The organism is Muricomes intestini, assembly GCF_004346165.1.
Classification (GTDB): Bacteria; Bacillota; Clostridia; order Lachnospirales; family Lachnospiraceae; genus Muricomes; species Muricomes intestini.
On sequence record NZ_SLZZ01000007.1, the window covers coordinates 1 to 57,671 of the forward strand.

General features: G+C 43.7%; 55 protein-coding genes, 2 other RNA genes, 2 pseudogenes and 1 other annotated feature (1 of these 60 running past the window's edge). Of the genes and pseudogenes, 9 read left to right on the forward strand and 50 right to left on the reverse strand.

Going from position 1 to position 57,671, the window contains the following annotated elements; all coding sequences use genetic code 11:
* Positions 1 to 107: 107 nt before the first annotated feature.
* From pheT to EDD59_RS06370, 12 genes and pseudogenes are all read right to left on the reverse strand, one after another.
* Positions 108 to 2,525 (reverse strand): phenylalanine--tRNA ligase subunit beta, encoded by a 2,418-nt coding sequence (gene pheT, locus EDD59_RS06320; protein ID WP_132380046.1) that lies wholly within the window; start codon positions 2,523 to 2,525, stop codon positions 108 to 110.
* 19 nt (positions 2,526 to 2,544) lie between these two features.
* Positions 2,545 to 3,564, reverse strand: coding sequence for a phenylalanine--tRNA ligase subunit alpha (gene pheS / locus EDD59_RS06325; protein ID WP_132380048.1), 1,020 nt, complete (start codon positions 3,562 to 3,564; stop codon positions 2,545 to 2,547).
* 201 nt (positions 3,565 to 3,765) lie between these two features.
* Positions 3,766 to 3,993 (reverse strand) — a binding site (T-box leader).
* Between the two features lie 80 nt (positions 3,994 to 4,073).
* On the reverse strand, positions 4,074 to 4,916 hold the full coding sequence (locus EDD59_RS06330; protein WP_132380050.1) for a YihY/virulence factor BrkB family protein: 843 nt from the start codon (positions 4,914 to 4,916) through the stop codon (positions 4,074 to 4,076).
* 172 nt (positions 4,917 to 5,088) lie between these two features.
* Positions 5,089 to 5,267: non-coding RNA, 6S RNA (gene ssrS / locus EDD59_RS06335), on the reverse strand.
* A gap of 131 nt (positions 5,268 to 5,398) precedes the next feature.
* Positions 5,399 to 5,743: a hypothetical protein gene (locus EDD59_RS06340; RefSeq protein WP_132380052.1), complete on the reverse strand. Its 345-nt coding sequence runs from the start codon at positions 5,741 to 5,743 to the stop codon at positions 5,399 to 5,401.
* A 2-nt stretch (positions 5,744 to 5,745) separates the two neighbouring features.
* Entirely contained in the window at positions 5,746 to 7,266 is a 1,521-nt protein-coding gene (gene thrC, locus EDD59_RS06345) for a threonine synthase (protein ID WP_243117360.1), read from the reverse strand.
* Positions 7,264 to 7,728: pseudogene (locus tag EDD59_RS18570) on the reverse strand (3-isopropylmalate dehydratase small subunit); the annotation flags it as partial. The pseudogene EDD59_RS18570 and the gene thrC, both read right to left, overlap by 3 nt.
* Complete coding sequence (gene leuC, locus EDD59_RS06350; RefSeq protein ID WP_132380054.1) at positions 7,728 to 9,002, reverse strand: 3-isopropylmalate dehydratase large subunit; 1,275 nt, start codon at positions 9,000 to 9,002, stop codon at positions 7,728 to 7,730. The gene leuC and the pseudogene EDD59_RS18570, both read right to left, overlap by 1 nt.
* Positions 9,003 to 9,022: 20 nt before the next feature.
* Positions 9,023 to 10,108, reverse strand: a complete 1,086-nt coding sequence (asd, locus tag EDD59_RS06355) for an aspartate-semialdehyde dehydrogenase (RefSeq protein ID WP_132380056.1) — start codon at positions 10,106 to 10,108, stop codon at positions 9,023 to 9,025.
* A 5-nt stretch (positions 10,109 to 10,113) separates the two neighbouring features.
* Positions 10,114 to 11,511: an argininosuccinate lyase gene (gene argH / locus EDD59_RS06360; RefSeq protein ID WP_132380058.1), complete on the reverse strand. Its 1,398-nt coding sequence runs from the start codon at positions 11,509 to 11,511 to the stop codon at positions 10,114 to 10,116.
* A gap of 68 nt (positions 11,512 to 11,579) precedes the next feature.
* Positions 11,580 to 12,215: an epoxyqueuosine reductase QueH gene (locus EDD59_RS06365; RefSeq protein WP_132380060.1), complete on the reverse strand. Its 636-nt coding sequence runs from the start codon at positions 12,213 to 12,215 to the stop codon at positions 11,580 to 11,582.
* Positions 12,216 to 12,249: 34 nt separating this feature from the next.
* Positions 12,250 to 13,608 carry an MATE family efflux transporter gene (locus EDD59_RS06370; protein ID WP_132380063.1) on the reverse strand — a complete coding sequence of 453 codons (1,359 nt, stop codon included), beginning with the start codon at positions 13,606 to 13,608 and terminating at the stop codon, positions 12,250 to 12,252.
* 144 nt (positions 13,609 to 13,752) lie between these two features.
* On the opposite strand from EDD59_RS06370, the gene EDD59_RS06375 reads away from it, so the two are divergent.
* Complete coding sequence (locus EDD59_RS06375; RefSeq protein WP_132380066.1) at positions 13,753 to 14,520, forward strand: ABC transporter ATP-binding protein; 768 nt, start codon at positions 13,753 to 13,755, stop codon at positions 14,518 to 14,520.
* Positions 14,513 to 15,310, forward strand: coding sequence for an ABC transporter permease (locus EDD59_RS06380; RefSeq protein WP_132380068.1), 798 nt, complete (start codon positions 14,513 to 14,515; stop codon positions 15,308 to 15,310). Before EDD59_RS06375 ends, EDD59_RS06380 begins: the two co-directional genes overlap by 8 nt.
* 68 nt (positions 15,311 to 15,378) lie before the next feature.
* Here EDD59_RS06380 and EDD59_RS06385 read toward each other — a convergent pair whose 3' ends face one another.
* The 13 genes from EDD59_RS06385 to gpr all read right to left on the reverse strand — a co-directional run bounded on the left by EDD59_RS06385 (position 15,379) and on the right by gpr (position 30,745).
* Entirely contained in the window at positions 15,379 to 16,278 is a 900-nt protein-coding gene (locus EDD59_RS06385; protein WP_132380070.1) for a bifunctional riboflavin kinase/FAD synthetase, read from the reverse strand.
* Positions 16,279 to 16,295: 17 nt separating this feature from the next.
* On the reverse strand, positions 16,296 to 17,210 hold the full coding sequence (gene truB, locus EDD59_RS06390) for a tRNA pseudouridine(55) synthase TruB (protein ID WP_132380073.1): 915 nt from the start codon (positions 17,208 to 17,210) through the stop codon (positions 16,296 to 16,298).
* A 3-nt stretch (positions 17,211 to 17,213) separates the two neighbouring features.
* Complete coding sequence (locus EDD59_RS06395) at positions 17,214 to 18,167, reverse strand: DHH family phosphoesterase (protein WP_132380076.1); 954 nt, start codon at positions 18,165 to 18,167, stop codon at positions 17,214 to 17,216.
* Positions 18,168 to 18,229: 62 nt separating this feature from the next.
* A complete protein-coding gene (rbfA, locus tag EDD59_RS06400) occupies positions 18,230 to 18,589 on the reverse strand; it encodes a 30S ribosome-binding factor RbfA (RefSeq protein WP_132380079.1) in 360 nt (119 codons plus the stop codon).
* Between the two features lie 40 nt (positions 18,590 to 18,629).
* On the reverse strand, positions 18,630 to 21,518 hold the full coding sequence (gene infB / locus EDD59_RS06405) for a translation initiation factor IF-2 (protein ID WP_132380081.1): 2,889 nt from the start codon (positions 21,516 to 21,518) through the stop codon (positions 18,630 to 18,632).
* A gap of 16 nt (positions 21,519 to 21,534) precedes the next feature.
* The gene (locus EDD59_RS06410; RefSeq protein WP_132380083.1) at positions 21,535 to 21,858 is read right to left on the reverse strand and encodes a L7Ae/L30e/S12e/Gadd45 family ribosomal protein; all 324 of its coding nucleotides are present in this window, start codon (positions 21,856 to 21,858) and stop codon (positions 21,535 to 21,537) included.
* A complete protein-coding gene (rnpM, locus tag EDD59_RS06415; RefSeq protein WP_132380355.1) occupies positions 21,845 to 22,099 on the reverse strand; it encodes an RNase P modulator RnpM in 255 nt (84 codons plus the stop codon). Before rnpM ends, EDD59_RS06410 begins: the two co-directional genes overlap by 14 nt.
* 44 nt (positions 22,100 to 22,143) lie before the next feature.
* A complete protein-coding gene (gene nusA, locus EDD59_RS06420) occupies positions 22,144 to 23,334 on the reverse strand; it encodes a transcription termination factor NusA (protein WP_132380086.1) in 1,191 nt (396 codons plus the stop codon).
* A gap of 19 nt (positions 23,335 to 23,353) precedes the next feature.
* Positions 23,354 to 23,821: a ribosome maturation factor RimP gene (gene rimP, locus EDD59_RS06425; protein WP_132380088.1), complete on the reverse strand. Its 468-nt coding sequence runs from the start codon at positions 23,819 to 23,821 to the stop codon at positions 23,354 to 23,356.
* A 153-nt stretch (positions 23,822 to 23,974) separates the two neighbouring features.
* Positions 23,975 to 26,218, reverse strand: coding sequence for a DNA gyrase/topoisomerase IV subunit A (locus EDD59_RS06430; protein ID WP_132380090.1), 2,244 nt, complete (start codon positions 26,216 to 26,218; stop codon positions 23,975 to 23,977).
* Between the two features lie 63 nt (positions 26,219 to 26,281).
* Complete coding sequence (locus EDD59_RS06435; RefSeq protein WP_132380092.1) at positions 26,282 to 28,204, reverse strand: DNA gyrase/topoisomerase IV subunit B; 1,923 nt, start codon at positions 28,202 to 28,204, stop codon at positions 26,282 to 26,284.
* A gap of 294 nt (positions 28,205 to 28,498) precedes the next feature.
* Positions 28,499 to 29,680 carry a stage II sporulation protein P gene (spoIIP, locus tag EDD59_RS06440; RefSeq protein ID WP_132380095.1) on the reverse strand — a complete coding sequence of 394 codons (1,182 nt, stop codon included), beginning with the start codon at positions 29,678 to 29,680 and terminating at the stop codon, positions 28,499 to 28,501.
* Between the two features lie 84 nt (positions 29,681 to 29,764).
* Positions 29,765 to 30,745, reverse strand: coding sequence for a GPR endopeptidase (gene gpr, locus EDD59_RS06445; RefSeq protein WP_132380357.1), 981 nt, complete (start codon positions 30,743 to 30,745; stop codon positions 29,765 to 29,767).
* A gap of 416 nt (positions 30,746 to 31,161) precedes the next feature.
* On the opposite strand from gpr, the gene rpsT reads away from it, so the two are divergent.
* A complete protein-coding gene (gene rpsT / locus EDD59_RS06450; RefSeq protein WP_132380097.1) occupies positions 31,162 to 31,425 on the forward strand; it encodes a 30S ribosomal protein S20 in 264 nt (87 codons plus the stop codon).
* Positions 31,426 to 31,608: 183 nt separating this feature from the next.
* Here rpsT and ilvC read toward each other — a convergent pair whose 3' ends face one another.
* The 5 genes from ilvC to EDD59_RS06475 all read right to left on the reverse strand — a co-directional run bounded on the left by ilvC (position 31,609) and on the right by EDD59_RS06475 (position 37,359).
* Positions 31,609 to 32,628, reverse strand: a complete 1,020-nt coding sequence (ilvC, locus tag EDD59_RS06455) for a ketol-acid reductoisomerase (RefSeq protein WP_132380100.1) — start codon at positions 32,626 to 32,628, stop codon at positions 31,609 to 31,611.
* Positions 32,629 to 32,815: 187 nt separating this feature from the next.
* Positions 32,816 to 33,316, reverse strand: coding sequence for an acetolactate synthase small subunit (ilvN, locus tag EDD59_RS06460; protein WP_132380102.1), 501 nt, complete (start codon positions 33,314 to 33,316; stop codon positions 32,816 to 32,818).
* A 186-nt stretch (positions 33,317 to 33,502) separates the two neighbouring features.
* Positions 33,503 to 34,519, reverse strand: a complete 1,017-nt coding sequence (gene galE, locus EDD59_RS06465) for a UDP-glucose 4-epimerase GalE (protein ID WP_132380104.1) — start codon at positions 34,517 to 34,519, stop codon at positions 33,503 to 33,505.
* Positions 34,520 to 34,582: 63 nt separating this feature from the next.
* Complete coding sequence (locus EDD59_RS06470) at positions 34,583 to 35,503, reverse strand: sugar phosphate nucleotidyltransferase (RefSeq protein ID WP_132380106.1); 921 nt, start codon at positions 35,501 to 35,503, stop codon at positions 34,583 to 34,585.
* Between the two features lie 26 nt (positions 35,504 to 35,529).
* On the reverse strand, positions 35,530 to 37,359 hold the full coding sequence (locus EDD59_RS06475) for an ABC-F family ATP-binding cassette domain-containing protein (RefSeq protein WP_132380108.1): 1,830 nt from the start codon (positions 37,357 to 37,359) through the stop codon (positions 35,530 to 35,532).
* Between the two features lie 236 nt (positions 37,360 to 37,595).
* On the opposite strand from EDD59_RS06475, the gene EDD59_RS06480 reads away from it, so the two are divergent.
* Positions 37,596 to 38,399, forward strand: a complete 804-nt coding sequence (locus EDD59_RS06480) for an ATP-dependent RNA helicase (RefSeq protein ID WP_132380111.1) — start codon at positions 37,596 to 37,598, stop codon at positions 38,397 to 38,399.
* A 130-nt stretch (positions 38,400 to 38,529) separates the two neighbouring features.
* Here the strand turns inward: EDD59_RS06480 and EDD59_RS06485 are convergent, their stop codons facing one another.
* From EDD59_RS06485 to EDD59_RS06535, 11 genes are all read right to left on the reverse strand, one after another.
* Entirely contained in the window at positions 38,530 to 39,054 is a 525-nt protein-coding gene (locus EDD59_RS06485; RefSeq protein WP_132380113.1) for a nitroreductase family protein, read from the reverse strand.
* 38 nt (positions 39,055 to 39,092) lie between these two features.
* Entirely contained in the window at positions 39,093 to 39,521 is a 429-nt protein-coding gene (locus tag EDD59_RS06490) for an NUDIX hydrolase (protein WP_132380116.1), read from the reverse strand.
* A 31-nt stretch (positions 39,522 to 39,552) separates the two neighbouring features.
* Positions 39,553 to 39,960, reverse strand: coding sequence for a ClbS/DfsB family four-helix bundle protein (locus EDD59_RS06495; protein ID WP_330571963.1), 408 nt, complete (start codon positions 39,958 to 39,960; stop codon positions 39,553 to 39,555).
* Positions 39,961 to 40,094: 134 nt separating this feature from the next.
* Complete coding sequence (locus EDD59_RS06500; RefSeq protein ID WP_132380121.1) at positions 40,095 to 41,105, reverse strand: GGGtGRT protein; 1,011 nt, start codon at positions 41,103 to 41,105, stop codon at positions 40,095 to 40,097.
* 59 nt (positions 41,106 to 41,164) lie between these two features.
* Complete coding sequence (locus tag EDD59_RS06505; protein WP_132380123.1) at positions 41,165 to 41,857, reverse strand: iron-sulfur cluster assembly scaffold protein; 693 nt, start codon at positions 41,855 to 41,857, stop codon at positions 41,165 to 41,167.
* Positions 41,858 to 41,953: 96 nt separating this feature from the next.
* Complete coding sequence (locus EDD59_RS06510; RefSeq protein ID WP_132380359.1) at positions 41,954 to 42,469, reverse strand: CinA family protein; 516 nt, start codon at positions 42,467 to 42,469, stop codon at positions 41,954 to 41,956.
* A gap of 2 nt (positions 42,470 to 42,471) precedes the next feature.
* Positions 42,472 to 43,014: a CDP-diacylglycerol--glycerol-3-phosphate 3-phosphatidyltransferase gene (pgsA, locus tag EDD59_RS06515; protein WP_132380126.1), complete on the reverse strand. Its 543-nt coding sequence runs from the start codon at positions 43,012 to 43,014 to the stop codon at positions 42,472 to 42,474.
* Positions 43,014 to 44,336, reverse strand: coding sequence for a 30S ribosomal protein S12 methylthiotransferase RimO (gene rimO / locus EDD59_RS06520; protein ID WP_132380129.1), 1,323 nt, complete (start codon positions 44,334 to 44,336; stop codon positions 43,014 to 43,016). Before rimO ends, pgsA begins: the two co-directional genes overlap by 1 nt.
* Before the next feature lie 57 nt (positions 44,337 to 44,393).
* On the reverse strand, positions 44,394 to 44,636 hold the full coding sequence (gene rpoZ / locus EDD59_RS06525) for a DNA-directed RNA polymerase subunit omega (protein WP_132380131.1): 243 nt from the start codon (positions 44,634 to 44,636) through the stop codon (positions 44,394 to 44,396).
* Between the two features lie 3 nt (positions 44,637 to 44,639).
* Positions 44,640 to 45,278: a guanylate kinase gene (gene gmk / locus EDD59_RS06530; RefSeq protein ID WP_132380134.1), complete on the reverse strand. Its 639-nt coding sequence runs from the start codon at positions 45,276 to 45,278 to the stop codon at positions 44,640 to 44,642.
* Between the two features lie 17 nt (positions 45,279 to 45,295).
* The gene (locus tag EDD59_RS06535) at positions 45,296 to 46,174 is read right to left on the reverse strand and encodes a YicC/YloC family endoribonuclease (protein WP_132380136.1); all 879 of its coding nucleotides are present in this window, start codon (positions 46,172 to 46,174) and stop codon (positions 45,296 to 45,298) included.
* A 220-nt stretch (positions 46,175 to 46,394) separates the two neighbouring features.
* On the opposite strand from EDD59_RS06535, the gene EDD59_RS06540 reads away from it, so the two are divergent.
* Positions 46,395 to 48,146 carry an Rqc2 family fibronectin-binding protein gene (locus EDD59_RS06540; protein ID WP_132380139.1) on the forward strand — a complete coding sequence of 584 codons (1,752 nt, stop codon included), beginning with the start codon at positions 46,395 to 46,397 and terminating at the stop codon, positions 48,144 to 48,146.
* Between the two features lie 67 nt (positions 48,147 to 48,213).
* On the opposite strand, the pseudogene EDD59_RS18430 reads toward EDD59_RS06540, so the two are convergent.
* The 3 genes and pseudogenes from EDD59_RS18430 to pheA all read right to left on the reverse strand — a co-directional run.
* Positions 48,214 to 49,005: pseudogene (locus EDD59_RS18430) on the reverse strand (DUF6612 family protein); the annotation flags it as partial.
* 3 nt (positions 49,006 to 49,008) lie between these two features.
* The gene (locus EDD59_RS06550) at positions 49,009 to 50,304 is read right to left on the reverse strand and encodes an ATP-binding protein (RefSeq protein ID WP_132380141.1); all 1,296 of its coding nucleotides are present in this window, start codon (positions 50,302 to 50,304) and stop codon (positions 49,009 to 49,011) included.
* Positions 50,305 to 50,339: 35 nt separating this feature from the next.
* Complete coding sequence (gene pheA / locus EDD59_RS06555; protein ID WP_132380143.1) at positions 50,340 to 51,470, reverse strand: prephenate dehydratase; 1,131 nt, start codon at positions 51,468 to 51,470, stop codon at positions 50,340 to 50,342.
* 193 nt (positions 51,471 to 51,663) lie between these two features.
* On the opposite strand from pheA, the gene EDD59_RS06560 reads away from it, so the two are divergent.
* The 4 genes from EDD59_RS06560 to EDD59_RS06575 all read left to right on the forward strand — a co-directional run bounded on the left by EDD59_RS06560 (position 51,664) and on the right by EDD59_RS06575 (position 53,759).
* Entirely contained in the window at positions 51,664 to 52,026 is a 363-nt protein-coding gene (locus EDD59_RS06560; RefSeq protein ID WP_330571964.1) for a putative ABC transporter permease, read from the forward strand.
* Between the two features lie 94 nt (positions 52,027 to 52,120).
* Positions 52,121 to 52,348, forward strand: coding sequence for a nitroreductase family protein (locus EDD59_RS06565; protein ID WP_132380147.1), 228 nt, complete (start codon positions 52,121 to 52,123; stop codon positions 52,346 to 52,348).
* A gap of 11 nt (positions 52,349 to 52,359) precedes the next feature.
* Positions 52,360 to 53,280, forward strand: coding sequence for an aspartate carbamoyltransferase (gene pyrB / locus EDD59_RS06570; RefSeq protein WP_132380150.1), 921 nt, complete (start codon positions 52,360 to 52,362; stop codon positions 53,278 to 53,280).
* Positions 53,281 to 53,324: 44 nt separating this feature from the next.
* Complete coding sequence (locus tag EDD59_RS06575) at positions 53,325 to 53,759, forward strand: aspartate carbamoyltransferase regulatory subunit (protein WP_132380152.1); 435 nt, start codon at positions 53,325 to 53,327, stop codon at positions 53,757 to 53,759.
* A 223-nt stretch (positions 53,760 to 53,982) separates the two neighbouring features.
* On the opposite strand, the gene EDD59_RS06580 is transcribed toward EDD59_RS06575, so the two are convergent.
* The 6 genes from EDD59_RS06580 to EDD59_RS06605 all read right to left on the reverse strand — a co-directional run.
* The gene (locus EDD59_RS06580; RefSeq protein ID WP_132380155.1) at positions 53,983 to 55,014 is read right to left on the reverse strand and encodes a 3-deoxy-7-phosphoheptulonate synthase; all 1,032 of its coding nucleotides are present in this window, start codon (positions 55,012 to 55,014) and stop codon (positions 53,983 to 53,985) included.
* Positions 55,015 to 55,135: 121 nt separating this feature from the next.
* Positions 55,136 to 55,487, reverse strand: an RNA gene (gene rnpB, locus EDD59_RS06585) — RNase P RNA component class A.
* A gap of 133 nt (positions 55,488 to 55,620) precedes the next feature.
* Positions 55,621 to 56,097: a ribonuclease HI gene (gene rnhA / locus EDD59_RS06590; RefSeq protein ID WP_132380157.1), complete on the reverse strand. Its 477-nt coding sequence runs from the start codon at positions 56,095 to 56,097 to the stop codon at positions 55,621 to 55,623.
* Entirely contained in the window at positions 56,087 to 56,800 is a 714-nt protein-coding gene (locus tag EDD59_RS06595) for an MBL fold metallo-hydrolase (RefSeq protein WP_132380160.1), read from the reverse strand. Before EDD59_RS06595 ends, rnhA begins: the two co-directional genes overlap by 11 nt.
* Entirely contained in the window at positions 56,797 to 57,261 is a 465-nt protein-coding gene (locus EDD59_RS06600; RefSeq protein ID WP_132380162.1) for a MogA/MoaB family molybdenum cofactor biosynthesis protein, read from the reverse strand. The genes EDD59_RS06595 and EDD59_RS06600 overlap by 4 nt, the downstream gene beginning before the upstream one ends.
* A gap of 90 nt (positions 57,262 to 57,351) precedes the next feature.
* On the reverse strand, positions 57,352 to 57,671 hold the end of the coding sequence (locus EDD59_RS06605; protein ID WP_132380165.1) for an amidohydrolase. The gene runs 958 nt beyond the window's last position; 320 of the gene's 1,278 nt are visible here — the last part of the coding sequence; its start codon lies beyond the right edge, outside the window; it ends in the stop codon at positions 57,352 to 57,354.

Genomic DNA, 57,671 nt, shown 5'->3' on the forward strand with positions numbered 1-57,671 from the left:
TATGCGGTAATCCCTGTTACCATTAGTCTTTATCAACTAATATTTTACAGGTAAATCCACGAATCTACAATTGTGAGGTCACTTCATATTATCTAATTCTAAGTCGTTTACTGTCTCAGCTCTATACCCATCTCTTCCAGAGCTTTTAAGATTCTATTCATAGCTGCCGTTACATCGGCCTCCTCCAGAGTTTTATCTTTTGCCCTGAACACGATGGAATAAGCGATGGATTTATATCCCTGCTTAATCTGGCTGCCTTCATACAAATCAAACAACTTATAGCTCTCCAGATAAGCGCCGCCCTTCTTCTCAATCAATTCTTCTATCTGGCCTGCAAGAATGCTTTTTGGCACCACCATGCTGATATCACGGTTGACTGCGGGATACTTTGCAATTCCCGTATATTTTCGCTCAAAGGTTGCATATTCCTGAATCTTGGGCATGTCGATTACTGCAATATAAGCTCTCTCACCAATTCCATAATTCTCTGCCACTTCCGGATGGACTTCACCAAGATATCCCACGACTTTTCCCTGATAAATAATGTTTGCCTGGCGCCCGGGGTGCAGATATGGGATTCCTGCATTCGGATCGTAAGATTCCCTTTCTTTCATTCCGATTTTTTCAAAGAATTCTTCCACTACACCTTTCATACTAAAAAAGTCTCCCTGACCATACATCCCCAATGTAAATTGCATGCGTTCATCAGGAAGCTCAGTAATCGGAACTTGCTTGGGCAGGTAAATATTGGCCAATTCGTAGAGACGCACATCCTTATTCCGGCGGTTATAATTGATTGCAAGGGAAGTCAGCGTACCATTTACTGAAGTCGTCCTCATAATACTGTAATCTTCTCCCAGCGGATTCATGATTTCCACAACATTCCTCAGAGGAGAATCAGAAGGAATCAATAATCTGTCAAATACCTTTGGGCTTTCAAATGAATAAGTCATGCCCTGACTAAAACCACAGAATTCCGCAATGTCCTCTGCAACACTTTCAATCCGGAGCTTGAAGGAAACCTTTCCGGCAGTAGCCTCTCCCTTTGGAAGGGTAGTCGGTATATTGTCGTATCCGAAAAACCTTGCCACTTCCTCTGCCAGATCGGCCAGACGAAATAAATCCTGACGAAACGTGGGCGCTATCACCTCTCTTGCCTCAGGGTCATAATCCAATTCTATTTTTTTGAAATAACCTAGCATTTCCTCTTCCGGTATATTTGTTCCAAGCATAGCATTTATTTTCTCTGCATCAAATGGGACTCTGACAGATTCCTTCACCTTGCCGTACACATCGACAGTACCGCCTACTACCTCTCCGGCTCCCAGCTCTTCAATGAGCTGGCATGCTCTGTCGATAGCTGCCTGCGCATTATTCGGGTCCAGCCCTTTTTCAAATTTGCCTGATGCATCTGTGCGCAAGCCTACTCTTTTACTTGACTTTCGAATATTCACGCCGTCAAAGCAAGCTGCCTCGAAAAGCATCGTCTTTACATTATCTGTAATCATAGAATTCTCGCCGCCCATGATCCCGGCAATACCGATGGCCTTCTCTCCGTCACAAATCATCAATATATCCTTATCCACAGCTCTTTCCTGCCCGTCAAGTGTAGTGAACTTGTCCCCGTCTTTTGCAGTCTTCACTATAATCTGATGTCCTGCTATGGTGTCCAGATCATATGCATGCATGGGCTGCCCATATTCTTCCATCACATAATTGGTAATGTCCACCAGATTGTTGATGGGACGGATTCCCACGGATGATAGCCTTCTCTGCATCCATTTGGGAGAAGGAGCAATTTTAATGTTTTTTACGACCCTTGCACAATAGCGTGGGCAGAGATCTGTATTTTCTACCGAAACCTTCACATAGTCGTTGACATCCTCATCATTTCCTGTTTCTGTAACAACGGGCGGTACAAATTCTTTGTGGAAGGTTGCCGCCGCTTCTCTCGCAATGCCAATCACACTGTAGCAGTCCACGCGGTTGGACGTAATTTCGTACTCAAATACTGTATCGTTTAAGCCCAGGGCTTCCACTGCACTTGCACCAACCTTGGCATCTTCCGGAAAAATATAGATTCCCTCGTCAGGAGATTCGGGATACATCTCTTTTGTTGAGCCCAACTCTTCAATAGAACACATCATCCCAAAGCTCTCCACACCACGCAGCTTTCCCTTCTTGATTTTAATGCCGCCGGGAGTTTTAGAGCCGTCGTGTCCCCCTGCGACACGTCCGCCGGCCAGCACGACAGGAATCTTGTCCCCCTCATGTACATTATTGGCCCCTGTGACAATCTGCACAGACTCTTGCCCTACATTCACCTGGCAAATAATCAGCTTATCCGCATCTGGATGGCTTTCAATTTTATCTATCTGGCCGATAATAATCTTATCCAGATTTGCATCCAGCTCCTCATACCCCTCCACTTTTGTGCCGGATAACGTCATTGCATCTGTATATTCCTGCGCAGTCACGTCCAGACCCGGAACATACGCTTTAATCCATGATAATGAAGTATTCACTTATCTTTCCTCCTTCTTATTAGAATTGTTGCAGAAAACGAATGTCATTTTCATACAGAAGTCTCATGTCATCAATTTCATATTTTAAAAGGGCAATGCGCTCAAGGCCTACACCAAACGCAAAACCTGAATATTCTTCGGAATCTATACCGCACATTTCCAGCACATGTGGATGTACCATGCCGCAGCCGAGTATTTCTATCCAGCCGGAGCCTTTACAGAACCTACATCCCTTGCCGCCGCATTTAAAGCAGCTTACGTCTACCTCTGCGCTCGGTTCTGTAAATGGGAAATGATGAGGTCTGAATTTTGTCTTCGTCTCCGGTCCAAACAATTCCTTTGCAAACACCTCCAGCGTTCCTTTTAGATCGGCAAAGGAAATATTTTTGTCAATCACCAGGCCTTCAATCTGATGAAAGGACGGGGAATGTGTTGCATCCACTTCGTCGGAGCGGAATACCCTCCCGGGAGCAATCATACGGATTGGAAGCTTTCCCTGTTCCATCACACGGGCCTGTACCGGAGATGTCTGGGTGCGCAGCACTATGTCTTTATTTACATAAAAAGTATCCTGCTCGTCCTTAGCCGGGTGGTCCGCAGGAATATTCAATTTCTCAAAATTATATAAGTCGTATTCTACTTCTGGTCCTTCTACAACCTCATAGCCCATTCCCACGAAAATACGCTCCACCTCTTCCAGCGCAATTGTGTTCGGATGCCTGTGTCCTGCCTTATTCTTTTTAGACGGCAGTGTCACATCAATAACCTCTTGTTTTAACTTTTCTTCTCTGAGAATCTTCTCCATTTTTGCTCTGGATTCTTCCAGAACAGCCTCGATAGATGCCCTTGTCTCATTTACCAGCTGCCCCACCTTTGGCCTGTCCTCGGGGGCAACATCCTTCATTCCTTTAAGAACTGCGGTGAGTTCTCCCTTTTTGCCGAGAAACTTTACACGCACATCATTTAATTTCTCAGGTACATCCGATGCCTGAATCTGTGCAATAGCTTCTGCCTTAATCTGTTCTAATCTTTCCTTCATTACTCTGCTCCTTCCAGGTATTTTTTCAGGTTCCGCCTGTTATAGTCAAAGACCCCGCAGCAAGCTGACGGGGCATCAAACTTGCAGCGCAGCAAGCTGCGGGGTATTTGACCCTCGCGGCAGTCGCCAAATTGAAATGCAAGCATTTCCGCTTGGCTCGTTGCTCGCGGGAATAAAAGGCGTTAAAAAAACTTCGTCCTGCAAAGGGACGAAGTTCTACATTCGCGGTACCACCCTAATTCCTGTAACTGCATCACAGGCTCTTAAGTTATGTGTAACGTACAACATACGGCAGTCTCTACTTTTACTTCAAGCCTGCAGCTATCGTGGGAATTTCGATTGCCATCTGAACTAAAGAAAACTTGCAGCCAATAATTTTCTCTCTCTGATAGGAAATGGCTCTCTACTGTACACGGTCATCGCTTTTTTCATTCTATTATTCTAAAACTAATAGAATTTACTGTTCTATTGTAACATAGGGCTTGAGAATGTCAAGAAGTTTCCAGCATTTATCTATTGCCGCCGTACCCTTCCAGCAGTGCATTCAACTCGCCGCCCAGCAGGATAACATACATACAGCCATACAGCCACAGCATAATAAGTATAATCGTTGTAAGGCTTCCATACATACTGGAAAACCCGGTAAAAATATCTAAATATACAGAAAAAATAAAAGATATCAACAGCCATCCACATGCAGTGAACATAGCTCCAGGAAGCTGCTGTCTCATAGTTGTCTTTGACATGTTGGTTCTGTTCGGCAAATATTTATACACAAGATCCCAGAACAAGGTTAATACAACCAGAGTTATAAGTGTTCTGCTTTTAATAATCATATCCATCACTGTTGTAAGGAAGGGCAGATGCTTATATACAAGTACACTGATACTGTTCCCAAAAACCGAAATTGCCAGGGAAAGTATAATTGCTATAATAAATAGCACCGTATATAAAGAAGCACGCAGCCTCAGATAAAGATAATTTCTCGTCTCTATATTGTCATAAATACAGTTCAGACCTGAGTTTACAGAAAGTACACCTTTCCCAGCTGACCACAAAGCCACAATAAGTGTAACAGGAATCACACCGCCTGACTGCGCGTAAACTTCATTTACAATGGAGGTAATCGTCCCCTCCACCGTCTTGGGAAATACCTGCATAACTGCATTCATTATGTCCATTTTTGTAACCGGGGTAAACTGTACCATTGTTAAAAGCAAAAGGAGAATTGGAATCAGAGACAGCACAAAAAAGTATGCCGCCTGTGCCGCATAAGCCCCGGTATGATGTGATCCTACAATACCTGACAGCTTATAAACTTTCTCCACAATTCTCTTGACTTTTTTCTTCATTTATTTCTCCCTGCAGAATTATTAGATTAAAATCATATCACAAAAAGTGTATCTGTTCAAGCATGTCATTTCTTATTATATGTAACAGTTCAGCCATGCGAAATCAAGCTGATGGCTGAACTGTTACATAAGAAAAGGCACCTGCACGCTGGCAGATGCCCCTATCTTTAGTAGAATCCCCAAAATGCCGGTCCTGTATTTTGACTCCTAGCCAATGCTAGGTGGGCAACCGCATCTGCTTTTCTGTCTTCCCCTGCAAATCGGAGGCTTGACATATTACAGAAATGTAGGAATCCCGTTTAAAGTGATGTAGGTTCAAAATAACAGGGGGGTCGAACATTCCAGGTTTTTCTCTAAAAATATTATACCCCATTTACATAGAATTTACAACTGGTAAAAAAATGGAGCATAGCATTTTTATAACAGTTCAGCCATGCAAAATCAAGCTAAAGGCAATACTCTATTTTATGACTAAACTGCAGCTAAAAGTATCGTTTCTTAAGTTTTGTTGTATACACCATGTACCAGATAAGGACAACAACAAAGGCCGCCATTGCTATCAGATCAAGAACCGTGACCGGCGTCACAAAATAATGAATTGCATCAACAGCTCCGTAAAAAATAGTTACAATTCCCAGAATCAAAACCGTCGGAAGGGCTTTCTGGATGAATTCTTTTTTGTCTTTACACATTTGTTCGGTAAATCCTTTTCCAAGTAGAAGAACCTCATTAATATGGCCGGTTTGTTTCATCTGCATATAAGCATAAATAATATAGATACCGGCCCCCAATACCAATATACTGATTGCTCCAAACATATCATCCATAATTATACCTCAATCCCTAGAATTTTTCTTACTGTTTCTTTCATTTTATCTACACCGCATTCTCCGGTGTGAAGGATTTCCGCATTGCGGATTTCTTCGATTGCATCAGGTATCTCCATGCCGGATATTTTCTTAAGCCCATCGAACAATGCAGACTCCTCCATTGTATTATTGGTTTCGTCTATCGCTGTCATTACGCTTTTTGTAAACTTATAGGGACTTGCCGTAGATATGACAAGCATCTTTTTATTGTCTCCGGTCTTCTCCCGATAAGTTCTGCACACATGGGCAGCTACAGCCGTATGGGTATCCATCACATAGCCTGTAGAACGGTATGTCTCACAAATCTCTGTCTTGGTCTCCTCTTCTGTAGCATAACCTCCTTCAAAATCATTCAATTTTTTTCTCATCTCAGCAGTGATTTTATAACAGCCCTCTTCCTTCAGCTGTCTCATTAATTCTGTATTCTTTTCAGCGTCTTGTCCCGCAATGGAATAAATCAGGCGTTCCAGATTGCTGGAAATGAGAATATCCATAGATGGGGAGGATGTCAGAATAAATTCCCGGTTCCTATCATATTCTCCTGTTCTGAAAAAATCAAACAAAACCTTGTTTTCATTAGACGCACAGATAAGCTTGTCTATCGGCACACCCATTTGCTTCGCATAATAAGCCGCCAGAATATTCCCGAAATTTCCCGTGGGAACTGTCACATTAATCTGTTCCCCGGTTTTAATTTCCCCATTCTGAACAAGCTTTGCATAGGCGTAAACATAGTATACAATCTGAGGTACCAGACGTCCGATATTAATAGAGTTTGCCGAGGAAAACTGATATCCTGCCGTATTCAGCTCTCTCTCCAGTTCTTTATCCTCAAACAATGCTTTTACACCGCTCTGAGCATTGTCAAAATTGCCATGGATAGCAACAACAGAAGTATTTTTCCCTTTTTGGGTTACCATCTGCAGCTCCTGCACCCTGCTTACCCCGTCTTTTGGGTAAAAGACAATGATCCGGGTGCCCGGGACATCTGCAAAACCGGCAAGTGCCGCTTTTCCTGTATCCCCGGATGTAGCCGTCAAAATTACAATGTCCTTTGTCACATTATTATTTTTTGCAGCAGTGGTCAGTAAATGAGGCAGAATGGAAAGTGCCATATCCTTAAATGCTATAGTGGCACCGTGGAACAATTCAAGATAGTAAGTGTCCCCCACCTTCGCAAGAGGAGCTATTGTCTCTGTATCAAACTTTTCGTCATAGGCACGGTCAATGCAGTACTTCAACTCTTCTTCAGTAAAATCTGTCAAAAACTGCTTCATGACCGCATAGGCAGTCTCCTGATAGCTCATATCTTTTAATTCTTCCATCGTGACGTCCAGCTTAGGAATTTCCGCAGGAACGAACAGCCCCCCATCCTCAGCCAGACCTTTCAATATGGCCTCTGAAGCCGTCACTGTTTTTTCTGCGTTTCTTGTACTTTTATATAATAAGTTCTTTTTCTTCTTGCTGTTTGTATAGTTCACCAACCCACCTGCTTTAATTAATTTCTGCATAAATTCAGGAAAAGGCTGTCCCTGAAACTCTGTCCCTTTTGTCCGGTTATAGATTTTACCGCTGTCAAAGTCAACTTCAACCTCATCCCCTGCTTCAATGCCTCTGGCCGCCTCAGGACACTCAATAATTGGAAGGCCAATGTTAATTGCATTCCGATAAAATATTCTGGCAAATGTCTCTGCAATTACACAGCTCACTCCTGCTGTCTTCAGACAAAGAGGTGCGTGTTCACGGGATGAACCACAACCAAAATTCTTATTTGCCACAATCATATCTCCCGGCTGAACTTTTTTTGCAAAGTCCGGGTCAATATCCACCATCGCATGACTTGCCAGTTCCTGGGCATCAAACGAATTCAAATAACGTGCAGGTATAATAACGTCTGTGTCTACATTATCCCCGTATTTAAAAACATGTCCCAAAGCCTTCACTATTTTTCACCTGCTTTCTCTGGATTTGCAATATATCCCGCGATTGCACTCGCTGCTGCCACTTCCGGAGAAGCGAGATAAATCAGGGAGTCTACATGCCCCATTCTTCCCACAAAGTTACGGTTCGTCGTAGACACACACTTCTCTCCGGCCGCCATAACTCCCATATGACCACCCATGCACGGTCCGCAGCTTGGGGTATTTACCGCGCAGCCTGCGTCCACGAAGATGCCCAAAAGGCCTTCTGTAATACATTCCTTATAAATCTTCTGAGTTGCAGGAATCACCATGACGCGCACATTCGGATGAACCTGCTGTCCCTTTAATATTGCCGCGGCTTTCCGCAAATCCTCCATCCTGCCGTTTGTACAGGAGCCGATAACCACCTGATCAATCCAGATTGGCTCCATGGCTTCAATCTCGTCAATGGTCTTTGCATTGCCCGGCAAATGTGGAAATGCAACTGTGGGGCGCACCTTAGATAAATCAACTTCTATAACATCATCATATACAGCGTCCTCGTCAGCCTCATATATTTTGTATTTCTTTACTGAGTGTTCTTTTATATAAGTCTCGGCCTGCTCATCCACCGGGAATATCCCATTTTTTGCCCCCGCTTCAATTGCCATATTTGCCATTGTAAAGCGGTCATCCATAGAAAGCTCCCTGATTCCGCTGCCAGTAAATTCCATAGATTTATACAAAGCACCATCCACGCCGATCCGGCCGATAATATGGATAATGATATCTTTGCCGCTTACATACTCCCCCGGCTTCCCGGTCAGTATAAATTTCAGCGCACCGGGAACCTTGAACCATAGTTCCCCCGTTGCCATACCTGTGGCAATGTCCGTAGTCCCTACACCCGTAGAAAAAGCACCCAGGGCGCCATAAGTACAGGTATGGGAGTCTGCACCTATGATGCACTCCCCTGCAGCTACGACCCCTGCCTCGGGCAGAATTGCATGTTCTACTCCTGATTTACCCTGTTCAAAATACCATTTCAACCCCTGCTCTTTTGCAAACTCACGGATGGATTTGGAATTTTGCGCGGACTTGATGTCTTTGTTTGGAGTAAAGTGGTCAGGAACCAAAACCACTTTATCTTTATCATAAACTTTCTCTGCCATCTCCCTGAAAATTGGCAGAGCCATCGGTCCAGTAATGTCATTTGCCATCACTATGTCCAGCTTTGCCTCTATCAGCTGTCCGGCAGTCACTGAATCAAGGCCAGCATGCGCAGCCAAAATCTTTTGTGTCATCGTCATTCCCATTGCGGCAACCTCCTGTATTTTTATTTGGCCTGAATGTATCCTTTTGCCGTCAGTGCCTCTGCACACAGAACTGCACCGCCCGCTGCTCCACGGACCGTATTGTGAGACAGACCAACAAATTTATAATCAAACATAGTATCCTCTCTGAGACGGCCGATGGATACGCCCATGCCGCGTTCGTAGTCCACATCCAGTTTCACCTGCGGGCGATTGTCATCTTCCAGATACTGGATAAACTGCTTTGGTGCACTGGGAAGCTCTGCCTCCTGGGGAAAGCCTTTGAAATTCACCAGTTTTTCTATCAGCTGCTCTTTTGTGGGTTTCTTCTCGAAATTAATAAACACTGCCGCTGTATGTCCATTGAACACAGGGACACGGATACACTGACAAGTGATCTTCGGAAGCTGCGCTTTTACAATCTCTCCATTTTCCACTTTACCCAGCACTCTAAGTGGCTCCTGCTCGCTCTTCTCTTCTTCGCCGCCGATATACGGAATAATATTCTCCACCATCTCCGGCCAGTCTTTGAAAGTCTTACCCGCCCCAGAAATTGCCTGATATGTGGTGGCAACCACCTCTTTCGCTCCAAATTCTTTCCAGGCTGCAAGGCAGGGGGCATAGCTTTGGATAGAACAGTTCGGTTTTACCGCAATAAATCCGCGTGTAGTTCCAAGGCGCTTTTTCTGATCTGCTATGACATCGAAATGCTCTGTGTTAATTTCCGGTACTACCATAGGAACATCCGGTGTCCAGCGGTGAGCACTGTTGTTAGAAACAACCGGTGTCTCGGTCTTCGCGTACTCTTCCTCAATAGCCTTGATTTCGTCCTTCGTCATATCCACCGCGCTGAACACAAGATCAACGGTATCGGCAACCTTTTTTACTTCATTTACATTCAATACAACTAATTTCTTTACACTCTCCGGCATCGGGGTATCCATTTTCCACCTGTCACTCACGGCCTCCTCATAAGTCTTTCCTGCGGAACGTTCACTTGCAGCCACTGTAACTACCTCAAACCAGGGGTGATTTTCTAGCAGTGAAATAAACCTCTGGCCTACCATACCCGTTGCACCTAAAATACCTGCCCTTAATTTTTGTTCCATCTTCCTCATTCCTTTCCTACTTCTGTCTCTGCATTTAAGTATGCTTCCTGCACAGCAATTACTTTTTCCATTGCTGTTCTTCCCGGAGCACCGATAGTACTTCGCATTTCCACGCAGGTCTTCATGCTGATTGCCTCATATATGTCTTCCTCAAAAACCGGTGAGATAGCTTGAAACTCTTCCAGAGACATCTCATCCAGCGCTATGTTTTTCTCAATACAGTAAAGTACCAGCTGCCCTACGATTCCGTGTGCATCTCTGAAAGGTACACCGTGGTTTACAAGATAATCCGCCGCATCTGTGGCGTTGGTGAAACCGTGCTTTGCACTGTCTTCCATTCTGCTGTAATTAAAGCCCATGGTGTCCAGCATACCTGTAAACAAAGTGAGACAGCCTTTCGTCGTATCAATAGCATCAAGTACAAGCTCCTTATCTTCCTGCATATCTTTATTATATGCAAGAGGGATACCTTTCATCGTTGTAAGAAGAGACAGCAGTGCAGCATACACCCGCCCCGTCTTTCCGCGGACTAACTCTGCAATATCCGGATTCTTTTTCTGGGGCATAATGCTGCTCCCTGTACTATAGGCATCATCTATTTCTACAAACTGATACTCGTTGGAATTCCAAATAATCACTTCCTCAGAAAACCGGCTCAGATGCATCATAATCGTTGACATTGCCGATAACAGCTCAATCAGATAGTCTCTGTCAGACACAGAATCCATGCTGTTTAAAGTAGGTCCGATAAATCCCAGCAGCTCTGCTGTATATTCCCTGTCCAGCGGATAAGTTGTCCCTGCCAGCGCGCCTGCACCCAGGGGACAGTAATTCATTCTTTTATAAATGTCTTTCATCCGCAGTCTGTCACGCTTAAACATTTCAAAATATGCTCCCATATGATGGGCAAGAGTGATGGGCTGTGCCTTCTGTAGGTGGGTAAACCCAGGCATGTAAGACTCGGTGTTTTCCTTCATCAATCGCAAAAGAACCTTCAGCAAGTCTTTTAACAACTCGTCCAGCTCCAGAATTTCATCTCTCGTATAAAGCTTCATATCCAATGCCACCTGATCATTGCGGCTTCTGCCTGTATGCAGCTTTTTCCCAGGATCGCCGATGCGGTCTATCAGATTTGATTCCACAAAACTATGGATATCCTCATACTCCTCTGTAATCTCAAGGAATCCATTGTCAACATCTCTTAAGATTCCTTCAAGTCCCTCTATAATCTGTTCTTTTTCTTTCACCGTCAGAATCCCCTGTTTTGCCAGCATTGTCACATGAGCAATACTGCCGCGGATATCCTGCTTATAAAATCTTTTATCAAATGAAATTGATGCGTTAAAATTGTATACTAACTGGTCCGTTTCTTTCGTGAAACGACCGCCCCATAGCTGAGCCATCTTTTTGTCCTCTTTTCCTTATTTACAGTTTCTCATTAGTTTACCACAGTGAAGTGCCGATGTCCACTCTAAACTTTATCTCCATGGGCGGACTGCAGGGAATACTCACATCCACAATAATCCTGCCTGTACAACCCATATTTTTTTGACAGTTCAGTAGACCGCTTATAACCATTCTTCTTTTTAAAATCAGACGTCAGATATTTTACTCCATACTCTTCTGCAATCTCCAGCCCGATAGAATTGAGCTTCTGGGCGTTTTTCATGGGGCTGATACTTAAGGTTGTAGTAAAATAATCAAACCCGCTTTTTACAGCTTGTTCAGCAGTCTCCCTCAAACGTAGTTCATAACACTTAAAGCATCTCGCACCCCCTTCTTTCAAATTTTCCATCCCCCTGACCATTTCATAAAACCTCTCCCTATCATAATCACCTGCAAGAAAGGATACCGGGTGCTTAAAATGCATATCCCGGATGAGCTTCTGCTGCTCTGCAAGACGCATATAATATTCACTTTCGGGGTAAATATTGGGATTATAATAAAATATTACGATTTCAAAAAACTCTGACAAATACTCCAGCACATAGCTGCTGCAGGGCGCACAGCAGCTGTGAAGAAGAAGTCTTGGCACACACTCTTTAGCTTTTAGTGAATCAATCACTTTATCCAGCTCTTTCTGGTAATTTATATTTTGATTATTCATCTTATTTCGATACCTTTCCAAAGCGCAATAGCTGTTAGTGAATTGCAGATTTCCACTTTACTCTAAGTATTAATATAGTAGAGATAAGAGCTGCCCCATAGTTGGAAAAAAGATTTCCCCAGAATACCGCATAATAACTCAGATAGCTTTCCGTTAAAAGTATAAAAATATAACGGAGCAGCCACACCCTGAGAATACTCATCACTAGGGTGATCCTGGTCTTTCCGAGTCCGATAAACGCTCCCTGTTCCACCATAGCAATTCCAAAGCCAATGACGGAATATGTATAAATGTGAAGTGCTTTGTTGGCCACGGATAGAACCTCTGGTTTTCTTGTAAACAACACCGTCAAATGAGATGACGAGGGGACAATAATTGCAATAAGCAGAGCGGCTGTTACAGCACTGACGATACAGCCCACCAGACATGCATGTTTTGCCCTTTTTGGCTGTCCTGCACCTATATTCATGCTTACCATTGTAGTAACTGCGGAGCCAAAAGAGGCCGGCAGAATAAAGCAGACAGAAGTAATATTGTTAGCAATTCCTTGTCCATTCAAGATGATTGCCCCGTATTTTTCCACTTCAGTATTAATCAGAAAGAATCCTAAGTTCAACATCAGATTCGAAAGCATGGACGGAAATCCTATAAAAAGTAACTTTTTGATAATCTCTTTTTCAAAATGAAATCCTTTAAATTCCAATCTTTCGCCCTTCTCGCTGACAAACAATTCGTAGAACATCCACACGGTAATCAAAATGTTCGAAGCCAGAGAGGCCATAACAGAACCGACCAGTCCCCATGAAAACAGCCCTACAAATAATGCATTGAATAGAATCTTCAAAATCAACATAATCAACATACGTATAAAGGAATCTTCCGGCTTGCCGTTGGCATTTTTTATTGCATTGTAGATAGATTCCAAAAATGAGAATGGGATAACCAATGCATTTAAAGAAATATATATCAGAACATTATGGGCAATATCTGCATTTACATGACCTGACAGGACAAATCCTACCACTACCAGGATCGGTGCAAGAATAAATCCAAGTATAAAAGCAAAAATAATCAGCTGGACTGTTGTCCTCCTGCTTTCTTCAAAATCACCTCTTCCATTGCATTGCCCGATGATTGCCATTCCTGCAGCACTTAAGCCCTGAGCCAATGCGGTCATCATATTTACAACCGGAGTGCAGTAAGTTACCGCGCTGGCAGCTGTTGTGCCGACCAGATTATTTAAAAACAATCCGTCCATAACAGGTATCAGAGATTGTACTGCCCCCATCATCAGCGTCGGGAGCGATAACATCAAAATTGTGGGCAGCGCATTGCCGTTTAGTATCCTCTCTCTTCGCTGTTCCATAGTCTGGCTTAAAAATTTAACCTTCATTAATTTATCTCCTACTTATCTATATCAGTCTACTACAAAATATTACGCCCCACTTTATTTTTTGTCAATGAAACAAGAACCGTTATTCACTCATCTACTCTTTTTTCATAAACTAACTATATACTTGTCGAATGGAGTGTCTGCATGGAACCTGTACTTGAGTTAAAAAATATAAGTTATGCGTATCACACATTAGATGGAGAAACCAAAACACTGACGGATATCTCATTTTCCGTCGCCTCCGGCGAATTTGTTGCCATTGTCGGGCCCTCCGGATGTGGTAAGTCTACCCTGCTCTCTATTATATCCGGCCTGTTAGAACCGGAAAAGGGGCTTATAAAGATGAACGGAAAATATACCGGGGAAAACTCCATGAATATTGGTTATATGCTGCAGCATGATTACCTTTTTGAATGGCGAACTGTTTATAAAAATGTCCTGCTGGGACTGGAAATCCAGCACATGCTCTCCGCTAAGTCCCGGACAAAAGCAATGGATTTATTAGAAACGTACGGACTAAAGCAATTTGCGAATTCCAAACCTTCAGAATTGTCAGGCGGCATGAGACAGCGGGCAGCTCTGATTAGAACGCTTGTGCTGGACCCGGACATTTTGCTTTTAGATGAGCCTTTTTCCTCCCTGGATTATCAAAACCGCCTTTTTGCAGCCGATGATATAGGACAGATTATACGAAGCACGCAAAAGACAGCACTGTTAGTGACTCACGACTTGTCCGAAGCAGTGAGCCTGGCTGACCGGGTCATCATTCTTACAAACCGTCCGGCATCTATTTCTAAAATTGTCCCTATCACTTTCGACTTGGAAAAAGACACTCCCCTGCATAGGAGGAATGCTCCGGAATTCAAGAATTATTTTAATACTATATGGGAGGAGTTGAACCAAAATGAGTGAAATATCTGTTGGACAACAAAGTTACCTGAATAGCCACAAACGCCACAAAAGGATTGTTCGGGTTTCCCGGGTTGCAATCCTTTTAAGCTTTTTATTTCTCTGGGAGTTTACAGCAAATGTAGGCTTGATTGATTCCTTTATCTTCAGCAGCCCTTCGAAAATTGCATTATGCTTCTGGGACATGGTTCTGGATAAAACAATCTTTTTGCATATCTGGACTACATTGTATGAAACCATTGTGAGTTTTCTGCTTGTTACCCTTACCGGTATTCTGCTTGCCGTAGCTCTCTGGTGCAGTGAAAAGCTCTCAGAAATACTAGATCCTTATCTTGTCGTGCTGAACAGCCTTCCGAAGTCTGCTCTGGCTCCGCTATTAATTGTATGGCTGGGAGCCAATCCGGCCACGATCATTGTAGCCGGCATGTCAGTAGCAATCTTTGGCAGTATTTTAAGCTTATATACCAGTTTTGCAACGGTAGATAAAGAGAAAATCAAACTGATCTACACCCTGCGGGGAAACAAATGGCACGCACTCACAAAAGCTGTGCTGCCCAACTCCATCCCGGCAATTATCAGCAATATGAAGGTCAACATAGGGCTGTGCCTGGTAGGTGTGGTTATCGGAGAATTCCTGGCTGCAAGAAATGGACTGGGATATCTGATTATTTATTCAAGCCAGGTGTTTAAAATGGATTGGCTGCTGATGAGCATCGTTCTGCTATGTATTATGGCGATGGGACTCTATTCGTTGATCAACTTGCTGGAAAAGGTTTACCAAAAGAAAATCTGAATAAAAATGTCAGAAACAGGCGGGTGAATTTTCACCCGCTCTTTCTTTTCAAAACGCAAATAAGGACTTTAATTCTGCCACTGAAAATATTCTTTTCCGAACATAATATCCTCATCTACCCGTGTTTTTAGTTCCTCCACAGAAGTAAACTTTTCCTCCGGGCGCTCAAAGGCACAGAATTCTACTGTGATAGATTTCCCATAGGCATTCCCTTTATATTCAAAGGCAAACACCTCCAAAAGCGGTCTCATCTCATCCGTCACCGTGGGCTTTACTCCTACATTTCCAATACCGTGGAAACACTTCCCGTCCACCCATACTCTGCAGGCATAAACACCGAAACGGGGGATAATCTTCCTGTCTGCCGGTACAATATTCATGGTGGGGAACCCTAATGTCCGTCCCAGATGCTTTCCATGTTCCACCACACCTGACATGTGGTAAGAATATCCAAGAAGAAAATTTGCCAGTTCCACATTCCCTTCTTTAAGTGCTTCCCGCACATAGGTGCTGCTAATTTCTCTGTTCTGGAATAATTCTTTATCCAGTACCTTTAGCTGATAGTTATATTTGGGGGCATATTCTGCCAGCATCTTCACGTCCCCGCGTTTTTTATAACCAAAATGGAAATCGGTTCCTACAACAACATAGGATACATGGAGCTTTTCTGCCAGAATTTTCTCAATAAAAACTTCTGCTTTCATTTCTCTGATATCCTTTGTAAAAGGACATTCTATCATGCAGTCGACTTTAGTTTCCAGATGCTGCCTGCGCTCCTGATTGGTCAACAGAGTATCTTTATTTATATCAAATGCAAATACAACACTTTTTACATGTTCTTCCTGGGCAAATCTTTGTATACTTTGAATTAGTTTTTGATGTCCCCTGTGAAGGCTGTCAAACTTTCCAAGGGTTACTGCTGTTCTCTCCAATCCCTTATAGGAATTGATGTCCGTATAATACTGCATATCTATCCTCACTACACTTATTTTTTAGAAGGAGAAAAAAACATTTTTCCAAGCCTGTACTCTCCTTTGGATATATTATAATGATAAATACCTATAAATGTTTTCTCTTCATCGTATATTCTGACTCTTTCTCCCTCAGAAACAGTCTTTTTCTTTGTCATGTATTCCGGCTTAAGGGGATTTCCATTGCAGGCATAAGTCCAGTATTCGTCTGCTACTGTAAGTGACGGCAATTCAGAAAACATGGCATCAGTGGGAACAATCACCTCTGAAAGTTTTCCTGTCTCTTTCAAATTCTCCACCTGTGCCAGTCTCAGGCTATCTTTGAGCTCAAAGCGTCCCACCTTTGTCCGCAGTAATGCTTCCATACACCCGCCCGCTCCCAGGTCCTGTCCTATGTCATGGCACAAAGTCCTGATATAAGTTCCTTTGGAGCACTTTACTTCCATAGAAATCCTGGGAAGCTCTATCCTGTCTATGGTGATATCAAAAATCTGAACCAATCTTTTCTTCCGCTCTACTTCAATTCCTTCTCTGGCAAGCTCATATAATTTTCTTCCCTTTACTTTTAATGCAGAATACATCGGCGGAAGCTGTTCATATTCCCCGATGTATCCTTGTATACATTCTTTTATATAGCTTTCTGTCAGGGAAGAAGTGTCCCTTTCCTCCAGAACCCTTCCTGTTATATCCTGGGTATCCGTTGTCTTTCCCAGCAAAAGGACGGCCTCATAGATCTTATTTTTTTCAGTCAGCATATCACACAGTCTAGTCGCTCTCCCCAGACAAACAGGGAGAACCCCTTCTGCATCAGGATCCAGAGTTCCTGTGTGCCCTATCTTTTTCTGCCCCAGAATCCCCCGGAGCTTTGCTACCACATCATGGGAGGTATATCCTTTTTCCTTATATATATTAATAATACCATTTATCATAAATTAAATTCCTTTTAAGGAGAGCTGTGCACATACGTTATTAATCACATCATGGCTGGTGCCCTTCATGGTAAATCCGGCGGCTCTTTTGTGACCGCCTCCCCCAAAATACTGTGCCACCGTGCTGACATCCACTTTTCCTTTGGAGCGCAGACTAACTTTGAATTGCTGAGTATCCAGCTCATACATAAATATAGCTACTTCTACCCCTTGTGTCAGCCGAAGCTGGCTGACAATACCTTCCAGGTCACTTGGCTTCGCCCTGTAGAATTCCATCTCGCCCTTGCTGACAGAAGACACAATGCACTGTTTGTCCAAAATCAATATGCTCTCAAGCAGTGCTCTCCCCAAGATCTGGTTCTGTATATAGGTCTTCTCATAGTATGTTTTATCAATAATTTCATTTCCATCAATGCCTTTTCGCATAAGCTCTGCTGCAATCTCCATTGTTTCCGGGGAAGTACAGGAATACTGAAATACTCCGGTGTCATGGATGATTCCCATGTAAAGTGCTTCTGCCGTGTGGAGATTAATTTTTTCTTTGTCCAGCAATCTATATACCATCTCTGCTGTGGAGCTGGCTTCCGAATCAATGTAGTTTTCATCTGCAAAAGCCTGATTACTCACGTGGTGGTCAATACAGAGGGTATGCCCTGCTGCCCTGAAGAGAGGCTCTGAAAAACCAAGACGGGCTGCATCACCGCAGTCCAGACAGATAAACAAATCATATTGTTTATCTGCCGGTATACAGTGTTTTACCTCATCTGCCCTGTGAATCATCATGTAAGCCTCCGGGACCTCTTCCAGATACACATCAATCTCTCTGTCCGGATACTGCTCTTTTAGATAAATATACAGACCAAGATTTGATCCCACGCAGTCTCCATCCGGGTGCACATGCCCGCCCAGCGCAATAGTTTTTCTTTCCTGAAGAACATCGGATAATTGTATACTCATATAATTATTCCTCATCTTTCAAATCGTAACAGTTCAGCCTTTAGCTTAATTCCGCCGTGCTGTTACTTCAAATCTCGGGTCAGCTCGTCAATTTTTTTGCTCATGTTCACTCCGTATTCAATGGACTGATCCATGATAAACTTAATTTCCGGGGTGTTTCTCATATTAATTGTTCTCGCCAGCTCACGTCTGATATAACCTTCCGCGCTCTGAAGTCCTTTGATAGTATCCTCCTGAGCCTTTTTATCCCCCAGCACGCTGATATATGCTTTGCAGGTTTTCAGGTCGGGAGCCACCTCCACAGCCACGACGGATGTCATAGGAGCAACACGCGGGTCTTTGATCCCTCCGCGCAAAATGCTGCTCAATTCACGCTGAACCTCTGTGTTGATTCTTGTATTTTTAATGCTGTTTTTCCTCATAAACTTCTCCTTCATACAACCGCTGTCATCTCTGCGGTTATTATTTTCTTTCTATCTCAACCATCTTATATGACTCTGCAAGATCGCCTTCCTTGATGTCATTGAAGTTCTCGAAGACGAAGCCACACTCATATCCGGCTCTCACTTCCTTTACATCATCCTTGAAACGTTTCAGGGATGCAAGAGGCCCATCGTATATTACGATTCCGTCCCTTGTCAGACGCACAGAGCACCCTCTTTCGAAAGTACCGTCCTGCACATATGAACCGGCAATTGTTCCGACTCCGGATGCCTTAAATGTCTGACGCACCTCTGCATGGCCCAGAACCTTTTCTTCAAATATCGGATCCAGCATACCCTTCATTGCCGCCTCTACATCTTCAATGGCACTGTAGATGACTCTGTATAGTCTTAAGTCTACACCTTCCCGGTCCGCAATTTCTTTAGCTGTTGCATCTGGTCTTACATTAAAGCCAATAATAATTGCATTGGACGCAGATGCCAAAATCACATCTGATTCATTGATGGCACCTACACCGCCATGAATGATCTTAATAACAACTTCATCATTGGAAAGCTTCAAAAGGCTCTGTCGCAAAGCTTCCACGGAGCCCTGAACATCTGCCTTTACCACGATATTCAATTCCTTTAGGTTGCCCTCTTTAATCTGATTAAACAGATCATCCAGTGACATCTTAGATTTCGTATCATCCAGCAATTTTACCTTGTTCTGTGCAATAAATGTCTCGGCGAAGTTTCTTGCTTCCTTTTCGGTGTCACATCCTACAAAGACTTCTCCCGCATTGGGTACATCATTAAGCCCGAGGATTTCTACCGGTTGGGATGGTCCTGCTTCTTTTACGCGGCGCCCTTTATCATCTGTCATCGCCCTTACTTTACCATGGGCAGAACCTGCTGCAATAGCATCTCCCACATGAAGCGTGCCCTTTTGTACCAGTACTGTTGCAACAGATCCTTTTCCTTTGTCAAGTTCTGCCTCAATCACAAGACCTCGTGCTTCACGGTTTGGATTTGCTTTCAGTTCCATTACTTCCGCTGTCAGAAGAATCATTTCCAGCAATTCTGCAATTCCTTCTTTTGTGTGGGCTGATACTGGCACGAAAATAGTGCTTCCGCCCCAATCTTCCGGAATTAACTCATATTCTGCCAGTTCTTGCTTTACTCTGTCAATATTTGCACTTGGCTTATCAATCTTATTAATAGCCACAATAATTTCAATCCCTGCAGCCTTTGCGTGATTAATTGCCTCCACAGTCTGCGGCATCACACCATCATCGGCTGCTACAACCAGAATTGCAATATCCGTTGAGCTTGCACCTCGCATACGCATTGCAGTAAAGGCCTCATGCCCCGGAGTGTCCAGAAAGGTGATTTTTTCACCCTTTGCTTCCACTACATATGCACCGATATGCTGTGTGATTCCGCCTGCTTCCCGGCCGATTACATTTGTATGGCGTATAGCATCCAGAAGGGAGGTCTTACCGTGGTCTACGTGTCCCATAACACATACAACCGGCGGGCGCTTTACCATCTTGCTTTCATCCTCTTCATCTTCTTTGAGGAGTTCTTCAATGACGTCTACAACTACTTCCTTCTCACAAAGAACATCAAATTCCATAGCAATTTCTTCGGCTGTATCATAGTCAATTTCCTGATTTACAGTGACAACTTTTCCCTGAAGGAACAGTTTCTTTACTATCACAGAAGGTACAATCTTCATTTTATCGGCAAGTTCTTTGATTGTGAGCACTTCCGGGAGAACAATCTGTTTGATTTGCTCTTCTTTCTTCTCGATGGGCTTCGACTGTGGTTTAACCACTTCTGCTATAGTTTTTTGCCTCTTGCCCTTTTTGCCCTTGCCTCCGAAATCGTTATTCTTATACTCTTTCTTCTTGTAGTCTTTCTCTTTATCTTTTACTTTATTCCTCTGAACCTTCTGCTGCTCTACTAATGGTGTTGGGATTGCATCTCTATCCTTTCTTCTGGTGTCCCGGCGTTCCTGTCCATGTGGTGCTCCGCTTCCTCCTTGCTGGCCACCTGCAGAACCTCTTCCGCTAAAGTTTCTGTTCTGATTTCCGCCATAACTTCTGCTCCGATTCCCATCCTGATTTCCGCCATAGCTTCTGCTCCGGTTCCCGTCCTGGCTTCCGCCGTAGTTTCTGTTTCGGTTCCCGTCCTGACCTCCGCCGTAACTTCTGTTCCGGTTCCCATCCTGATTTCCGCCATAGTTTCTGTTCCGGTTCCCATCTTGATTTCCGCCATAGCTTCTATTCTGACTTCCGTCCTGATTTTTTCCGCCATAGCTTCTATTCTGACTTCCGTCCTGATTTCTGCCGTGGCTTCGGTCTTGATTTCTGTCCTGTCCGCCCGCAGGCCTTGGTCCGCGGTTATTATTAAAACGTGGATTCTGGCTTCCGCCGTCTGATCTTTGATTCTGTCCTTGGTAGCGGCTGTTTTCCCTTCTCGTTTCCTGTGCAGCCGTCTGTGTCCTCTGATTTCCCTGTGATGTCCCCTGATGTGCTATCGGGCGCTGTCCTTCCCGATTTTCCTGGGGTCTCTGGGAGGAGGATGCTGTCCCCGTCTGTCTGCGTCCCTGGGGGGATTGCCTCTGTGCGGATGGTGCTGAGCGCTGTCCTTCCCGGTTTCCGCCCTGGAAACGTGAATTTCCCTGCATGCGGCCCCCACTCTTTGAATTTTGCGGACGGAATACCTGTACAATATTTTTCTTTTTAGGTTCTTCCACGCTGTTTTTACTTTTGCTCCTCTTTCTTAAATCTTCTACCACCTCATCTTCAAGGGAACTCATGTGGCTTTTAACCTCCACATTCTTCTTTGCCAATATATCTATTAATTCTTTATTTTCCATTCCCAGCTCTTTTGCCAGTTCATGCACTCTCATTTTTGCCATATTCAAACTACCTCCTCTATGCAATTGAATTGCCTTCTGTTTCTATTTGTTTCTGAATTCCCTTTGCAAATCCTTTGTCCAATATTGCCAGAGATGCACGGAATTCTTTTCCCATTGCATGCCCTAAGGTATCTTTATCTCCGTAAAAATAAATTGGAACTTTATAAAACCCACACATGTTGCAAAATTTGCGCTTTGTATTATCTGACGCGTCACCTGCGACAATGACCAGAGCTGCTCTGCCCGACTTTACTTCCTTTTCCGTCATAAACTCGCCGCTTGCCGTCTTCCCGGCCCTGGTGGCAAGCCCTACCAGAGACAATACTCTATTCTGAATCAATCTCACTCATCTCCCTTTTCAGCCGCTCATATACCTCCTCAGGAATTGTCTGTTTAAATGAACGCTCCAGACCTTTACTTTTAACTGCTTTTTCAAGACATTCCTGTGAACGGCACAGATAGGCTCCCCGGCCATTCTTTTTGCCGGTGGCGTCCAGTACAAAATCATCTTCCATTGTGCGCAGAACACGGATCATTTCCTTTTTCGGCTTCATTTCGCCACAGCCAACACATTTACGCATAGGTATCTTCTTATTGCTCAATTATTCCACCTCTCATAAGGTCATTATTCATCCTCATTCTCAATAAACTCTATTTCTTCATAATCAATGTCTTCTGGTTCCCCTGTATAATCCTCCGGGTACTGTTCCTCATAGCCGCCTTCATACCTTTCCGGCTCCATACCCATCTGCTCCATATAGTCTTCCGGAAGATCTCCTGATTCAATTGCCTGTGTCTCACTCTTGATATCTATCTTATAGCCGGTAAGACGGGCTGCGAGCCTTGCATTCTGTCCTTCTTTTCCAATAGCCAGTGAAAGCTGGTAATCCGGCACGATAACACTTGCCGCTCTTTCATCAGGATCTGCCATTACCGAAATAACCTTTGCCGGACTCAATGCATTTTCAATTAAAAGAGCCGGGTTTTCATTCCAGTTAATAATATCTATTTTTTCGCCTCTGAGCTCATTCACAACTGCATTAACTCTGGTGCCGTTCATTCCCACACATGCACCTACCGGATCTACATTCTCATCATTGGACCATACTGCCATCTTTGTACGGGAGCCTGCCTCACGGGCAATACTCTTAATCTCAACTGTACCATCCCTCACCTCTGCCACCTCTGCCTCAAACAGACGTTTCACAAGCTCCGGATGTGTCCTGGATACAAGAATCTTGGGCCCTTTTGGTGTGTTTTTCACTTCCACAACATAAAGTTTAATTCTTTCGGTAGGCTGGAACACTTCACCTCTGACCTGTTCATTCTCTGTCAGTATGGCATCAGCTCTTCCAAGATTAATGCTGATATTGCGTCCTACATAACGTTGCACGATACCCGTTACAATATCTTTTTCCTTTTCAAAGTATTGATCGTAGACAACTTTTCTCTCTTCTTCCCTGATTTTCTGAAGAATCAGGTTTTTTGCATTCTGGGTTGCTATTCTCCCGAAAGATTTAGATTCAACCGGAATCTGCGCCACATCCCCGAGTTGGAGAGTAGAGTCAATCTTCTCGGCCTCTTCCAGGCTGATTTCCAGCGCCGGATCCGTGACCTCCTCAACCACATCTTTCTCAGCATATACCGCATAATCACAGGTTTTTCTGTCCATGATCACTTTAATATTCTCAGCCGTTCCGAAATGGTTCTTACATGCACTGATGAGCGAATTCTCAATTGCATCCATCATCGTTTCTTTGCTGATGTTCTTCTCCTGTTCAAGAATATTCAACGCCTCTAATAGTTCTGTATTCATTATAATTTCCTCCTAAAAATTAAAAGTCCAAAGCTAAACGGACCAAAGCTATCTCACTCTTTTGAAAAATCTGTAGAAATCCGTCCTCATACTCTATCGTCACAGTATCTTTATCATAATCCTTCAATATTCCCGTAAATTCTTTCTGTCTGTCAATCGCCCGGTAGGTTTTTATCTCCACTTCTTCTCCCATGCTCCGCTTAAAGTCCTTCTCCTTTTTCAGCGGCCTGCCCAGTCCCGGAGAACTCACCTCAAAAATATATGCATCCTCAATATAATCCCTTTCATCTAAAACATCCGAAAACTTTCTGCTGACTGCCTCACAGTCATCCACGGTAATACCGCCGGGCTTATCAATGTAAGCACGCAGATACCATGTACCGGCCTCTTTTACATACTCTACATCCACCAGTTCAAATCCAAATCCCGCAACAATTGGTTCTAACAGCTCTTCTGTCTGCTGTTCATACTGTTCTTTCCTCGACACGCTAAACTTCCTTTCTATGTGTATTATAAATTCTGCCACATCCCCGGCAATAAAGAAGAGTGAACTTTCGTTCACTCTTCCGCTGGTTCCATATAACTGTGGTAAGTATAGCACCATTTGTTCAGAAAAGCAAGGAAAAACAATAAATTCCCCCTAATTCCGGTTCTTCGTGCCCATTGTGTCTCTGTGGGACTGCTTCAGCCGGTTCAAGGTCACTTCCTTTTGTCCATAAGGTACTTTCGTCTCCGTTCCCTCTTCAAAGAGATATATCTGTTCCAGTTCATCCTTCTTTTGCAGTTTAATTCCTCTCACTCCGACTGCACCCTTTTTCTTCTCCGGCACCTCTTCCGCCGGGAATCTCAGGAAATAGCCGCCTTTTGTTCTGAGCACCACATTCTGACTCTCTGTCACTACATCTACACTGATGAGCGCATCCTGCTCCTGAAGTTTCGTCGCAACCACGGTCCTTTTTGACACCTGGAATTCTGTACCTTCCACTCTCTTAAGCATTCCCTGCTTTGTAGCAAACAAAAGCTTTGCAAAACGCATCTGCTCCGCATCACAGATCATGATGATCTGCTCCTCACTGCTGGAATAGTTGCTGAGATTGTCAACAGGCGTCCCCTTGTCCCGGAATTTTCCGTAGGGAACATCCAGTACCTTTATCTGGTGCAGCTTCCCGGTATCTGTAAAAATACAGATTTTTCCGGTATTTATGCAGTGGACCACATACTTGTTCTCACTGTCAGCAGCCTCCCTGTTTCTGTCGTAGGTGCCCACATCGACAGTCTTCACATAGCCAAACCTGTCCATTAAAAATACAACTTCCTGCTCCTCAATTTTCTTTTCTTCGAATATAGCTTCTTCTGCGTTTTCAATCATTGTACGGCGCCTTCGCCCGTATTCCTTTTTATAAGCATCCAGCTCACCTATAATAATATCTGCCATAGAATCATAATTATTTAAGATATCTTCGTATCGGGCAATGTTTTTGAGCGTCTCTTCATGTTCTTTTTGCAAAGCCTCAATTTCCAGCCCGATCAGTTTATACAGGCGCATCTCAAGAATAGCCGTTGCCTGCCTTTCCGTAAACCTGAGCATAGCCGCCATTTTTTTTGATATACCGGACTTAAACTTGATATTCTCTGTCACACCATTCACAAGACAAGCTCTTGCATCTTTCACCGATTTGCTTCCCCTAAGAATCTCTATAATCAAATCTATCACATCACAGGCCTTGATTAACCCTTCCTGTACTTCTTTTTTCTCCTGTTCTTTCTGAAGCAGTGTGGTATACTTTCTGGTCATCAGCTCAAACTGAAAGTCCACATGGTGCTCAATAATTGATTTCAGACCAAGTATTTCCGGCCTTCCATCGGCCACTGCAAGCATATTTACACCGAAGGTATCCTCCAGACGGGTCTTTTTGAAGAGCATATTCTTCAGATTTTCTACATCCGCCCCTCTTTTCAACTCCAGTACGATACGAATACCTTCCTTGGAGGACTGATTTGAAATGTCCACGATATCCCCGGTCTTCTTAGACTCTACAAGATTGTATACATCATTCAAGAACTTTCCAATACCGCTTCCTATCATAGTGTAAGGAATTTCTGTAATCACCAGCTGCTGTTTACCGCCTTTTAATTCTTCAGTCTCCACTTTTCCGCGAATCTTGATTTTTCCCTGTCCGGTCTCATAAATGTTTAAAAGCTCATCCTTGTTGACCACAATGCCGCCTGTAGGAAAATCCGGACCCTTGATATACTTCATCAGCTGTTTTGTACTGATTTCGTCGTTTTTCATATAAGCCTTCACAGCATCAATGACTTCCCCAAGATTATGAGTCGGAATGCTGGTTGCCATACCTACGGCAATTCCTTCTGCACCGTTTACGAGGAGATTTGGCACACGCACTGGCAGGACAAGAGGTTCTTTTTCTGTCTCATCAAAGTTTGCTCCAAAATCTACAATGTTCTTATCAAGGTCTCCCAGATATGCTTCCTGTGTGAATTTTGTGAGTCTGGCTTCTGTATATCGCATAGCCGCCGCACCGTCACCCTCAATGGAGCCAAAATTGCCGTGACCGTCTACAAGAATCATTCCCTTTTTAAATTCCTGGGCCATTACGACCAGAGCTTCATATATGGAGCTATCACCATGAGGATGATATTTACCCATAGTATCTCCCACAATACGTGCACATTTTCTGTATGGCCTGTCATACCGGATTCCAAGCTCATACATATCATACAAGGTCCTGCGCTGTACCGGTTTCAGACCATCTCTCACATCAGGCAGAGCTCTGGCTATAATAACACTCATGGCATAGTCAATATAAGACTTCTTCATAATTTCAGAATATTCTGTTCTGATTATCTGTGATTCACTGCTCATTTTCATTTCTCCTTTCAAGGCCGAATGGCCATACAGGTATACCCAAGGGTATCTCTCCTTGCTTTAGATATCCAATTCGGCCTCTGTGGCGTTTTCATATATGAAGGAACGCCGTGGGGGCACCTCTGTCCCCATCAGCATCTCGGTCACACCCGATGCCATACGCGCATCCTCAATTTCCACCAGTGTCAGCAGTCTCGTTTCCGGGTTCAGAGTGGTTTCCCAAAGCTGCTGGGCATCCATTTCCCCCAGACCCTTATACCTCTGCAGGGTAAAAGAGCCTTCATGTGTCCTCCTGTATTTCTCCAGAGCCTTGTCGTCATAAAGATATTCTTCTTCGCCCTTTTTAGGCATTACTTTATATAAAGGCGGCATTGCAATATACACATGCCCCTCATAAATCAGTTCCGGCATAAACCGGTAAAATAGAGTTAACAGAAGAGTGGAAATATGGGCACCGTCCACATCTGCATCTGCCATAATGATAATCTTATCATACCGCAGCTTACTGATATCAAAATCATTGCCATACCCTTCCGAAAACCCACAGCCAAAGGCATTTATCATCGTCTTAATTTCGGCATTGGCCAGTACCTTGTCAATGCTGGCTTTCTCTACATTTAAGATTTTTCCCCGAATAGGCAGGATTGCCTGATAGTTTCTATCTCTTGCGGTCTTTGCCGAGCCTCCTGCAGAGTCCCCTTCCACAATAAATATCTCGCACTTCTTCGCGTCCCTGCTCTCACAGTTTGCCAACTTCCCGTTGCTGTCAAAAGAATATTTTTGCTTCGTCAGAAGATTGGTCTTCGCCTTTTCCTCTGTCTTCCGAATTTTTGCAGCCTTTTCCGCACAGGAAAGCACCTTTTTCAAGACCTCCAGATTGCGGTCAAAATAAAGGGTAATCTCATCTCCCGTTACTTTGCCGGTAGCCCTTGCAGCATCAGGGTTGTCCAGCTTTGTCTTCGTCTGACCCTCAAACCGGGGATCCGGATGCTTGATGGAAACAATAGCTGTCATGCCATTGCGGATATCCGCACCTGTGAAGTTGGCGTCCTTCTCCTTTAAGATTCCCAACTCCTTTGCATATTGATTCATGGCTGTTGTAAACGTAGTCTTAAAGCCGGTTAGATGTGTTCCTCCCTCGGCATTGTAAATGTTGTTGCAGAAGCCCAGCACATTTTCATGAAATTCATTGATGTACTGAAATACAATCTCCACATCAATGCCCTCTGATGTTCCCCTAAAATAAACAGGTTCATGGATCACTTCCTTTTTCTGATTCATGTCTTTGATAAATCCTATGATTCCGTCAGGCTCATGATATACAACGTGTTCCGGGGACTCAGCTCTTTTGTCATCAAAGATAATGGTAAGCTCCGGATTTAGATATGCAGTCTCATGAAGGCGGCTTTTTACTTCCTCTGCCCGGAATTTTGTTTTTTCAAAAATCGTGTTATCTGGCAGGAAGTTTATCTTAGTTCCTGTTTTTCTTGTCTTACCGATCACCGGCAGAAGCCCGTTTTCCAATTCGATGACCGGCACTCCCCTCTCGTATCTGTCGTGATGGACAGCCCCCTCTTTGCTGACCTGCACATCCATATAACTTGAGAGTGCGTTTACTACGGATGAGCCTACTCCATGAAGACCACCACTTGTCTTATATGCTGAATCGTCAAATTTACCTCCTGCATGCAGTGTGGTGTATACAATACGTTCTGCAGACACACCCTTTTTATGCATGCCCACAGGGACACCCCGGCCATTATCCTCTACAGTGGCCGAGCCGTCCCTTTCCAGGGTGACATGAATCTCCGTACAGCAGCCTGCAAGGTGCTCATCCACCGCATTATCCATTATTTCATAAATCAGATGATTAAGGCCCTTCGTTGAAACGCTTCCTATATACATGCCCGGTCTCTTTCTGACCGCTTCCAGGCCTTCCAGTACAACAATACTGTCCGCATCATAAGTATTTTTATTTTCCATATATTTCTCCTTAACCACACAGATATTTCTCGAGCCAAATACCCCGCAGCAAGCTGACGGGGCATCAAACTTGCAGCGCAGCAAGCTGCGGGGTATTTGACCCTCGCGGCAGTCGCCAAATGGAAATGCAAGCATTTCCACTTGGCTCGTTGCTCGCGGGAATAAAAGTCTTTGTTCATATTATCACAAACTTTTATTTTTTTCAAACATGTACTTGTTCAGCCATGTTGGCAGGAGAAATTTTGCTTTCGTATGCATATGCTGCCAAAAATTCATATAGCTGAACTTCTGCCTCTATTCTGTCACTACATTAGAAAGTACATCCGCAAGAACTTCCATAGCATTCATCATTTCTCCCACCGTGTTTGTCTGGGCGCCGGCCTCAATCAGCAGTGACTTTGGCAACAGGTGCAGGTTATATCTGTATCCGGCAAGGTAAATGCGCCGTGCAAATCCCGGATATTTATTCTCAGATGCCAACTCCATCTGCAGGGAAAATGCAAGATTATCCTGTATATATGGATTGTTCAGGTATGCAATATCCCCATTCATCCTGGTTCGGCTTAACCCGTTAAAGTACATAATCCGCGCCGTAGGTTTTCCATTTACCTCTGTCACCAGATGGGTGTCCTGATTTACACCATCCCTGTGTAAATCTATGGCCACTTCTATTGTAGGATTGGCATCCAGCACCGGACGGACAGAGGCCTCTGCATTTTCATATGCATTGCTTCTATCCAGTTGCCCATTGATAATATCATAAACTCCAGTATCATGGATAGTCTCAATTCCCTTTTGGTTCAATAGTTGTGTCAGATACTCTCCTACCCCAACAATACTGGTACTTGCATCCCCAGGTACAGAATCCACAAATGTTTCCTGGGAGTGGGAATGAAAAATAAGGACTTTGGCTCCTTTAGTGCTTTTATCAATTTTCATATTTCTCCCAAGGAGGTCATCTACATTCAACTGCTCCGGCCCGATCATCGTTGTACTGTCCACCGTGTAAAAATTAGTGAGAAGATAATTAAAATCTCTCAGTTTTTCAATAGACATGTCAATGGAGGATTGCCCCTGGGGTATGACTGGCTCCTCCTGTACCGGTGTACTTTCTCCCACTAGATTTCCATTCTCATCGACCATATTCTCATCATTTGCCTGAGCCGCCAATATCTTTGCAATAGTTTCTTCATCTTCCATTACAGATTCATATGGCTCTTTTTGCTCCACATACTTCACCAGGGGAAGCCAGGAATAAGCTCTTTCCTTTATCCACTCTGCCGCCGTAGGCTTTGGACCTTCTTTCATATAGGCCAGGCCTGGCATGTACATTTCTTCCGTATATTTTTGGAGAGTCTCCCTGCTCTCATACTTCCATTCTCCCACCATACTTTTTCCGATTATGTATATAACACCAATGCATGCCAGAATTCCAAGAACAGATACCGCCATGCGGGGAAAATCCGATTGTTTCATACAACGCCTTCTTTCAAAAAGAACATGTTCAGGGGCATAAAAGTGCCCCTGCTCTTCTCCATTTATATGATTCTTGTCTGTCCTTTATGCCTGCTTGGCGTTGGTGAACAACATGTTCATCCCTTCGGAAATAGTATAGCTGATCTGCTTCACCATTTCATCCACATCTTTCGGGGTCATAAACATTCCATTTAAATGAGGGGAAATTAGCTCCTTGACCAACTCATATTTTTCTGCTGCATTATACGTGCGCAGAACATCCCCCACCCCTTTGAGCATGTCTGAGGTTTCTAGTGCCTGAATCAGATTTTCCATCGTATCATTTACAATAGTTGCCGCATCCACCACGGTAGGCACACCGATTGCTATGACCGGGATTCCAAGAGATTCTTTCGTAAGCCCATTTCTGTGATTGCCGACCCCTGAGCCCGGATTAATCCCTGTGTCAGCTATCTGTACAGTCCTGTTCAGTCTTCTGCTGTTTCTGGCAGCCAGTGCATCAACAGCAATTACAATGTCAGGCTTTGTCTCTTCAATCACTCCTTTGACAATCTCTACGGTCTCCATTCCCGTCTGTCCCATAACACCGGGCACAATAGCGCTCACCATATTTGCATGCTCCATTCCCATGGCATATTTTCCATATTCCTTTACAATATGCCTCGTCACACAAAGATTGTCAACAACAAAAGGCCCCAGTGCATCCGGTGTAACTTGCCTGTTTCCCAGTCCTACAATCAGCACCGACAAATCATCCTTTTCCTGTATTCCCTTTGCTTCAATTAATTCACGGATGAAACCAGACAGCTTCTCAGATATCTCCCTGTGATATCCTTCATCTGGGACAGCCAGATTTGGAGCTTCCAAAGTAAGATAAGTTCCCACAGGCTTCCCCATGACTTTTGCTCCGTTTTCTGTTTCAATACGCACTCTGGAAATACGGATTTCCTTTTCTTCATCGTACTCTTCCTCCAGAACAACACCCTGCACTTCCACATTATCCGCTTCAAACCGTTCCTTTTCCTCCAGAGCCAAATCTGTCCTAATACTATACTTTTCCAACATCTCCAGTCCTCGCTTTTCCTTTATAAACATTTGTGTAACAGTTCAGCCATACGAATTTTCAACAGTGTAAGCAGGAGAGAGTTTACTTTCGTATGCATATGCTATGATACCAGGGTCAAAAGGTCATGCGTTTCATGCTTGCATGAAAAAGCATGACCTTTTGACCCCTACATCATGCTATTGAAAATTCATATGGTGCTCTGCCACAGCGAAATAAAACACAGTGAAATTAAGCTGATGGCTGAACTGTTACACATCTATGACTAGTTTTCGCAATATTTTGTGAAATATGTATTGACAACCATTGTTCCTTATCATAAAATGAAGAAGTATGTTCCGTTGATGCGTCCGTGTCCGACTTCGACGGGATTATAAACTTACGATTTTAAAATTTCACATATTTGGAGGTGTACAGATTGGCTAACATTAAATCTGCTAAGAAAAGAATTTTGGTAAATGAATCAAAGGCTGCAAGGAACAAAGCAATCAAGTCCAGAGTTAAAACTTCTGTAAAGAAAGTGGAAGCTGCAGTGGCACAAAGTGATGCAGAGACAGCAAAGACAGCATTAAAAAGTGCTATTAAAGAGATTTCGGCAGCAGGAAGCAAGGGTGTTTATCACAAGAACACAGTTGCAAGAAAGATTTCCCGTTTATCAAAAGCAGTAAACGGACTTGCTTAATATATAGAGATTAAAAGGCATCCTCTTCCGTCAGGCGGATGCCTTTTTTATTTTCCTTTACAAATACCGCCTTTATAAAAGGGAATAAAGATAAAACATTAAAGAGACGGAAGAGGGCTGCCGGATTTGTGCTTCAATCACGAACCCGGCAGCTCTCTGATTATAATTCTGTAGTTCTTAAGCTTAATTGTTAATCAACTTATCCTCATCACTCCAGCTGTAAAGCTTTCTTACTTCCTCTCCAATCTTCTCTGCCGGATGCTCCGCTGCACGTTTTCTCATTGCTCTGAAGTGAGCCTGGCCGCCTGCATCAGACATATCAAGCAGGAAGTCTTTTGCAAAGGAACCGTCTTGGATATTCTTCAGGATATCTTTCATTGTTTTCTTTGTATCTTCTGTAATAATCTTAGATCCTGTAATATAATCCCCATATTCTGCCGTGTTGGAAATCGAATATCTCATTCCTGAGAACCCAGACTGATAAATCAGGTCTACAATCAGCTTCATCTCATGGATGCACTCAAAGTATGCATTTCTCGGATCATACCCTGCTTCCACCAGTGTCTCAAAGCCTGCCTGCATCAATGCGCAGACACCTCCGCAAAGTACAGCCTGCTCACCAAAGAGGTCTGTCTCTGTCTCTGTTCTGAATGTAGTCTCCAGAACACCTGCCCTTGCTCCGCCGATTCCAAGTGAATATGCCAGTGCACGGTCCAGTGCTTTTCCGGATGCATCCTGCTCGACAGCTACCAAACATGGAACACCCTTTCCCGCCTGATACTCACTTCTTACTGTATGTCCGGGGCCTTTTGGTGCAATCATTGTAACATCTACGTAGGAAGGCGGTACAATCTGTCCGAAATGAATAGCAAATCCATGTGCGAACATAAGCATGTTGCCTTCTTCCAGGTTGGGTTCAATGTCTTTCTTGTACATTGCAGCCTGTTTCTCATCGTTGATCAAAATCATGATAATGTCTGCCTTTTTTGCTGCTTCTGCTGCCGTAAATACTTCGAATCCCTGAGACTCTGCCTTCGCCCATGATTTACTGCCTTCATACAGACCGATAATTACATTGCAGCCTGATTCTTTCAGATTTAGTGCATGAGCATGCCCCTGGCTTCCGTAACCAATAACCGCGATTGTCTTGCCTTCCAATACAGAGAGGTTACAATCTTCCTGATAATAAATTTTTGCTGCCATCTTGTCATTCCTCCTAATCCGTATTCATTGAACTGCTTTTATCCAATGATACATTAAATAATATATGATGTAGGGGCCAAAAGGTATTTTGCCCCCTGATACCTACGGATTGCTCCGCACTTTGCGCTCCCGCAATCCTAAAAACATTCGAAATTCGCCCTCTAGCTTTCCGATATAATACCTCCTTTTAGTCGATAAAAGTGACATCCTTGCTTCCTCTTGCCAGCCCTGTGATTCCTGTTCTTGCCAGTTCCAGTATCTCGTAGCCGTCCAGAAGATTCAAAAATGCATCCAATTTGGACTGATTGCCGGTGAGTTCTGCTGTCATGGATTCCTTTTCCACATCCACAATCTTTGCTCTGAATATATCGGCAATGGAGATCACTTCCGCACGCTCTGCAGCATTGGCACGAATCTTTACCATAATCAGCTCTCTGCAGACAGACTCTCCTTCCTTCAGTAGTTTGATTTCAACCACATCCTCCAGTTTTCGAACCTGCTTCTCAATCTGGGATAGAATCAGTTCATCTCCCGTAGCCACAACTGTAATTCTGGTAAATCTGGGATCTGCTGTCATTCCTGCAGTAATACTGTCAATACTGTACCCTCTTCTGCTGAAAAGACCTGCAATCCTGCTCAATACACCCGGATTGTTGTCGACCAGCAATGAATAAACCTGTCTTCTCATATGCTTCCCCACTTTCTTTATCCGACATAAGAACTTAAAAACAGAGTGCGTTCTGTTTTTTAATAATACCAAGTCACTGCCTTTTTGTCAAGCAATTTTTCTATAGCAATAAATAAAAAGACCACATACATATGAAAACATCCGTTCTCCCGTACATGGTCTTAAAATCTCTTTTATAAATAATAATTAGCTGCGGTACCCGTCCGGGTTCATGGACTGCCACTTCCAGGAATCGGCACACATCTTCTCAAGCCCTCTCTCGGCTGTCCAGCCCAGTTCTTCCTTTGCTTTGGAGGCATCACAGTAGCAGGTGGCAATATCTCCCGCACGGCGCGGCTTCACCTCATAAGGTATCCTTTTTTGGCAGGCCTTCTCATATGCTTTTACAACATCCAACACACTGTATCCCACTCCGGTTCCCAGATTGTATACATGTACACCTTTATTTGTCTTCATTTTCTCAATAGCCTTAACATGTCCCACAGCCAGATCCACAACATGGATATAATCTCTTACCCCCGTACCGTCGGGCGTATCATAATCATCTCCAAAAACACCGAGACGGTCCAGTTTTCCCACTGCCACCTGTGCAATATAAGGAACAAGATTATTCGGAATTCCCTTAGGGTCCTCCCCGATCAGCCCAGATTCATGTGCACCGATGGGATTGAAATACCTGAGGAGCATAATATTCCATTTTGGATCTCCCGTGTGGAGGTCTGTTAAAATCTGCTCCAGCATCCCCTTGGTTCTTCCATAAGGATTGGTAATTTCCCCCTTCGGGCATTTCTCTGTAATCGGTATTTCTGCTGGATCTCCGTAAACGGTTGCAGAAGAACTGAATATCATACTCTTACACCCGTGTTTGCGCATTACATCGCAGAGAACCAGCGTTCCGGCAATATTATTATAATAATATTCCCAGGGCTTTGTCACAGATTCCCCTACAGCCTTAAGCCCTGCAAAATTAATTACCGCCTCAATATTTTCCTGTTCAAAAATAGGCTCCAGCTCTTCCCTGTTCAGAATATCTCCCTTATAAAACTTCACTGGTTTTCCTGTAATCTGCTCCACTCTCTCCAGAGCCTTCTCGCTGGAATTATACAGATTGTCAATTACAACTGTATCATACCCTCTCTTCAAAAGTTCCACACATGTGTGACTGCCTATATAACCGGCTCCGCCTGCTACTAAAATTGCCATAACCTTTGTCTCCTCCTTTTTAACCCCTACATCATCTTATATGTGTCTGTCAGTTGTTCGAATCTATTTCCATAAATGCATGGGGTAGACACCCTGCTCCTTCATTTTTGCAACAGCCTCCACCACACTTTGTTTATCCTCTTTATATGTAATACCATACCATTTGTCCTCGGACTGCAGTATCTTTACAGATGCTTTCCTCTCCCGGATCAACTCTCCTACTACCGTCGGAAGGAAGTACTCACAACTTAAAGGGGCTTTCTTCAAGTTATTTTCCAAAAATACAGAGAAACGCTCCTCCAGCTCTTTTAACATACTTTCAGTAAAACCAAACATATTCATAGAAACAATGCCATTCTCATCAATGTCGGTCCAGGTCTTCCCCTCATCCTCTGTATATGCAGCCCCTTCTCTGGTTTTCTCAATATGTGTTCTCTCCGTAATTCCGGTCAGATATCCTTTTTCATCTGTCTCACACACGCCCCTTGACACATAGCCGTTCTCCGTAAGCGTATTCACCAGCCGGTAGCCCACCATAGCATACCGATATTTGTCATCGTCCTCAAACACAGATAGGTACTGATAAATGGACTGCAGTGCCGAAACTCCATAATAGTCATCCGCATTAATCACGACAAAAGGCCCGTCCACCACATCTTTACAGCATAAAACGGCATGTCCGGTTCCAAAAGGTTTTATGCGGCCGGCAGGAACCTGAAAGCCCCGGGGCAGATTGTCCAGCTTTTGACAAACATAATCCACCTCCATAAACTGGCTGATTCTGTCCCCGATGCTTTTACTGAATTCTTCCGCATTTTCCTCTTTTATTACAAAAATAACTTTTTCAAATCCGGCCCTTCTGGCATCATATATAGAAAAATCCATAATAATATGACCTTCTTCATCCACCGGGTCAATCTGCTTTAAACCGCCGTAACGACTCCCCATCCCGGCAGCCATAATTACAAGTACAGGTCTTTTCATCTTTCTTTGTCTCCTTTTTAAGTTCTTTATACATCTGCCTTCTGCGCTTCTATCTTTTCAGCCAGATCACTCAGATAAACCCACCGATCCATTTTCTCATTGAGAGTTTTTTCCTTCTGCTGCTTTTTTTCTATCAGTTCAGATAGTTTGGCGGAATTTGTTGCATTAGACATAATATCTTCTTCCAGACCTGCAATCTGGCCTTCCAAAGTCTCTATATCCCCATCTATTGTTTCATATTCTCTTTGTTCTTTATACGAAAACTTTATTTTCGCAGTGTGATTTTGCTTCCACTTTTTCCCCTGACTTTCTTTTGACGAAATATCCTTTTCCTCTAGCTGCTTCTCTTTTGCATTTAATGCCGGCAGGGACAGTATCCTTTCCTTCGCTTCCAGATAATCTGTATAACCGCCTTCATACTGCTGGAGATGTCCATTTCCGTCAAATTCAAAAATCCTATCCGCCACATTGTCCAGAAAATATCTGTCATGGGACACGGTGACAACAATTCCTGGAAAAGAAATCAGATAATCTTCCAAAATCGTCATAGTTGGGATGTCGATATCATTGCTCACCTCATCCAAAACAAGGAAGTTAGGCGCTGACTGAAGAATACTGAGGAGATAGAGTCTTTTCTTCTCGCCTCCTGAAAGCTTACTGACGGGAGCATACTGCATGTCCGGGGTAAAAAGAAAGCGTTCAAGCATCTGGGATGCTGTAATTTTGCCTTCTTTTGTAGAAACATATTCTGCAATGTCCTTTACATAGTCAATCACCCTTTGTTCGGTATCCATATCAGGAACTTCCTGGGCAAAATACCCCATTTGAATAGTCTCCCCGATATCCACCTGTCCCTTATCCGGCTCTTCCAGGCCTGCCATAATCTTCAGCAGGGTAGATTTTCCGCAGCCGTTAGCTCCGATGATTCCAAGCCTCTGGTTTTTCAAGAAAATATAGCTGAAATCCTCTATCAGTTTCCTGTCCCCGTAACTCTTGCTGATATGGTGCAGCTCTACTGTCTTCTTTCCCATTCTGGTCCCAACAGACTCCAGCTCCACCAACTGTTCTTCCGCCGGCCCCGCACTGTTTTTTAAGGCCTCCAGTCTTTCCAGCCTTGCTTTTTGTTTTGTACTCCGGGCACGGCATCCGCGCTTGGCCCATTCCAGTTCCATGCGCAGCACACTCTGACGTTTCCGCTCCGAAGCCACTTCCATTTCCTCCCGCTGCGCCTTCATCTCCATAAAGTCGGAGTAATTTGCTTCGTAACTGTACAACTGTCCGTGGCTGATTTCCAGAATCTTGTTCGTGACCTTATCTAGAAAATATCTGTCATGTGTCACCATGATTATAACACCCCGAAAACGCTGCAGATAATCCTCCAGCCATACAATCATCTCCGTATCCAGGTGGTTTGTGGGCTCATCCAGAAGCAGAACGTCAGAGGGGGCTGCCAACACCTTTGCAAGGGCAACTCTCTTTTGCTGCCCGCCGGAAAGGTGTGCAATCGGCTCATCATAGTCTGTGATGTTCAGTCTGGTAAGTGCGCTTTTTGCTTCACTTTTCGCAGTCCAGCCGGACTCCGGTATCCCTTCCAGAACATAGGATAACACAGTGGCACCTTCAGGAAAATCTGGATTCTGAGTAAGGTATGCAATCCGCAGGCCATTCTGCTTTACAATCTGCCCGCTGTCTGCTTCCTCCAGACCTGCTATAATCTTCAGCATTGTAGTCTTCCCGGTTCCGTTGATGCCAATGACACCAATCTTATCTCCTTCCTGGATTCCACATGACACATCATCAAAAATAACCTTTTCTCCGTATATTTTGCTGATATGCTCTATATTTAACACATTCATATACCGCTCCTTCATTTTGTTTCATCTTGTCTATCATAATGGATTTCAGACAAAACGTCAATTCCGGTGTGCTAGATTGTCCGCTGTTCTTCCGGCATTACAACTTTTTTATTTTGCCACCTTTCTAAAAAAAACAGGATATTTCTTAGAACTTTATGAATTTTCGATGTCAACCCTTGAGTATCTATAGAAAAAGTTATACAATGACATGCAGCAAAGACAAGAGGAGGAGTTCGATGCCAGATACAAATAACACTACACCCTTTGATGATGATTTTGAGGTGACTTATGAAGAAGAAGTCCCTTTTACATATAGTTTTGATACGAAACCTGCGGCAAAAGACCTGTCGGACGAGACCGTTGTCATGAACACTCCGCCGAAAAGCCGTGTAGATGACTGTGACTTACATGATTATGATGCGGATATCTATAATGCAGATGACGAATATGATTGGGATGATGATTACAGCAATTCCTCACGGGCAGGAGGCCGCCGCAGAAAATCTGCGTCCCGTATACCTAATTTTCTTTCTCCGGCAAAGAAAACTGCCAGATATGGGACTAAATCTATTTACCGCGCCGCACGCTCTGTTATAAGAATTGTGTCATTCCTTATTACGGCAGGAACACTGTATGTCCTTGCACTTAACTTTTGGCGCGGTTCGGCTCCCTACGGTGACCCTCTGACCATTCTGGAAGGGGAAAATTATACACTGGCCGGCTACGCTGCCGTTGCCGCTGTTTTCCTTATTTTTGAATTTATTTCGCTGCTGTGGTCTTTGACCAAGGTGAAGGTCCGGGACGGCAGAAAAATATATAAAGCAGATACCGGAAGAGGTTTGTTTTCCTTTGTCTTTTTGTATGTGGCATCTTATATTTCTTTTTTGCTCTGCTCTTTCTTGCCGGAAGCATTTGATTCCTTTGAAGTTTTAAATGGAATCCGAGGCGGACTGGATGTATTTGGCTCCATGCATAACACATTGCTTGGTCTTTGTATCGCAGGTGTTGTTTTCTGCATTGCGAGAAAACATATGGATTAGTATTAAAAGCCGCTAGTTCATCAATTTTGTGAAGCATACTCCAAAAACTCTCTATGATGTTCAGTTGGAATAGTCAATGATAAGTTCACCTTCCTTCAACTCTGATATAAGATATTTATGTTCAAGATAGTTAAAACTTCTCGTAATGCACTTTGCCAATCTCTGTATCCCCTAATTTATGAGCCGCCGGATGTTCTTTTAATATGCCCACTGATAATATCGCTTCCAATACATATTTATCTGGAGCAGAGAGGATTTCCCGGCAGACCTCCTCCGTCGTCCTTCCATCTTCGGCTTTTCGGCATCTTCCCTGAATCCAGCAGCTGCCCAGGCCCAAGCTGTCAGCCATAAGATGCATATTGCTCATTGCAATAGAACAATCCTCAGTCCAGACATCTGTTTTCTCTGGATCAGCAAATACTAAAATTGCGCATCCGGCATTTTCAAGCATCCTGGCAGCACCCTCGCGGCAATGGGAAAGCTTCATCAAAGTTTCTTTCTCTTGTACCACCACGAATTCCCATGGCTTCAGGTTTCTTCCTGACGGAGACAGCAGCCCGGCCTGTAAAATTTTCTCCAGTTTTTCCACGGAAATTTTCTCCCCTGTATACTGCCTGACGCTTCTTCGGTTTAATAATACATTTAACAATTTTATACACCTTCTTTCAATATATTACTGTAAGCCCAGATTTTTCAAACTTCTTTGATAGCCTTCTCAAGTAACTTAGGTTGGATTTCAGGATAAGTCCAGTTGTCCGGAAGGGTATCCAATAAAAATACTTCCTCTATTTCTCTATACAATTCTTGCGAAAATCTCTTTATATCCGCATAATATAGCATCCCAAAGGTTTCCTCGCCTGTTTCATTAACTCTGTTTTTCCCGGTAACTGAATAAGCGCAAATTGGCTTTATACTATACTCCAATGCTCCGGTTTCTTCATAAAGCTCTCGCTTAGCAGTATCAAAAATAGTTTCACCCTTCTCCCTGTGTCCGCCCGGGCACTCATATGTAGTTCTTTCCTTATGCTTGCAGAAAACCCACTTACCCTCACTTTGAGCAGCAATCACCGCAAATTTTATTTTATCGTCTGCAATCTGATTATAAAATTTAACATCCAGCATCTTTTACCCTATCTGCCGTATTCAGCTTTTTTCATTTTCGTATTTTTGTCTGGAAAGTTTTGAATGGTGCAACAGTATTTATATGAATCCATTTCCATATTGGCCAATTAGCTGGCGTTGACGATGCCCATTTTCTTCCTCCCGGCTGAAATAACTCAATGTCTGTATAGTCGTCAATCAATCGGAGAATTTCCTGTACCGTGTCTGCAAACATAGCAGATAGCTCCGCCAAAGTGCATGCCTCATACTGAGCATAAAAGCTCTTATATAAGCCACCAAGGTTATTCCATTTATAGTTTGGGGCAGGAGTTATAACAGTGTCATCTTGTCTTTCTTGATTTTCCCAGCTAAGAATCAATTGCATCCAGCCTAATTGATAAGCAATCATTTGAGCCGGTAATCTATCCACTCCTTCAATCAGCTTGTCCTTATGTTCAATAAGGTATACTTATTCTGAATTTTTATCGAAATCAAAGAGGTGGGAACAATATAAAATATAGGCAGAAGCAGCTCGCATTCTCATGCTTCAACCGTTCCTGCCTATTTAGAAAAACGCTAGAATATTTTTATTTCTTAGAACTTTCCAGCCTTTGCTGCTTCCTCAACGGATACAGCTACAGCCACCGTCATTCCGACCATCGGGTTGTTTCCTGCCCCGATCAGTCCCATCATCTCTACATGAGCCGGTACAGAGGATGATCCTGCAAACTGTGCGTCAGAATGCATACGTCCCATTGTATCTGTCATACCGTAGGAAGCCGGGCCTGCTGCCATGTTGTCCGGGTGAAGTGTACGTCCTGTACCGCCGCCGGATGCTACGGAGAAATACTTTTTGTCCTGCTCGATACATTCTTTCTTATATGTGCCTGCCACCGGATGCTGGAAACGAGTTGGATTTGTAGAGTTCCCTGTAATGGATACGTCTACGCCTTCTTTATGCATGATTGCAACACCTTCACGCACATCATTTGCACCGTAGCAGTTTACTTTTGCACGGAGTCCTTCAGAGTAAGCAATCCTCTGTACTTCTTTCAGTTCTCCTGTGTAGTAGTCATATTCTGTCTGTACATATGTAAATCCGTTAATTCTGGAGATGATTTTTGCAGCATCTTTTCCAAGACCATTCAAGATTACACGGAGAGGTTTTTTACGTACTTTGTTTGCTTTCTCGGCAATACCGATAGCGCCTTCTGCTGCTGCAAAGGACTCGTGTCCTGCCAAAAATGCGAAACAGTCTGTGTCTTCTTCCAGAAGCATCTTTCCTAAGTTCCCGTGTCCAAGCCCGACCTTGCGCTGATCAGCAACGGAGCCCGGGATACAAAATGACTGAAGTCCCTCACCGATTGCAGCTGCTGCCTCGGCCGCGGTTCTGCAGGATTTTTTAATTGCAATAGCTGCACCTACAATATATGCCCAACAGGCATTCTCAAAGCATATAGGCTGGATCCCCTTAACCTGGTTATATACATCAAGCCCGGCATCTTTCGTTATTTTTTCTGCCTCTTCGATAGAAGCAATGCCATAGCTGTTTAATACATCATTGATTTTATCAATTCTTCTTTCATATGATTCAAATAAAGCCATCTAATTGTCCTCCTGATTTATTCTGTGCTGCCTGTTATGTAATATCAATAGTCTCCCTGCTATTCTTTGCGGGGGTCGATAATCTTTACAGCTTCGTCAACACGTCCGTACTGGCCCTGTGCCTTTTCCCATGCTTCGTTAGGTGTGTCTCCTGCCTTGATGAAATCTGTCAGTTTTCCAAGACTTACAAACTGATATCCAATAATCTCATCATTGGCATCCAATGCAATTCCTGTCACATAGCCTTCTGCCATCTCCAGGTAACGGGGACCCTTTGCAAGTGTTCCATACATTGTACCAACCTGGGAACGAAGTCCTTTTCCCAAATCCTCCAGACCTGCACCGATTGGAAGTCCATCTTCGGAAAATGCACTCTGGGTTCTTCCGTAAACAATCTGCAAGAACAGTTCTCTCATCGCTGTGTTAATAGCGTCACAGACAAGGTCTGTATTCAGTGCTTCTAAAATAGTCTTTCCGGGAAGTATTTCTGATGCCATAGCTGCAGAATGAGTCATTCCTGAACATCCGATTGTCTCAACTAAAGCCTCCTGAATAATTCCGTCTTTTACGTTCAGTGTCAGCTTACAGGCTCCCTGCTGCGGTGCACACCAGCCTACACCGTGTGTCAGACCGGAAATATCTTTAACTTCTTTTGCCTGTACCCATTTTGCTTCTTCCGGAATCGGAGCTGGTCCGTGATTTGCACCCTGTGCTACCGGACACATCATCTCTACTTCATGTGAATAAATCATGTTAAAACTCCTTTCAATGTGTGGTTCTTGTTATACTTTTAACGCCGTACAAGTGACATTTTCCCACAATTCCCGCCATTCGTCAATCGTTACTTTTTACAAACCTTCTATTTCCTTCAGTGCCAGTTTTAAAGCCTCTTCTACCGTGGAAATTCTGTTTTCCATGCGGCTCCCGTTAAACTGGCATTTTACAACATTAATCCTTCCAGAGATATAACATCCTATATATACCAGCCCCACCGGCTTCTCTGCCGTGCCGCCTCCGGGGCCTGCAATACCGGTGGCACTCAAAGCCACATCTGCGCCTGCCGCTTTTGCGGCCCCCGCTGCCATTTCTCTTGCTGTCTGTTCGCTGACTGCACCATAACGTTTCAAGGTCTCGCGGTCCACACCTACCAGACGTTCCTTTGCCTCATTGGAATAGGTGATATATCCTTCACTTAAAACGTCTGAAGCCCCGGCAACGTTGACCAGAGTTCCCGCAATCATACCTCCCGTGCAGGATTCTGCCGTTGTTATAGTAAGCTTCCGTTTTGTCAGTTCATTCACCAGACACTCCTCCAGCTCTATCCCATCGTCCTTCGTTTTCCGCCACATCCGATCCGGATACATCATTACATTCCTCCCTGTGTCAGCACCTGCCTGTTCTTCCACACATAATCTATCAAAGATATAATAGTCAGTACAAGCGCAATCCATACAAATATGGAGCCAATTACATCAAAAATACCACCCAAATCTGCAATCAGTACGATAACCATTGCCATCTGAAACACGGTCTTGAACTTTCCCCAATAGCTTGCCGCAATCACAACCCCGCTGTCAGAGGCCACCAGACGGAATCCGCTGATGATAAATTCCCTGCTGATAATCACAATAACAATCCATGCCGCCAGTTTATCCATCTCTATCAGACAGATCATAGCAGAACATACCAGCAGCTTATCCGCCAGAGGATCCATAAACTTTCCAAAGTTGGTGACCAGGTTATACTTTCTGGCAATTTTTCCATCCAGTAAATCGGTCAGGCTGGCCACAACAAATAGAACCAGTGCAATCCACTTATTGGCTGTTCCTCCCACATCTGTAAGCATAAAAAACACAAAAATTGGAACCATAATAATTCTTAATATCGTCAGTTTGTTTGGCAAATTCATTATATCAGACCTCCTATCAAATCATAATCTGCTGCGCCGGAAACTTTTACTTTTGCAAAATCCCCTGAATTTAATTCTTCCTCCGTATTGACAAAAATCAGGCCGTCCACATTTGGTGCATCCCTGTAAGTCCTGCCAACGTAAGCATTTTCATCTGCCACTTTTCCTTCAATCATTACAAGGACTTCCTGCCCTATCATGTTTTCTGCCTTTTCAAATGCAATGTTTTGCTGGAGCCCCATCAATTCAGCCTGCCGTTTCTCTTTTATCTCCTCTTCAATCTGATCCGGCATTGCAGCCGCAGGTGTATCTTCCTCCGGTGAATAAATAAATACCCCCAGCCTGTCAAATTCCATTTCATCTACAAATCCCATTAATTCTTCATGCTGTTCATTTGTCTCGCCGGGAAAGCCTGTAATCAATGTTGTGCGAAGGCAGATGTCAGGAATCTCTTTTCTAAGCTTACCGATGACAGTAATCAGTTCCTGCTTCGACGTCCGCCTTCCCATCCTTTTGAGTATCGTGTCATTGGCATGCTGGATTGGCAGATCTAGGTAATGGCAGACTTTTTCTTCTTCTTTCATAACCTCTATCAGTTCATCAGTAATTTCCTCCGGATAGCAGTACATCACACGGATCCAACGGATGGAATTTATTTTACACAATTCTTTCAAAAGCAGATGCAGAGACTTCTTTCCATAGATATCCTTCCCGTAAAGAGTGGTCTCCTGTGCAACAAGGATTAATTCCCTTACTCCCTGCTCTGCCAGGTATCCTGCCTCCTCCAGAAGTTCCTCCATGGGAACGCTTCGAAAATTGCCCCGAATCTTCGGAATGATACAGTAGGTACAATGCTTATCACACCCTTCTGCAATCTTCAGGTAAGCAAAGTGCCCTCCTGTAGTCACCAGACGTTTTGTGGGAACTTCCGGCAGGGCATTCATATCTTCCATGGTGACAGAATGATGACCTTTAAGTGCCTCGTCTATGACATCCAGAATCTTGTCATAGGAAGCTGTTCCAAGGACCGCATCTACCTCTGGAATCTCATCCAAAACCTCCTGACGGTAGCGCTGGGCCATACACCCGGTCACAATGAGGGCCTTGAGGTGCCCCTCTTTTTTATATCTCGCCATCTCCAGAATATTCTGAATGCTCTCCTCCTTTGCATCCCGGATGAAACAACAGGTATTTACCACTATAATATCTGCTTTTGTCTCTTCATCTGTCATCTCATATCCTCTGGATGCCAGGAGCCCCAGCATCACTTCACTGTCAACCAGGTTCTTGTCGCACCCAAGAGAAATAAACAGTATCTTCATTAAATCCTCCTATTTTGAAAGGCAGATACCCTATGTGCATCTGCCTTCTTTTTATCTCTATTCTTCTGTGTTTCCGGCGATAATTTTCAACTTTCCTTCATTCAGTTCTTGAACCGCCGTCGAAAGAGGCTTCTGGCCTTCCTTTGCAGGTATCAGCGGTAATTCTCCATCAATCAACTGTCTTGCCCGCTTGGAGGTTGCCATCACAATAGAGTAACGGCTGTTTACAATCTTTGTCTCGCCCTCTTCAATATCCTGGTTTACGACCTGCATCAAATCCGTGTAAGATGGATGTAACATATCTTATGATTCTCCTTTCAAACTTCTGTTCAATTCTTCTTTTATTCCCTGTATAAATTCTACATTGCGGAAGCTTCTGGAATGCTCCGCCTGTATAATCGCGTGCATCTCTTCCGCACAGCGGCCAAGCTCATCATTCACGACAAGATAATCATACTTGTCCATTCCTGCGGCCTCTTGTGCAGCACGCTTCATCCGGCACTCAATTACTTCCATTGTCTCCGTGCCTCTGCCCACAAGCCGTTTTTTAAGCTCATCTGCATCAGGTGGAGTGACAAATAAAAGCAGGGTCTCCGGAAAAGCCTCCTTTACCTTCAATGCTCCCTGAATCTCGATTTCCAGAATAACATCCCGCCCCGCGTCCAATTGTTTTTCCACATAGTCACGGGGTGTACCATAGTAATTTTCTACATACTTAGCATACTCTATCAGTTCTTCTTTCGCAATCTTTTTTTCAAATTCTTCCGTTGTCATAAAGAAATATTCTCTTCCGTGGACCTCCCCTTTTCTTGGCCTGCGGGTTGTTGCTGAGATAGAGAGGGCATAATTTTCCCCATGGCGCCTAAGCAGCTCCTTCATTAAAGTTCCTTTTCCGGAACCGGAGAAACCGGACACAACAATCAAAATTCCTTTCTTACTCATAACTGGCTTATCTTCCTTTACTCAATATTCTGAATTTGTTCCCGCACCTTTTCAATCTCCGTCTTGAGATTTATAGCACAGTTGGATACTTCTAAATCATTTGCTTTGGAGAGAATTGTATTCGCCTCACGGTTCATTTCCTGGGCAATAAAATCCAGCTTTCTTCCGACACCCTCTGCTTCGCCCAGAGTGGATCTCATATGGCTGATATGGCTCTTCAGGCGCACTACTTCCTCATCGGTGCAGATCTTATCGGCAAAAATAATCACCTCCGCCGCGATCCTGCTCTCATCTATTTGAGTATCTTTCAGAAGTTCCCCAACCTTTGCCTCCAGCTTCTCACGGTACACTGCCACAATCTCGGGGGAATGTTCTTCTATCACAGCAACCACTTTCTCCATGCCGCCTAGTTTATCCATAATATCTCTCTTCAGATTCTCTCCCTCTGTCGTCCTTGTCTCCACAAACTGTCCAAATGCACCTTCCAGTGCTTCTTTCAAACCACTCCAGAGTTCTTCCTCATCCTCGCTTTGCTCTTCCATTGTAATCACCTCGGGACAGCGTAAAAGTGTGGATACACATACATCATTTTCCAATCCGAATTCGTCTTCCATCTGTCTAAAATATCTCAAATATTCCGCAGCCAGAAATGCATTGTAATTCAAAGACACCTGATTCTCAGACGTATCTTCATAGGTAATGAAAACATCAATCTTTCCTCTGCCGGCATACTGCTTCAGCAGAGACCTTATTGATGCCTCAAAAAAATTAAGCTTCTTCGGCATTCTGATATTCACATCCAGATAACGGTGATTCACACTCTTTAACTCCACCGTAAACTTTCTGGGGCCGCTCATAACCTCGCATCTTCCAAAGCCTGTCATGCTCTTTATCATGTCTGTATTTCCTTCTCTTCTTCAATTAGTTAGCCACAGTTCAGCCGTAAGTTCAATCATGTCCATAGGCATTGTAAGTTATTATACTCCAGTTCCCCGCCCCCGGTCAACCTTAGTGTTTCATAACTTTGGTATTTGTGATATACTTGTAACAGTTCAGCCATCAGCTCAAATTCGCATGGCTGAACTGTTGCAATGAATTGTGTTGGAGGAATTTATTATGGCATTTGACGGAATTACTGTGGCCTGTCTGGTCCACGAATTAAGAGAACAACTATTAGGGGGGAAAATTGCGAAGATTGCACAGCCTGAGACAGATGAACTGCTTCTCACTGTAAAATCTCCTGCAGGGCAAAAGAGACTCAGCATCTCTGCAAGTGCATCACTGCCCCTTATTTATCTTACTGAATACAATAAGCCGAGCCCTATGTCTGCCCCTAATTTCTGTATGCTTCTCCGCAAGCATATCAGCAACGGCCGAATTACAGACATATATCAGCCTGGTCTGGAACGTATCATTCACTTTACCATTGAGCATCTGGACGAGTTGGGAGATGTCTGCCAAAAAGATCTGATTGTGGAAGTGATGGGTAAACACAGTAATATTATTTTCTGTAATACAGAAGGCCTGGTTATTGACAGTATTAAGCACGTATCCGCACAAATGAGCTCTGTCCGAGAGGTTCTGCCCGGCAGAGAATATTTTATCCCGGATACTTTGAACAAATCTGACCCTCTGACTGTGAAAGAGCCGGAATTTATCGAAAAACTTATAGAAAAGCCGCTTCCCCTGTCAAAGGCCATTTATACAGCCTTCACGGGCATCAGCCCTGTTGTGGCGGAGGAAATCTGCTTTCTGTCCGGCATAGATTCTTCCATTACACCAAAAGAGCTTTCCGTAGATGTGCTGCGGCATTTATATAATCAGTCTGATCTTTTCTTTTCCGCTGTAAAAGAAGGGAGGTTTTCTCCTGCCATCTATTATGACGGCCAGAATCCAAAAGATTTCTCCGCATTGCCACTGACCCATCTCTTAGGCTATACCCGAAAAGAGTTTCCGTCTATGTCTCAGGTTCTGGAGACTTATTATGCTTCGAAAAATGCACTCACCCGCATCCGGCAGAAGTCGGCAGATTTGCGTCAGGTTGTGCAGACTGCACTGGAGCGCAGCCGGAAAAAGCATGATCTACAGTTCAGACAGATTCGTGATACAGAAAACAGGGATAAATACAAGGTTTACGGGGAGCTCATTAACACTTACGGCTATCACCTGGAGGAAGGGGCAAAAAAACTGGAGGCCCTGAACTATTACAATAATGAAATGATTTCTGTTCCTCTGGACTCTGCAAAAACTCCCCAGGAGAATGCCCAGCGTTACTTCGATAAATATAATAAGCAAAAGCGTACCTATGAAGCACTCTCCAAATTTATTCAGGAGACAAAAGATGACATTACTTATCTGGAATCTATCAGTGCCTCTCTGGATATTGCCATGACCGAAGATGATCTGGCTGAAATTAAGGAGGAACTCATCACCTCCGGTTACATACGCAGAAAGCTTACTAAGAAAAAAGTACGTATAAAAAATAAGCCGCTTCATTATATTTCCAATGACGGTTACCATATATATGTGGGGAAAAATAATCTTCAAAATGATGAGCTTACATTCCACTTTGCCGTGGGGAGCGACTGGTGGTTCCATGCCAAAGGCACGCCCGGCTCCCATGTTATTGTCAAAACAGGGGGGGATACTCTGCCAGACCGTACTTTTGAAGAGGCCGGCCGTCTCGCTGCCTACTATTCCAAAGCCCGGGGCGGAGAAAAGGTAGAAATCGACTATGTGGAAAAAAAGCATGTGAAAAAGCCCAAGGGTGGAAAACCCGGATTTGTTGTCTACTATACAAATTATTCTCTGGTGATAGACAGTGACATCTCTCAGATTCAGGAGGTAAAGTCAAATACCTCGCAGTAAGCTGCGGGAGCAGGCCATTACTTTCATCGGCTCCCGTGTTGTCAGGGAGCCTTTGCCGTTTTTTTATATCCGCAGGCACTTCAATTTTCTGTGCCTGATTAAACCCAGTATACTCCAATTTAATCATAAAATTATTTACATTTGTACTCTTATCATTCTGATCATATAAATCATTCATAACATCTGTCATATCTATCATAATCCTAGCCGGAAGCAGCTTTTCTTTATATATGTCTATCGTAATGGGTACCCTCAATTTTGCAATTGTATCTTTCCCGGGAATATCAACCAGTCCGAAGGCACCCACCATATCCAGTCCCATAAACTGCAGAAGTTCCTTTCCTGTTACATCCCCGTACATTTCATAGCATTCTTTTTTTCCTACCTGAACCGGTTCCTCTGCGATTCTGAAAGCCTTGAGAGCTTTTCCTGACTCCTGAAACAGGCTCCCATTCAGAGCATTGGTCTTTGGGTTTTTTGATATCTCCCTGCTCCATTGTCCGTACATACTACTGTAGGTGACAAATTCTTTGCCTTCTGTTACCTGATATATTTCTATATCACTTCCAACCTCTGCTCCACGCATATTCACCTGAGCAGTTCCCTTTGCATGTCCTGCCATGGGCTTCGTTGTATTTTCCATATCCATATCCATGGTAATCTTGGTGGTTTCCAGAACATCCTCCAATTCAATATCCATATTCAGGGAGTTGGAAACAGTCTTCACCTTTGCCAGGTTGTCTGTCACTTTTATCATAAGTCTTTCAGGTGTCATTTTACGGGTGCATCCCGCAGCACTGTTTATGCAGCATACACAGATCAGCAAAGTGCAGATCGTCTTTTTAATATACATTTTCATAAATCAGCCTTTCTGACCCAGCAGATAATCCACAAACTGCTGTGCCGTCCTGCCTGTCATTCCTCCGTGGGTCAACTCCCACCTATTTGCCTGCATAAGGAGTTCCTCCTCAGGCATTTCTATTGCATTCTGCCTTGCCAGTTCCTTTACTATCTGGTGAAATTCTTTTTTATCCGGCGAGCCAAAGTAAATGGTTACACCAAACCTAGCAACGAGAGACAATTTTTCCTGAACCGTATCGTTAGTATGCAGTTCTTCATCCCTGTCCGCTTTATCTTTAAATGTCTCACGTACAAGGTGGCGGCGGTTGGATGTGGCATAAATAAGAACGTTATCCGGTTTTTTCTCCAGTCCGCCCTCTATCACGGCCTTCAGATATTTGTACTCAATCTCAAATTCCTCAAAAGATAAGTCATCCATATAAATAATGAATTTATAATTTCTGCTCTTAATCTGGGCAATCACATCATTCAAATCCCGGAACTGATGCTTGTAAACCTCTATCATACGCAGTCCTTTGTCGTAATACTGATTCAGAATTGCTTTAATGGAGGAGGACTTTCCCGTCCCTGCATCTCCGTACAAAAGACAATTGTTTGCCCTTCTGCCTTCCACAAAGGCCTTTGTATTATCAATTAACTTTTTCTTTGCAAGCTCATATCCTACCAAATCATCCAGGTGTACATGGGCGATATTCGTGATGGGGACAATCTCAGTTTCTTCTCCCTCCGGATGCTCCACCCTGAATGCTTTGTGGAGTCCAAGCTTTCCCACCCCAAATTCCCGGTAGAACTGTGTCAGGATATCTTTAAATGCAGCCACGTCAGAAGCTTTCCCCAAAGCCTTTGCCAGATAACAGATTCTGTCACGTATACGCTTATTAAATACTTTGCTCCCCTCATTTATATTTCTATATTTTTCCAATATAGAGAAAGAATCTGTTTTCAGTTTCTTCTCCATATTTTCAAAATCATAATCAAACAATTCTTTAAACACTGCAAAATCACGAAGGGCAATTTCATTGATGCTGCCTTCCACCGGTCCTACAATTTCACAGGAGGTGCTGTATGCATTTTCATCACTGGCCAAAAGAAACGTCAGGTAAACGTGCCATAAATTCCCCTCAAACCCATGACTTACAGATAATTCAAGAAGGGTATTTATACAGTCAAAAAACAACGCTCTCAAGTCTTCCCTATTATAATATTCATTGTCATAGTTTTCCATCAGAAACGTCATATCATGAAGGATACTTCCATATTCCATGTTTTTATACAACATTAATTCATTCGTACGCATATCTTTCCTCTTCTTCAGTGTGCCGGAGCACTTATTTAATAATTTCCCAGTATCTTTAAATTCATTGCTTCTTCCCGCAGGCCGCGGATTGCATTTTTTACTGCTGCATCTGCCATGTTCCCTTCAAAATCTGCAAAGAATCGATATTCCCAACTTTTTCCTTCCACAGGGCGGGATTCAATCTTACTCAGATTCAAATCATTGTATATAAAATGAGACAGGATATGATACAAGGAACCACTTTCATGCGGCACCTCAAAACAAATACTGATCTTGGAGGCATCCTTAAGAAAAATTTTCTGATTCGACACTACGATAAATCTGGTAGAATTATTTGGCTCATTATTAATGTTATCCTGCAGGATAGTCAGACCGTGCAGTTTGGCCGCGTATGCACTGCATACAGCTGCCTGAGACTTATCTCTATCCTCCAAAACCTTTCTTGCCGCAAGAGCTGTGTTTACCACGCTGATTTGCTGCCAGCTGCTGTGTTCATCCAGAAAACGTGAGGTCTGCATCAGGGCCTCAGCCTTAGAGTACACTTTTCGGATATCCTCCTGCTTTGTCCCCGGCAGCCCGGCAAGTGTATGGGTGACAGGAATAATTGTTTCGCCCACAATATAATTTTCAAACTCCACAAGAAGATCATATACCTCATTTACAGCTCCTGCAGAAGAATTTTCAATTGGAAGTACCGCATAATCTGCAGAGCCCTCCTCAATAGCTTCCATTGCGTCCCGGAAAGTCCTTACGTGAAAACTATTGCAGTTGTCCCCAAAATAGTGCTGCATAGCCGCCTGAGAGTAGGCGCCTTCCACTCCCTGGAATACGACTCTTGCCTTCTGCTTGTCCAGTGAAGCCACCTCAATAAATGGCAGCCGTCCCAGCGCTCCCGCTTCCACAAGAAGACGGTACTGTAATTTCCGGCTCATGGACATCAGCTGCTCATACAGCTCCTGGATTCCCTTTTTATTAAAGTCTCCGGACACTTTAGATGCCACATCTAAAAGCTTGTCCCTCTCTCTTTGGCGGTCAAATATTTTACTGCCCGTTTTGACCTTCAGCTCGCCGACTTTCCCGCAAACCTTCATTCTATTTTTATATAATTCTACAATCTGCCCATCTATCTCATCCAGCTGCAGCCTGAGCTCTTCTAATGTAGCCATTTAAAATTCTCCTTTCAAAGCCGAATGGCCATATGAAGTTTATTATAATACATTTACCTATATAATCCAAATATTTTTTGAACATGCAGCTTTAAAACTTTGCCCTGGTTGTGAAAATATCTATTTTTTGCTGGAAATATTATGTATAAATTTTCCCTTTTCAAACCATACTTCTGATATGAAAAAGAAATTTATGTTATGTGGCACCCTCGGGTGGTGTATGGAAATTATATTTACAGCGCTTCATTCATTCAAAAAAAAGGAATATACCCTAGTGGGACGCACCTCAATCTGGATGTTTCCGATCTATGGCGCAGCATGCCTTCTCACACCTCTGTGCCGCCAGCTGAAAGGGAAAAACACTGCTCTTCGGGGTGGTGTCTATACATGCTGCATTTTTCTCGGTGAATTTATCTCCGGCAGTATTCTACAAAAGCACCATGTCTGTCCCTGGGATTACAGTAAGGCCAAATACAATGTAAAGGGGGTTGTAAGATTTGACTATGCCCCTCTCTGGTTTGGAGCAGGACTTCTTTTTGAAAAAATCCTGCGTTGAACTGTTATGATTTTTTATATTTAAATTTTTGTTGAAAATGACTTTGTTTTAGTATATGATAAGTAGAAAAGAATTTTTAATAGGAGGTATATAAATGAACATTTTCAGATGTATCAAAGACCGAAGAAGCATTCACAGATACTCGCCAGATTCTATTAACCATTCTATTATTGATTCTATTGCTTCTGCAGCATCCTATTCTCCTTCTCGGGAAAACACCTTGATTACCCATTATATTACAATTGAAAATTCTTTTATTTGCAGGGAGATTATGAAAGATTTCTGCAATACTGATGAAATAAAATATGCATTAGTCATATAAGGAGGTTATTTATGAGACATTTGATGAGTCCTCTTGATTTTTCTGTTGAGGAACTGGACAAACTTTTAAATCTGGCACAGGATATTGAGGCAAATCCCGCCAAATATACCCATGCCTGCGATGGCAAAAAACTTGCCACTTTATTTTATGAACCGAGTACACGTACAAGACTCAGCCACGAGGCAGCTATGCTGAATTTGGGGGGCAGTGTCATGGGATTTTCCTCCGCCGATTCAAGTTCCGCCGCAAAAGGAGAAAGTGTATCGGATACAATCCGTACAGTTTCCTGTTATGCAGACATCTGCGCTATGCGTCATCCAAAAGAGGGTGCTCCTATGGTTGCCTGCCAGCACTCTTCTATTCCGGTCATCAACGCCGGGGACGGCGGGCACCAGCACCCCACACAGACATTGACAGACCTGCTGACAATCTTAAACGTAAAGGGACGGATGAATAATATGACCATCGGTCTGTGCGGAGATCTAAAGTTCGGACGCACCGTGCACTCCCTGATTCACGCTCTTGTACGATATGAAGGAATCCGTTTTCTCCTGATTTCACCAGAAGAATTAAGGCTGCCCGACTACATACGAAATGATGTACTAAAGAAAAATAATATTCCTTATGAAGAAGTCGTACGTCTGGAAGATGCAATGCCAAAACTTGATATTTTATACATGACACGGGTACAAAAAGAGCGCTTCTTCAACGAAGAGGATTATGTGCGCATGAAAGACTTTTATATTCTGGATAAACAGAAAATGAAGCTGGCACCTAAAGACATGTATGTACTTCATCCTCTACCCAGAGTAAATGAAATATCCGTTGAAGTGGACGATGACCCAAGAGCCGCATATTTTAAACAAGTACAGTACGGAGTCTATGTGCGGATGGCACTCATCCTCACCCTGTTGGACATACACGTAGATTAAGCAACTCATTTAACATATATTAGTTCTAAGAAAGAAGGAAAATCATGGTAAATCATACGTTGAATGTTGGCCGTATCTCAGAAGGTTTCGTGTTGGATCACATCCAAGCCGGTAAGAGTATGGAAATTTATAAATACTTACACCTTGACAAACTGGACTGCTGCGTTGCCATCATAAAAAACGCTAAAAGCAGCAAAATGGGGAAAAAAGATATATTGAAAATAGAATGCCCTATAGATATCATAAATTTAGACATTCTCGGCTTCATTGACCACAACATCACAGTCAACATCATCCAGGATGAAGAAGTTGTAGAAAAGAAACGTCTGACCCTTCCAAAGAAAATCAAAAATGTCATCCGCTGCAAAAATCCAAGATGCATCACCTCCATCGAGCAAGGCCTTGATCAAATATTCGTACTAACCGACGAAAAAAACGAAACCTACCGCTGCAAATACTGCGAAGAAAAATATTCATAAAAGGGGTCTGACCCTTTTGCACTCCGTTTTCAGAATATTCTGCCAACTAAGGAGAGCAGAAGTCCCCACGATTAGCCTGTGCAAGCTTGCTTGCTAAGGGCTAATCGTGGGGACTTCTATTCGGCGAGGCCGCCGAAGCGAGATGAAGCAAAGCGGAATCGAGCTTGCTCTCCTGGACACACCCATATTTTACCTCATACTCCGCCAGATTCCACATAGCATGCTAACAATTTTCCGCTATTTTATAAATCAACTGCTCCGTATCCTCCCAGCCCAGGCAAGGGTCAGTAATTGATTTTCCATATATCATATTACTGCCGATGCCCTGGCATCCCTCAACCAGGTAGCTTTCTATCATAACCCCTTTAATCAGCCTTTTCAACTCTGGATTGTAATTGCGGCTGTGCAGTACTTCACTGACAATACGTATCTGCTCCTTATACTGTTTATTTGAATTGGAATGGTTGGCATCTATCAGTGCCGCCGGATTCTTTAAATCTCTCTTGTTATACATATCTAGAAGTCTCACCAAATCTTCGTAATGATAATTTGGTATGCATGTACCGTATTTATCTACACCACCCCTTAAGATAACATGTGCAAACTCATTTCCGTCGGTTGTTACATCGCGGCCACGGTAAATAAATGTGTGGGGACTCTGTGCAGCTACTACGGAATTGAGCATCACAGAAAAGTCTCCGCTGGTAGGGTTCTTCATTCCCACCGGAATATCCATTCCACTGGCTGTCAGCCGATGCTGCTGATTCTCCACAGACCGGGCTCCAACTGCTTCATAAGACAAAAGGTCATCCAGGTAACTTCTGTTTTCCGGGTACAGCATCTCATCGGCTGTTGTCATGCCCCCTTCTTTAATAGCGCGGATATGCATTTTTCGAATGGCAATGAGCCCGGCCAGAAGGTCCGGCGCCTGATCCGGATCCGGCTGGTGAAGCATTCCTTTGTACCCTTCTCCTGTTGTCCGGGGTTTGTTTGTGTAAATTCTGGGAATAATCATCAGTTTATCTGAAACCTTATCATTCACCACTGCCAGCTTACTTACATATTCACACACTGCATCTTCATTATCTGCTGAGCAGGGACCAACTAGAACGATGAACTTATCTGATTTATCTGTAAATATATTCTGAATCTCCGCATCTCTTTTTCTTTTTAACTCCTTAATACTGTCAGACAGAGGATACTCTGCCTTCAAATCTGCCGCATGGGGCAGCCTTGCATTTATTCGCATTCCCATGACATTTTCTTCCTTTCTATTGATATTTTTCTATAAAAAATGGTGCCTGCAAAAACGGGCACCATCACTGTTTTCTTATCCCTATTTGACGCGGTTTTTGCGTACATACTCATAATCTATATTGTTAAGCAAGACGGTAAGCCGGGTTATGTCGTTGAACAATCATCTATCTAGGCCTGATGTCACCACCAGGCTCAAGCGACCTACCTAAAGCGTGACGGGCCGCCACATAGCTTTTATTCGGTCTTGCTTCGGATGGGGTTTACATGTGCCCTCTCTGTTACCAGAGAGGCGGTAGTCTCTTACACTGCCTTTCCACCCTTACCCAGGAGAAACCCGGGCGGTTTATTTCTGTTGCACTGGCCTTAGAGTCACCTCTACCGGACGTTATCCGGCATCCTGCCCTGTGAAGCCCGGACTTTCCTCGTCTACTGCCTTTCGGCACTTGCAGCCGCGATTGTCTGTCTTGCTTAACACAATTATGTATTATACTATGCATTTTTGTTCCTGTCCACAATTTACATTACAAATTTATCGAAACCAATAAACCCATCATTATAGATACATCCGAATCAGGCCCAGCAATGTAATGTGTGCCCTTATTCACTATATCAGTCCCTCATCAATTACTAATTTATCACCATCTGCTGCCCCGGTCGCCAGTTCATCACATCTTTCATTTTGAGGATGCCCATCATGCCCTTTTACCCAATGAAATGTAACACTGTGCCGCCCTTTTGCCGTCAAAAGGCGTTTCCACAGATCCACATTCTTCACAGGTTCATTTTTACCGCGCTTCCACCCTTTTTTCAGCCAACCGTCAACCCAGTGCTGGTTAAATGCATCCACCACGTATTTTGAATCCGAGTAAACCTCCACCGTGCAGGGGCGGTTCAGCACCTCCAGGCCGGCGATTACAGCCATCAGCTCCATCCGGTTATTTGTTGTCTTCACGTATCCCTGGGACAGCTCTTTTATATGTAGTTCCCCCTTTGTATCCACATACTCCAGTACCGCTCCATAGCCGCCCGGTCCGTCCGGATTTCCTCTTGCCGCTCCATCTGTGTACAATTTAACCTGCATTATTTACTGTTCCTCCGTTCTCCAGCTCAAATACCTGACCTTCCCTGGATATCCGTTGAATTTTATCTGCATACCCTTTCGTACAATCTTCCAGAAGCAGCCTGTCAAAAATTCCATAGTTATCCCAAAAATGCATAGGAAACACTTCTTTTGTTTCTGTACGTTTCATGAAGCAGTCAATTCCCCAGCAATACTGTTCACCCAGACGTGGATCTACCGGCACGAAAGCAACATCTATCTTCATTCCCTGTAGCTTATTAATCTCACGCTGATAATTGCGGCGCATCATCGTATTGTAGGCCTCGCCTTCCTCTTCCCAGTGCCACCAGTTCAAATCCCCCGCATGATAAATGGTATGTCCCTCATATCGCAGGAGAAAGGCAACACCTTCGTCGGTCGACCGCAGCGTACGTATTTTGCACCCGTCTATGCTCTTTTCTTCATTTGGAGCCATAAAAACAATGTCCCTGCCGGCTTCTGCTTCTATATCATCTGAAACAATAAAATGAACTCCGGGAATTTTCTCTCTTAATTCGAAAATATCACTCTTATAATGGTCAAAATGGGCATGGCTTATAAAAACATAAAATTTTTTACCCGCATCTGGCTTTGGCAGCTCTCCTTTATAAAAATCGAATAAAAAATACGCGGTTTCCACTTCGACGAGAAATCCGCTGTGACTTAAATAAGTTATACGCATCATTTTCTCAACATCTCCACTACATGTACTAATTCCGGAAGGATAAATTCCAGGCTTTCCTTTGCAGCCTTGGCTTTCCCCGGCAGATTTACCAGTAATGTATTATTTCTGATACCTGCTGCCGAGCGGTCCAGGATCGCTCGTTTGCTGTATCTTAGATTATAAGCCCGCACCGCCTCCGGAATCCCCGGCAAAAGCCTGTCTGAAATATCCGCCACCACATCCGGAGCACAGTCACTCTCTTCAACGCCAACAGCACCCGTGGTCAAAATCAGATCCACAGCCCCGGTATCCGACAGCCTCTCCAACACTACAGACAGCACCTTTTTATCCTCCGGCAGAACTCCTGCAGCCTTCACCTCAAATCCCACCTGTTCCAGCATCCGCTTCAGCGCTGCTGTAGCCGCACTCTCCTTTTTCGCCTTATATAAACCTGTATCCAATGTAAATATTCCCGCCTTCATCTTGCAGTACTCCTTTCTTCTTCAAAACTGCAAAGGGGACTGTCCCCTTTGTCCTCCGTTTTCAGAATATTCTGTCTTTACTCTTGATAACTATCCTAAAATACGCTGTGCCGATTCGTTTGCCTTAGCAAATATCTCCTCCTTCGAAGAATCCAGATAGTATTTCCCGTCCTGGTAGAGAATTTTTCCCCCCACCACAGTCATTTTTACATTCTGCTTGCTGCCGCTGTAGACCAGATTCTTTTCTATATTCTGAATAGGCTGCATATTAGGTTGCTGTAAATCTATCAAAATCATATCAGCCTTCTTTCCCTCTGCAATGACATCACACTCCGGCAGCCCCATCGCATGTGCTCCGTTGACTACTGCCATCTTAAGGACTTCCATTGCCGGAACAGCTTCCGGATCGT

What these genes read in the sequence shown, in the direction of transcription:
- pheS (WP_132380048.1), bottom strand. Translation starts at nt 3,564, where the DNA reads ATGAAGGAAAGATTAGAACAGATTAAGGCAGAAGCTATTGCACAGATT.
- EDD59_RS06330 (WP_132380050.1), bottom strand. Translation starts at nt 4,916, where the DNA reads ATGAAGAAAAAAGTCAAGAGAATTGTGGAGAAAGTTTATAAGCTGTCA.
- EDD59_RS06340 (WP_132380052.1), bottom strand. Translation starts at nt 5,743, where the DNA reads ATGGATGATATGTTTGGAGCAATCAGTATATTGGTATTGGGGGCCGGT.
- leuC (WP_132380054.1), bottom strand. Translation starts at nt 9,002, where the DNA reads ATGGGAATGACGATGACACAAAAGATTTTGGCTGCGCATGCTGGCCTT.
- asd (WP_132380056.1), bottom strand. Translation starts at nt 10,108, where the DNA reads ATGGAACAAAAATTAAGGGCAGGTATTTTAGGTGCAACGGGTATGGTA.
- argH (WP_132380058.1), bottom strand. Translation starts at nt 11,511, where the DNA reads ATGGCTCAGCTATGGGGCGGTCGTTTCACGAAAGAAACGGACCAGTTA.
- EDD59_RS06365 (WP_132380060.1), bottom strand. Translation starts at nt 12,215, where the DNA reads ATGAATAATCAAAATATAAATTACCAGAAAGAGCTGGATAAAGTGATT.
- EDD59_RS06370 (WP_132380063.1), bottom strand. Translation starts at nt 13,608, where the DNA reads ATGAAGGTTAAATTTTTAAGCCAGACTATGGAACAGCGAAGAGAGAGG.
- EDD59_RS06375 (WP_132380066.1), top strand. Translation starts at nt 13,753, where the DNA reads ATGGAACCTGTACTTGAGTTAAAAAATATAAGTTATGCGTATCACACA.
- EDD59_RS06380 (WP_132380068.1), top strand. Translation starts at nt 14,513, where the DNA reads ATGAGTGAAATATCTGTTGGACAACAAAGTTACCTGAATAGCCACAAA.
- EDD59_RS06385 (WP_132380070.1), bottom strand. Translation starts at nt 16,278, where the DNA reads ATGCAGTATTATACGGACATCAATTCCTATAAGGGATTGGAGAGAACA.
- truB (WP_132380073.1), bottom strand. Translation starts at nt 17,210, where the DNA reads ATGATAAATGGTATTATTAATATATATAAGGAAAAAGGATATACCTCC.
- EDD59_RS06395 (WP_132380076.1), bottom strand. Translation starts at nt 18,167, where the DNA reads ATGAGTATACAATTATCCGATGTTCTTCAGGAAAGAAAAACTATTGCG.
- rbfA (WP_132380079.1), bottom strand. Translation starts at nt 18,589, where the DNA reads ATGAGGAAAAACAGCATTAAAAATACAAGAATCAACACAGAGGTTCAG.
- infB (WP_132380081.1), bottom strand. Translation starts at nt 21,518, where the DNA reads ATGGCAAAAATGAGAGTGCATGAACTGGCAAAAGAGCTGGGAATGGAA.
- rnpM (WP_132380355.1), bottom strand. Translation starts at nt 22,099, where the DNA reads ATGCGTAAATGTGTTGGCTGTGGCGAAATGAAGCCGAAAAAGGAAATG.
- nusA (WP_132380086.1), bottom strand. Translation starts at nt 23,334, where the DNA reads ATGAATACAGAACTATTAGAGGCGTTGAATATTCTTGAACAGGAGAAG.
- EDD59_RS06430 (WP_132380090.1), bottom strand. Translation starts at nt 26,218, where the DNA reads ATGAGCAGTGAATCACAGATAATCAGAACAGAATATTCTGAAATTATG.
- EDD59_RS06435 (WP_132380092.1), bottom strand. Translation starts at nt 28,204, where the DNA reads ATGGAAAATAAAAATACTTATGATGCGGACAGTATTGTTGTACTGGAA.
- spoIIP (WP_132380095.1), bottom strand. Translation starts at nt 29,680, where the DNA reads ATGAAACAATCGGATTTTCCCCGCATGGCGGTATCTGTTCTTGGAATT.
- gpr (WP_132380357.1), bottom strand. Translation starts at nt 30,745, where the DNA reads ATGTTGGAAAAGTATAGTATTAGGACAGATTTGGCTCTGGAGGAAAAG.
- ilvC (WP_132380100.1), bottom strand. Translation starts at nt 32,628, where the DNA reads ATGGCAGCAAAAATTTATTATCAGGAAGATTGTAACCTCTCTGTATTG.
- ilvN (WP_132380102.1), bottom strand. Translation starts at nt 33,316, where the DNA reads ATGAGAAGACAGGTTTATTCATTGCTGGTCGACAACAATCCGGGTGTA.
- galE (WP_132380104.1), bottom strand. Translation starts at nt 34,519, where the DNA reads ATGGCAATTTTAGTAGCAGGCGGAGCCGGTTATATAGGCAGTCACACA.
- EDD59_RS06470 (WP_132380106.1), bottom strand. Translation starts at nt 35,503, where the DNA reads ATGAAAAGACCTGTACTTGTAATTATGGCTGCCGGGATGGGGAGTCGT.
- EDD59_RS06475 (WP_132380108.1), bottom strand. Translation starts at nt 37,359, where the DNA reads ATGAATGTGTTAAATATAGAGCATATCAGCAAAATATACGGAGAAAAG.
- EDD59_RS06480 (WP_132380111.1), top strand. Translation starts at nt 37,596, where the DNA reads ATGCCAGATACAAATAACACTACACCCTTTGATGATGATTTTGAGGTG.
- EDD59_RS06490 (WP_132380116.1), bottom strand. Translation starts at nt 39,521, where the DNA reads ATGCTGGATGTTAAATTTTATAATCAGATTGCAGACGATAAAATAAAA.
- EDD59_RS06500 (WP_132380121.1), bottom strand. Translation starts at nt 41,105, where the DNA reads ATGGCTTTATTTGAATCATATGAAAGAAGAATTGATAAAATCAATGAT.
- EDD59_RS06505 (WP_132380123.1), bottom strand. Translation starts at nt 41,857, where the DNA reads ATGATTTATTCACATGAAGTAGAGATGATGTGTCCGGTAGCACAGGGT.
- EDD59_RS06510 (WP_132380359.1), bottom strand. Translation starts at nt 42,469, where the DNA reads ATGTATCCGGATCGGATGTGGCGGAAAACGAAGGACGATGGGATAGAG.
- pgsA (WP_132380126.1), bottom strand. Translation starts at nt 43,014, where the DNA reads ATGAATTTGCCAAACAAACTGACGATATTAAGAATTATTATGGTTCCA.
- rimO (WP_132380129.1), bottom strand. Translation starts at nt 44,336, where the DNA reads ATGAAGATACTGTTTATTTCTCTTGGGTGCGACAAGAACCTGGTTGAC.
- rpoZ (WP_132380131.1), bottom strand. Translation starts at nt 44,636, where the DNA reads ATGTTACATCCATCTTACACGGATTTGATGCAGGTCGTAAACCAGGAT.
- gmk (WP_132380134.1), bottom strand. Translation starts at nt 45,278, where the DNA reads ATGAGTAAGAAAGGAATTTTGATTGTTGTGTCCGGTTTCTCCGGTTCC.
- EDD59_RS06535 (WP_132380136.1), bottom strand. Translation starts at nt 46,174, where the DNA reads ATGATAAAGAGCATGACAGGCTTTGGAAGATGCGAGGTTATGAGCGGC.
- EDD59_RS06540 (WP_132380139.1), top strand. Translation starts at nt 46,395, where the DNA reads ATGGCATTTGACGGAATTACTGTGGCCTGTCTGGTCCACGAATTAAGA.
- EDD59_RS06550 (WP_132380141.1), bottom strand. Translation starts at nt 50,304, where the DNA reads ATGCGTACGAATGAATTAATGTTGTATAAAAACATGGAATATGGAAGT.
- pheA (WP_132380143.1), bottom strand. Translation starts at nt 51,470, where the DNA reads ATGGCTACATTAGAAGAGCTCAGGCTGCAGCTGGATGAGATAGATGGG.
- EDD59_RS06560 (WP_330571964.1), top strand. Translation starts at nt 51,664, where the DNA reads ATGTTATGTGGCACCCTCGGGTGGTGTATGGAAATTATATTTACAGCG.
- EDD59_RS06565 (WP_132380147.1), top strand. Translation starts at nt 52,121, where the DNA reads ATGAACATTTTCAGATGTATCAAAGACCGAAGAAGCATTCACAGATAC.
- pyrB (WP_132380150.1), top strand. Translation starts at nt 52,360, where the DNA reads ATGAGACATTTGATGAGTCCTCTTGATTTTTCTGTTGAGGAACTGGAC.
- EDD59_RS06575 (WP_132380152.1), top strand. Translation starts at nt 53,325, where the DNA reads ATGGTAAATCATACGTTGAATGTTGGCCGTATCTCAGAAGGTTTCGTG.
- EDD59_RS06580 (WP_132380155.1), bottom strand. Translation starts at nt 55,014, where the DNA reads ATGGGAATGCGAATAAATGCAAGGCTGCCCCATGCGGCAGATTTGAAG.
- rnhA (WP_132380157.1), bottom strand. Translation starts at nt 56,097, where the DNA reads ATGCAGGTTAAATTGTACACAGATGGAGCGGCAAGAGGAAATCCGGAC.
- EDD59_RS06595 (WP_132380160.1), bottom strand. Translation starts at nt 56,800, where the DNA reads ATGATGCGTATAACTTATTTAAGTCACAGCGGATTTCTCGTCGAAGTG.
- EDD59_RS06600 (WP_132380162.1), bottom strand. Translation starts at nt 57,261, where the DNA reads ATGAAGGCGGGAATATTTACATTGGATACAGGTTTATATAAGGCGAAA.